This is a genomic window from Desulfobacula sp. (genome assembly GCF_014237455.1).
Lineage (GTDB): Bacteria > Desulfobacterota > Desulfobacteria > Desulfobacterales > Desulfobacteraceae > Desulfobacula.
In genome coordinates this window covers 1-42883 of record NZ_JABZFL010000008.1, presented here as the reverse complement: position 1 = coordinate 42883, position 42883 = coordinate 1, and the positions used below count along the sequence as shown (strand labels likewise).

General features: G+C 40.9%; 37 protein-coding genes. 21 read left to right on the top strand and 16 right to left on the bottom strand.

Annotated elements, in window-relative coordinates; all coding sequences use genetic code 11:
- From HGJ91_RS01745 to HGJ91_RS01730, 4 genes are all read left to right on the top strand, one after another.
- The coding region (locus HGJ91_RS01745; protein WP_291345964.1) for a histone deacetylase at window positions 1–1157 on the top strand (1157 nt) is incomplete at its 5' end.
- Window positions 1158–1374: 217 nt separating this feature from the next.
- A complete protein-coding gene (locus HGJ91_RS01740; protein WP_291345963.1) occupies window positions 1375–3126 on the top strand; it encodes a PAS domain-containing sensor histidine kinase in 1752 nt (583 codons plus the stop codon).
- Window positions 3127–3158: 32 nt separating this feature from the next.
- Entirely contained in the window at window positions 3159–3608 is a 450-nt protein-coding gene (locus HGJ91_RS01735) for a response regulator (protein WP_291345962.1), read from the top strand.
- A 110-nt stretch (window positions 3609–3718) separates the two neighbouring features.
- On the top strand, window positions 3719–4108 hold the full coding sequence (locus HGJ91_RS01730; protein WP_291345961.1) for a YkvA family protein: 390 nt from the start codon (window positions 3719–3721) through the stop codon (window positions 4106–4108).
- Between the two features lie 2 nt (window positions 4109–4110).
- On the opposite strand, the gene HGJ91_RS01725 is transcribed toward HGJ91_RS01730, so the two are convergent.
- The 10 genes from HGJ91_RS01725 to HGJ91_RS01680 all read right to left on the bottom strand — a co-directional run bounded on the left by HGJ91_RS01725 (window position 4111) and on the right by HGJ91_RS01680 (window position 17207).
- Window positions 4111–5628, bottom strand: a complete 1518-nt coding sequence (locus HGJ91_RS01725) for a trehalose-6-phosphate synthase (protein WP_291345960.1) — start codon at window positions 5626–5628, stop codon at window positions 4111–4113.
- 41 nt (window positions 5629–5669) lie between these two features.
- A complete protein-coding gene (locus HGJ91_RS01720; protein WP_291345959.1) occupies window positions 5670–8837 on the bottom strand; it encodes a beta-phosphoglucomutase family hydrolase in 3168 nt (1055 codons plus the stop codon).
- Between the two features lie 660 nt (window positions 8838–9497).
- Window positions 9498–10436, bottom strand: coding sequence for an ArsA family ATPase (locus HGJ91_RS01715; RefSeq protein WP_291345958.1), 939 nt, complete (start codon window positions 10434–10436; stop codon window positions 9498–9500).
- A gap of 5 nt (window positions 10437–10441) precedes the next feature.
- The gene (locus tag HGJ91_RS01710) at window positions 10442–10753 is read right to left on the bottom strand and encodes a hypothetical protein (protein WP_291345957.1); all 312 of its coding nucleotides are present in this window, start codon (window positions 10751–10753) and stop codon (window positions 10442–10444) included.
- Window positions 10750–11181 (bottom strand): hypothetical protein, encoded by a 432-nt coding sequence (locus HGJ91_RS01705; protein ID WP_291345956.1) that lies wholly within the window; start codon window positions 11179–11181, stop codon window positions 10750–10752. Before HGJ91_RS01705 ends, HGJ91_RS01710 begins: the two co-directional genes overlap by 4 nt.
- Before the next feature lie 57 nt (window positions 11182–11238).
- A complete protein-coding gene (locus tag HGJ91_RS01700; protein WP_291345955.1) occupies window positions 11239–12954 on the bottom strand; it encodes a carbon starvation protein A in 1716 nt (571 codons plus the stop codon).
- A 262-nt stretch (window positions 12955–13216) separates the two neighbouring features.
- Window positions 13217–14494, bottom strand: a complete 1278-nt coding sequence (locus HGJ91_RS01695) for a Ni/Fe hydrogenase subunit alpha (RefSeq protein ID WP_291345954.1) — start codon at window positions 14492–14494, stop codon at window positions 13217–13219.
- Complete coding sequence (locus tag HGJ91_RS01690) at window positions 14491–15249, bottom strand: hypothetical protein (RefSeq protein WP_291345953.1); 759 nt, start codon at window positions 15247–15249, stop codon at window positions 14491–14493. Before HGJ91_RS01690 ends, HGJ91_RS01695 begins: the two co-directional genes overlap by 4 nt.
- Window positions 15250–15264: 15 nt before the next feature.
- The gene (locus HGJ91_RS01685) at window positions 15265–16173 is read right to left on the bottom strand and encodes an FAD/NAD(P)-binding protein (RefSeq protein WP_291345952.1); all 909 of its coding nucleotides are present in this window, start codon (window positions 16171–16173) and stop codon (window positions 15265–15267) included.
- Window positions 16170–17207: a 4Fe-4S dicluster domain-containing protein gene (locus tag HGJ91_RS01680; RefSeq protein WP_291345951.1), complete on the bottom strand. Its 1038-nt coding sequence runs from the start codon at window positions 17205–17207 to the stop codon at window positions 16170–16172. Before HGJ91_RS01680 ends, HGJ91_RS01685 begins: the two co-directional genes overlap by 4 nt.
- 697 nt (window positions 17208–17904) lie before the next feature.
- Between HGJ91_RS01680 and HGJ91_RS01675 the strand changes: the two genes are divergently transcribed.
- The 9 genes from HGJ91_RS01675 to HGJ91_RS01635 all read left to right on the top strand — a co-directional run bounded on the left by HGJ91_RS01675 (window position 17905) and on the right by HGJ91_RS01635 (window position 27323).
- Window positions 17905–19635, top strand: coding sequence for a PAS domain-containing sensor histidine kinase (locus tag HGJ91_RS01675; protein ID WP_291345950.1), 1731 nt, complete (start codon window positions 17905–17907; stop codon window positions 19633–19635).
- 11 nt (window positions 19636–19646) lie between these two features.
- Entirely contained in the window at window positions 19647–20078 is a 432-nt protein-coding gene (locus HGJ91_RS01670) for a response regulator (protein WP_291345949.1), read from the top strand.
- Window positions 20079–20094: 16 nt separating this feature from the next.
- Window positions 20095–20493: a response regulator gene (locus HGJ91_RS01665; RefSeq protein ID WP_291345948.1), complete on the top strand. Its 399-nt coding sequence runs from the start codon at window positions 20095–20097 to the stop codon at window positions 20491–20493.
- A gap of 74 nt (window positions 20494–20567) precedes the next feature.
- Window positions 20568–22148: a DASS family sodium-coupled anion symporter gene (locus HGJ91_RS01660; protein ID WP_291345947.1), complete on the top strand. Its 1581-nt coding sequence runs from the start codon at window positions 20568–20570 to the stop codon at window positions 22146–22148.
- 13 nt (window positions 22149–22161) lie between these two features.
- Window positions 22162–23328, top strand: a complete 1167-nt coding sequence (locus HGJ91_RS01655) for a response regulator (protein ID WP_291345946.1) — start codon at window positions 22162–22164, stop codon at window positions 23326–23328.
- A 28-nt stretch (window positions 23329–23356) separates the two neighbouring features.
- Window positions 23357–23797, top strand: coding sequence for a response regulator (locus HGJ91_RS01650; RefSeq protein ID WP_291345945.1), 441 nt, complete (start codon window positions 23357–23359; stop codon window positions 23795–23797).
- A gap of 34 nt (window positions 23798–23831) precedes the next feature.
- Window positions 23832–24410 carry a CBS domain-containing protein gene (locus HGJ91_RS01645; protein ID WP_291345944.1) on the top strand — a complete coding sequence of 193 codons (579 nt, stop codon included), beginning with the start codon at window positions 23832–23834 and terminating at the stop codon, window positions 24408–24410.
- Window positions 24411–24418: 8 nt separating this feature from the next.
- On the top strand, window positions 24419–25897 hold the full coding sequence (locus tag HGJ91_RS01640; RefSeq protein ID WP_291345943.1) for an ATP-binding protein: 1479 nt from the start codon (window positions 24419–24421) through the stop codon (window positions 25895–25897).
- Between the two features lies 1 nt (window position 25898).
- Complete coding sequence (locus HGJ91_RS01635; protein WP_291345942.1) at window positions 25899–27323, top strand: sigma-54 dependent transcriptional regulator; 1425 nt, start codon at window positions 25899–25901, stop codon at window positions 27321–27323.
- A gap of 80 nt (window positions 27324–27403) precedes the next feature.
- Here the strand turns inward: HGJ91_RS01635 and HGJ91_RS01630 are convergent, their stop codons facing one another.
- The 6 genes from HGJ91_RS01630 to HGJ91_RS01605 form a co-directional block, all read right to left on the bottom strand.
- Window positions 27404–27970, bottom strand: coding sequence for a CBS domain-containing protein (locus HGJ91_RS01630; RefSeq protein ID WP_291345941.1), 567 nt, complete (start codon window positions 27968–27970; stop codon window positions 27404–27406).
- Window positions 27971–27994: 24 nt separating this feature from the next.
- Window positions 27995–29467: an SLC13 family permease gene (locus HGJ91_RS01625; RefSeq protein WP_291345940.1), complete on the bottom strand. Its 1473-nt coding sequence runs from the start codon at window positions 29465–29467 to the stop codon at window positions 27995–27997.
- Window positions 29468–29703: 236 nt separating this feature from the next.
- Window positions 29704–30132: a response regulator gene (locus HGJ91_RS01620; RefSeq protein ID WP_291345939.1), complete on the bottom strand. Its 429-nt coding sequence runs from the start codon at window positions 30130–30132 to the stop codon at window positions 29704–29706.
- A 36-nt stretch (window positions 30133–30168) separates the two neighbouring features.
- Window positions 30169–30846: a hypothetical protein gene (locus tag HGJ91_RS01615; RefSeq protein WP_291345938.1), complete on the bottom strand. Its 678-nt coding sequence runs from the start codon at window positions 30844–30846 to the stop codon at window positions 30169–30171.
- Window positions 30836–32227, bottom strand: a complete 1392-nt coding sequence (locus HGJ91_RS01610; RefSeq protein WP_291345937.1) for an ATP-binding protein — start codon at window positions 32225–32227, stop codon at window positions 30836–30838. Before HGJ91_RS01610 ends, HGJ91_RS01615 begins: the two co-directional genes overlap by 11 nt.
- A gap of 42 nt (window positions 32228–32269) precedes the next feature.
- The gene (locus HGJ91_RS01605) at window positions 32270–32698 is read right to left on the bottom strand and encodes a response regulator (protein WP_367142565.1); all 429 of its coding nucleotides are present in this window, start codon (window positions 32696–32698) and stop codon (window positions 32270–32272) included.
- Between the two features lie 146 nt (window positions 32699–32844).
- Between HGJ91_RS01605 and HGJ91_RS01600 the strand changes: the two genes are divergently transcribed.
- The 8 genes from HGJ91_RS01600 to HGJ91_RS01565 form a co-directional block, all read left to right on the top strand.
- Window positions 32845–34080: a hypothetical protein gene (locus tag HGJ91_RS01600; protein WP_291345936.1), complete on the top strand. Its 1236-nt coding sequence runs from the start codon at window positions 32845–32847 to the stop codon at window positions 34078–34080.
- 104 nt (window positions 34081–34184) lie between these two features.
- Window positions 34185–36143 (top strand): proton-conducting transporter membrane subunit, encoded by a 1959-nt coding sequence (locus tag HGJ91_RS01595; protein WP_291345935.1) that lies wholly within the window; start codon window positions 34185–34187, stop codon window positions 36141–36143.
- 22 nt (window positions 36144–36165) lie between these two features.
- Complete coding sequence (locus HGJ91_RS01590) at window positions 36166–37083, top strand: NADH-quinone oxidoreductase subunit H (RefSeq protein ID WP_291345934.1); 918 nt, start codon at window positions 36166–36168, stop codon at window positions 37081–37083.
- Window positions 37083–37727 (top strand): NADH-quinone oxidoreductase subunit K, encoded by a 645-nt coding sequence (locus HGJ91_RS01585; protein WP_291345933.1) that lies wholly within the window; start codon window positions 37083–37085, stop codon window positions 37725–37727. Before HGJ91_RS01590 ends, HGJ91_RS01585 begins: the two co-directional genes overlap by 1 nt.
- Window positions 37728–37737: 10 nt before the next feature.
- Window positions 37738–39177, top strand: coding sequence for a proton-conducting transporter membrane subunit (locus HGJ91_RS01580; protein ID WP_291345932.1), 1440 nt, complete (start codon window positions 37738–37740; stop codon window positions 39175–39177).
- Entirely contained in the window at window positions 39174–40682 is a 1509-nt protein-coding gene (locus HGJ91_RS01575) for a hydrogenase (protein WP_291345931.1), read from the top strand. The genes HGJ91_RS01580 and HGJ91_RS01575 overlap by 4 nt, the downstream gene beginning before the upstream one ends.
- Window positions 40683–40717: 35 nt before the next feature.
- Window positions 40718–41461 carry an NADH-quinone oxidoreductase subunit NuoB gene (gene nuoB / locus HGJ91_RS01570; protein ID WP_291345930.1) on the top strand — a complete coding sequence of 248 codons (744 nt, stop codon included), beginning with the start codon at window positions 40718–40720 and terminating at the stop codon, window positions 41459–41461.
- A 313-nt stretch (window positions 41462–41774) separates the two neighbouring features.
- Window positions 41775–42883 (top strand): shikimate kinase (locus tag HGJ91_RS01565; protein WP_291345929.1); only part of this gene is annotated, 1109 nt, incomplete at its 3' end.

The window sequence follows — 42883 nt, the reverse complement described above, 5'->3', positions numbered from 1 at the left end:
TGAAGGTACTCCTGAAAAACAGAAGCCGTATCCCTGAAGGAGAAGCGCTGCTTATTCTCGCAAAAGCCTTTGGCCGAACCGGAACAGCGCCGGGGCAAAAGCTGCCCTTCCTTCCGGTTGCGGTTGTCATCGATAAGAGATACCGGAATCATCTCATGGGGGTCACACATCTTGAAAATTACAGGCGTATAGAAGCGATAAAGGATTTATTAAAAAATAAACGCCTGGATAGAAAATGGTTCAGGATTGCCCCCCGTCTTGCTGAAAAGAAGGAACTGACATGGGTACACACACGTGAGTATGTTGATAAAGTGGAGGAAACTGCCGGAAAAAGCCTTTCCTCCTTTGATTTTGATACCCAGGCAACAGAAGAATCATGGTCAACTGCCAGGCTGGCGGCAGGCGGTGTCTTCTCTCTGATTGACGGGATAATGTCAGGCAGGTCATCCAGGGGCTTTGCATTTATAAGGCCTCCGGGCCATCATGCCGGACCCTCGAAAGGCATGGGGTTTTGTATTTTTAATAATATAGCCCTGGGTGCAAAATATTTGAAGTTAAAGTATAAAATTTCAAGAGTGATGATCATCGATATTGATGCCCACCATGGTAACGGTACACAGGAAATATTTTATGATACCGATGAAGTCCTTTTTGTCTCCATTCACGAGTCCGGTTCTTTCCCCGGGACGGGGCGGGTTGAAGAGACGGGAAGGGGAAAGGGAGAAGGGTTCACAATCAATATTCCCCTGGAAAAAGGCAGCTGGGCAAGGGATATTGGAAGGGCGCTTTATTTCATTGCAGGACCTGTTGCACAAGAGTACGAGCCTGAAATAATTCTCGTCTCTTTCGGCTTTGACCTTTACATTCATGACCGCCTGGCAGGGATGAAAGTGACACCAGGCGGATACGCTCTTATAACCGCACTTCTTCTTGAGATAGCAGAGCATTCTGCAGGAGGGAAAATGGCCTTTGTCATGGAAGGGGGATACAGTATAGAGGGTATCCGGAAATGCGGCCTTGCAGTTATGAAAGAAATCTGCAATGTGCGGGGGGTAAGTCAAAATAAAATAGACCGTGTCCGTAAAAGCGACCTCAGCCGTCTGTCAAGCCTCAAGAAGGTCATTAAAACCCATAAAAAATACTGGGCGGTACTTTAAGTAAACCGCCCGGAGTGTCATATAGTGATTTCCACCCCTGTCTCCTGTCTGACGACATTCAGTATAAAACCGTATTTTTACGGTATCGGAACAACCATTTAAATTTCAGTAAGTTATCAGAATATCGGATGAACAAACCCCTTTGGTACACTTGTTGCTATTCTATTTAAGTAAAAGCATTTATTTGATACAAAAAACAGTGCATACAGGAGTTAGCATGGATCAAAGCCTTGAAAATAAGAAGAAGACACAGTATTCCCGTCTCTTTCGCAGGTTCACTTTCCTCACCATGATCTGCTCCCTTTCTCCCCTGCTTCTTGCCGGATGGGCAATCAATATTCATTATTCAAGGTTTGCCAAGGAACGGATGGAAAAAATGCTTCAGGCACGGGTTGAGTATCACAGGAAGATCATAGAATTTTTTCTGAAGGAAAACAGAACCAGACTTGAGTTCATCACTCAAACGCATTCAATAGTTTCCCTGACAAAAAAGGATCGCCTCAGTCATATTTTTAAGACGATCAATCGGGATTCATGGATCCTGACTGATATCGGCATCATTGATGAAAACGGGGATCATACTGCTTATGTAGGTCCCTATGACCTTATAGACAAAAATTATTTCAACACATTCTGGTTCGAGGAAGTTATGGAAAAGGGAAGCTATACCAGTGACATGTTTATGGGATTCAGGAAAGAACCCCATTTTATAATGGCAGTGATAAAGAATGAAAATGGACATCGCTGGATATTGAGAGCCACGATCAACACAGAGTGGTTTCGTTCTTTGGTGGAAGATGTAAGGATCGGAAAAACTGGAGAAGTATACATTCTAAACAAAAAAGGGATCTATCAGACCAGCCCTGGTTCAGACGGAGAGATTATGGCATTGGCATCAGGATTTAACGGTGAAATTCATGATGGTGTAAAGTTCAGGTTTTTTGAAACAGGCGTCGGAGATTCACAGACAAGAAAAATTGTCTGTGAAACATGGCTGAGAGATCCAAAATGGCTCCTGGTGGTGAGAATTGATGAAGCCGAGCTTTTTGAAGAGGTCCGCCACGCCAACAGGGCTGCCCTGATATCACTCCATCTTAGCGCACTGATTATCTTTATTGTCATCGTATTCATAACCCGCCACATGGTTTCAGTCATTAAAAAAAGAGATGATGAAGTAGAACGTATGAACAGGCAGCTCATGCAGACCGGAAAACTGGCATCCATAGGAGAGCTTTCCGCAGGGGTTGCACATGAGATAAACAATCCCCTTGCCATTATTACGACCGAACGTCAGCTTCTTCAGGACATGGAAAAAAGAATACCCATAACAGATGAAATTTTCGAAAAACAATTTGCAGGATCACTTAATCAGATAGACACACAGGTTCTTCGGTGCAAACATATTACAAGAAACCTTATGAAGTTCGCACGCAGGACCAAATCCGTCATAGAGACAGTGGACATAAACGTATTCTTAAGAGAAGTGATCGACCTCATGGAGAGGGAAGCCAAATCGGATGGCATAAGCTTTAAATCCATATTGGACGGTAAACTTCAGCCTATCATGTCGGATCCATCACAGCTTCAGCAGGTATTATTGAATATTATCAATAATGCAATAGCGGCTCATGAAGACAAGGGCTACGGCATGATAACCATAGCCACCTGTCTTTCAAAGGACAAAACCGGAATAGTCATTACTGTGAAGGATACGGGAAATGGAATAAAAGATGAAGATATTGAAAAAGTTTTTGATCCGTTTTTCACCACAAAATCTCCGGGACAAGGTACAGGCTTAGGCCTTTCCATCTGTTACAGCATAGTGAAACAGCTTGGCGGTAACATTGACGTTGAAAGTGATGTTGAAAAAGGAACGCTCTTTACTCTGACATTTCCATTCAAACCGCCCGAGGATTTATTGAAGCATGGAGGCGGCAGATTATATAATGGAAACAACATTAAACATTAACGGTTTCGAATAACATTATAGGAGGATGAATTATGATAGGAAGTAAAATTTTACTTGTGGACGATGAAGAAATATTTTGTGACAACATGGCCAAACTGCTTCAAAACAGGCAGTATAAAGTTACCGCCGTTTACAACGGAGAAAGCGCTATAAGGGCGCTTGAAAAGGAGAATTTTGATGTCGTTGTTCTTGATCTGAAAATGCCGGGGATGAATGGTATCACTACCTTAAAGGAGATCAAAAAGCTGGGTCTTTTTACGGAAACGCTTCTCCTTACGGGCCACGGTTCAGTTGATGCTGCCATAGAAGCAATCCGTCTGGGCGCATATGATTTTCTCACAAAACCCTGTGAAATTGATGAACTCGTTGAAAAAATCGAGGGGGCGTGGAGAAAAAAAGATGAGGCCTGGAAAAAGGATTTGGAAGAAAAACTTAAGAAAGTTGTAGAGTCACCCTCAGATGTCTTCAAGCTGTTCGACTGACTTGTACGGCATGAAATGAGGGTCCCAAACCGAGCCGCCTCTACCCTCTGCCAGGGGGCGGCCGGTTTTTAATCTTTTGAGGAGTGGTTGCCATAAAACGGGAATTGAATTTGAGAACATTAGAAAAATTAAAAATAAAAGTAAAAAATCTTAAAAAAGAAATTATTGCGATTTATTATGCATATCAACATCCGAAAACCACTGTATTACCCAAAATTATTATTTTGTTTACTTTAGGATATGCGTTAAGTCCAATTGATCTTATTCCGGATTTTATTCCGATTTTAGGTTATTTGGATGATCTTTTAATTCTTCCTGTATTAATAACGCTCTCAATTAAATTAATTCCACAAGAAATTATGGAAGAATCAAGGGAAAAAGCGGAAAATCAACCGTTACAACTAAAAAAAAATTGGGTATTTGCTATAGTGTTTATCATAATATGGATAGCGCTGTTCATGTTTTTGATCCGTAATTTTATTTCTATTTTCTTAAAGTAAAATCATATTCCTAAGTTCGCGGTTGGCTCATCAGGAAAATATTCATCCACCTGTGGGAAATTTGATAAATTCTTTTCAATGGCGGTATTTAAAAAAGAGTTGACCCACCAGAAGACATCTTTATTTTTAATCTTCTCCCGCAGATTGCGCATCCGCTGGTTTTTTTCTTCCAAAGGCATATTAAATGCCCTGTAAATTGCCTTGGCCGCGCCTTCAATGTCATGGGGATTTACTAAAATTGCATCCTGGTAAAACTGCTGGGCAGCACCGGCAAATTCGCTGAGTATCAGCACTCCTTTTTCATTAATATTGCAGGCACAATATTCCTTGGCAACAAGATTCATACCATCCTTTAACGGAGTAATAAAACCAATATCGCATGCCCGGTACAATGCAATCAGTTCGTTTCTGCCAAGATTTCGAAACATATACTGGACAGGAAGCCAGTCAGCTGTACTGAATTTACCATTAATCTCTCCCACAAGTTGTTCTATCTTAAGTTTCAGATCAGCATAGGCTGTTATTTCCCTGCGGCTTGGGACCACAAGTTGAATGAAATGTATTTTTTTATGGAACTTTGGAAAGCGTGTTAAAAAGCGCTTAAATGCTTTTAGCTTTTCAGGTATGCCCTTGGTATAATCCAGACGATCAACACCCAGTAATATTTTAGTACCCGGGGCATTCTTCCGTATTTCCTTTGATCTTTTATAGACGTCGTTGTCCCAGGCGTGGAGAGAAAATTCATTGTAATCAATACTAATGGGAAAGACCCCGATGCGGACGATTCTGCTGTTAATTCTTAATTCACTTACCGTCTCATCAAACGCTTTCTTTGCATCAATTTGCGCATCTTGGATTATTTTTTTGATACATCCAATAAAATTACGTTTGCTTAGAATAGTGTGGAACCCTATGATGTCATATTCCAACATGGCCAAAAGGAGTTCAAATCGCCATGGGCATCGTATAAAGGTATCAATGGGAGGAAACGGGATATGCAAAAAAAATCCCATCCGGTTCCTCTTGTGCATTTTGCGCAACTGAGCCCCGACAAGTATTAACTGATAATCATGGACCCAGATAAAATCAGGATCATCTGCATTCTTGCATACAGTTAATGCAAATTTTTTATTCACATTCTGATAGCTTACCCAGTATTCAGGCAAAAAGATGCACTTATCCGTAAAACCATGGAAAAGAGGCCATAAAATTGAATTGGAGAAACCTTCGTAATAATTTTTTAACTCATCTGAGTTAAGCATAACTGATTTAACACGGTATCCGGAAGTGGCTGTTTGTATTGCCGGTAACATGGTGTCATCAATACCTGCCTCGTGTACATAACCAGGCCAGCCTATCCAGGTGCCGTTTCTATTCTTCAGTACAGGTGCCATTGCTGTTACCAGACCCCCGGCCCCTTTTTCCACCTCTGTCTTCCCATCTTCAGTAAGTTTTAAAATAACCGGCAACCTGTTGGATACAATGATAATGCGACTTTTTTGTATATTTTTTTTATCCATTGTTTTATCCTTACCTCTTTATGGGCTTTCAAAAAGACAGTTTAAATATCCACATATGCTATCTTGCCCGGATAGAGTCTGATTATTTCATCTTTGATCATAATCATGACGGGTCTTGCCCTGCTGGTTAGGCTTTTAACCTTAACGTCTGTTTGAGTGATTTCCAGATCAAGCCAGTGGTTCCTGTATCGAACATGAAAACAGATGCGGTTTACGGGTTTCGGGAGTAAAGGATTTAAAATCAGTATATCACTTCGTATTTCCAGACCGGCATAGCCCCGTTGAAGAATATCAATACACCCTGACATGGCAGCCAGATGAATACCTTCCCGGGTGCTTCCGGTTCGGTCATCAACCATATCCGTCTCAAGTGCCCGGCTGAAAAAGTCCCATGACCGTTCTCTTGCCTGCCGTGCTTCAATCCAGGCATGAATGACCAGTGCCAGGGATGACCCGTTTGTAGTTCGGTTTAAATAATAGTTGATATTTTTGGGGATCAACTCCTTGTCAAAAGTATAATTAAGACGTTTAAACATCTTTCTTAAAGTTTCAGCACTGAAAAGATATAAAAGCATTAAGACATCTGCCTGCTTGCAGAGTTTATAGTTATTGGTGCTGTCTCCTTCCTTTTCAAGAATCCTGTCAAGGCGCCGGATATTCCCATATTTTTTTTTATAACCATCCCAGTCAAATTCCTTTAAATTTTCATATCCTTCAAACTGACTGAGAATTCCACCTCCATGGAATACCAGTTTTATCCTTCGACTTATTTTTTTCCATTGTTCAAGTTCTTTATCTTCCACCTCAAGCTTTTTTTTTAAATATTCCCAGTCCTGTTCAGAAATAACATGTCGCAGGTTCAGCGCCTGATCCATAACAAACATGACCATCAAATTGGTATAGGCATTGTTGTTCAAGCCTGGTTTGTCTGCTCCGGGATAAGCGTCATGATATTCATCAGGCCCCATTACACCCATGATTTCATATCGATCAAATTCAGGATCATATGTTGCAATGCTTGCCCAGAACCGTGCGATTTCGATTATTATTTCACCTCCGTAAAAAGATAAAAATGCTGTATCATAGGTAGCTTGAAAATACTGCCAGATATTATAAACTATTGCATTGTTTACATGGCGCTGCAGATAAGTGTAGTCAAAAAGCCAGTTACCCGATTCAGGATTAAGATGCATCTGCTGTGTCTCTTCTCTTCCGCTGCTGCCACTCTGCCATGGATACATTGCACCTTTGCAGCCTGCCTTCCTGGCTGCACGCCGGGCTTCTTCAAGTCGTCGGTAACGATACATGAGCAGGGTTTTTGTAATTTGAGGAGCCCGGTAATTTAAAAATGGGAAAATAATCATTTCATCCCAGAATATATGTCCTCTGTAGCCTTCGCCATGCCAGCCACGGGCCGGCATACCCACATCAATGTCCAGGGAATGTACAGAAGAGCTTTGTAATAAATGGAAAATATACAATCTGATAATTTTTTGTGTATATTGCTCAATACCACTATTGTCCAGTTCAAGAGTGACATCGAATTTGCGCCATAAAAGTTCCCAGGCTGTAACATGGGATTTTAATAAACTATCAAAACTTTCAACATCATTTGCAATAGTATTTTCCACCTCTAATAAGCATTCGGAAATACCTTTATCCCGGGATGTATAGATACAGACCAGTTTTTCCACTGTAAGATCATCTCTCTTACTCACATCTACAATAAAATTCTTTGCAACATATCCACCGGGTTTGTCAGCTGGAACAGATTTAATAGCAGCCAGGTTCTTTTGAAGAAAGATGTTGGTTCTTGCACCCATTGCAATATCAATACATGACTGATTGGTGCGCATTTTTAACACCATGCTTTTTTCGTCAATGTGGCGGGAATCAACCCGATCAAAATGTTGCTTGCTCAAATCCCGATAGCGCTTCACTCCCTGGTTTGTCACCCTGCCATCCAGAGCAGAACAGATCTCTATTTTACCTTCCCAGTTCAAGGGCGTAATAATGGTTTTCAGCGCAGCCCGGTGCATCTGATCTCCATGGACAAATGCGTGTTGACAAATGTGTGTCTCTCTGTTTTTTTTATCTCGAAAGCATATGGTGCGGTTAAGTATCCCTTTTTTTATAATCAGGGATTGTTTGTAAAAAAGAATTTTTACATCTTTTAGCTGAAACCATTCCTCTCCAGGGATACGGAAATTGAGACAGAGCCAGTTGGGAATATTAACCAGATCTTCATTCTCAACTATTCTACCGGCGATTTCAGTCTTAAGCCGGTTATACCCTCCGGCAAGATAGGTGCCCGGATAATGCACATCATCAGCCTTTGCTTCAGGGGCTGCGCCTCTGGTGACAAAATACCCGTTTCCCAAGGCGCACATTGCTTCCCGCCGTCCTTCATCTTCAGGGTCAAACCCTAAATATATTAGATCCCAGCCGGTCTCTTTTTCCATTCCTGCCTCAATTTCAGAAAGATCGTTAACTACCAGGTGAGCCCCTTTTTGCTTAAGTTTTTTTGCCTGATTTCCACGGTTAATACCGATAACCATTCCAAAACCACCTTTTGCCCCGGCTTCCACACCGGATAAGGCATCCTCCACCACCACACATCTATTCACATCAGTATCCAGTCTTCTGGCTGCTTCCAGAAAAGTATCCGGTTCAGGTTTGCCGGTAAGACCAAGGCTTTCAGATACAACTCCATCAACTCTGACATCAAATAAAGCTTCAACATTTGCAATCTTAAGGATTTGTCGGCAGTTTTTGCTTGAACTGACAATGGCTGTCTTAAATCTATTTTTTCTTAACTGACGAATAAGATCAATTGTGGATTTATAAACCTTCACGCCTTCTTTTTTCAGCAAATCAGAAAAAAGCTGGTTTTTCCTGTTGCCCAGCCCGCAGACGGTTTCTTTATCAGGCGCATCATGGACAGAACCATAGGGAATATCAATACTGCGAGAGGCGATAAAAGATTTAATCCCTTTGTTGCGAGGTTTTCCATCCACATATCTTATATAGTCCTCCTTAAGGTTAAAGGGGATATAATTATCGGTTCCGCTTTTTTTTTTCAAGTATTCGTCAAAAAGCTTTTTCCATGCAGTTGCATGGGTATCCGCTGTTCTGGTAACCACACCGTCCAGATCAAACAGGACAGCATCATACAATTCAGGGTTAAGTATTTGTTTCCTGGTTGCCATAAAAAAGATCCTTATCTGATCCAGTAAAAATCTGAATGAATATTTAAAAAGCAACTATCATACCATTACTGCATAAAAGCATTAGCACCTGGAATGTTGAACCGTCAAAAGGACTAATGTTTTATGTGCGAATAGTATTTTTATCCTATGAACAATCAAAGGATTCCCATTAAAAATTATGATGATGTCAGATCTTTTTACAAGATGTAAAAAAAATGACCCCACATTTTTTTGTTTGTACTCCATCAATTCGAGATATGGCAGGTGGATTCCTTTATGCAGGTCTTTTAAATTAAATGCCTGTCCCTGGCATGAATTTTGAACTTCAAATATTGAAATGAAATGATAATTCCACCCATCGGTGATAGTGGTGGTGAACCAAAACAGGAGTAATGATATGAGTATAGGCAATTTATATGGATTTGTCTATCAGTAATTTTTAATAAAGGAGCTCCTATGAATCATACAGCAGATCAACGAAGAGACAAAGTCCCCTTCATGTTTCCTGCCTTACATCTAAACGGGTTAGCTGGATTTGCGCCAAACATTGGCATTCAAAATAAAAATTTTAATTGGTGTCTGTCCATTCATCAGATGACTTTTCCAATTGTTTATTTTCATACAAAACCCGAAGGGCTTTTTCCCTTAGAAAAAAGCCGGTTAAATGTCTGATGCTTTAATGATAGGCTTTTTAAAAATTTCATCAAACGTCAGATTGAATGAAGAAATATGATATTTCAATGCAGACATCCCGATTAAGGAAGAAGGTGAGTAAGGAATGTGCTGGATGGGAATGGGTGAAAATTCATTTTCAATATTTTTTTCTTTTGGCTCCTCCTGCATCCGATCATTGCAGATCAGTTCCTTTACCTCAATGTTCAAGGAATTAAGCTGGTCAAGGATACGTCTGGTTTCAGCCACAGACAGCACATCCTGATTGAATACAACAAAGAACTTGGATCTTTGGGGATCTTCAAAAATATCCTTAAGGGCCTGATAGTCGGATTTGATTTCCCGGATCCTGGACAGGACTTTATCCCGTTCAAATTCTTTTCCGGCAAATTTAATTTTGGAAATAATTTCTTTTCGCTTATAAATTTCCATTCGCAGTTTTTCAAGTTGGTCAATCCATATCAATGACAGGGCAGGCAAATTAAAAAATCTTAATGACAGGGCTGTCGGCGGCATATCAATGATCAGGTAATCATATCCCTTATACCGGGTTTGAAGGTTCATGAAAGCGGTAACCAAAGCATATTCCTCCATGCCCGGTGAAAACTTTAAAATATCAAAATAATTGTCCAGGTTAAAGGCGGTCAAATATGCATAACTGTTTTTAACATTTTGAGCGGTTTTCTTTAAATACTGCTTGATTTCTTTATCCCGGTCAATTTGAAGGACTTCAAGGCAAGGCCCCAGCGTACACGCTTTATCGGAAAAATCCGTCTGAAAAATATCAGACTGGTTGTGGGCATCATCAAAAGAGGCCAGAAGTATTTTTTTGCCTTTTTCCATAAGAACCAGTGACAAAAGTGCGGACGTCGTTGATTTTCCGGTTCCGCCCTTGCCTAAGAAAAATAATGTTTGAAGTTCAGTCATGATTTTTATCCTATATCAAATACGGAAAACAGCCTGGATAATGGTTCATTGGCTGTGTCCACCCTTTCAAGAAGCAACACCAAATCCTTTTCCATTAAAGGGAGAAGATCCATGCAGATCTGTACGGGTGGAGACGGCATTCCAATGAATGTTCCCTGTACCAGAACGGCAAAGATATATTCCAGCTCTTCCTGTTCCGCCTCAATAGTTTCAACCGCCTTGTGTCTTGCCACTTCATCAGCCACCTGCCAGATGCCTGTAAGGCGTTTTTTCATTCTTCCGATGATATCAAGGATATATGTTCCTGGTCTGATCATTTTACCCTGAATATTTTTCGGTCAAAATCAATTCGTTTTTGAGACGGAAAATAATAATATACTGCATACAGGGCCATCAGCACGATGGCTGCTGCATAAAATCTGGGGAAATCACATAAAACAGCTACAAAGGCAAAATACGGCGTAACCAGTGACAGCCATAAATTTTTTTTTTGAAAAGATAAAAATTCTTTGGCCGGAACCTGGGTTTTCTCCCGCATGGAATGGGCAAAAAGGGTTCGAAGAAAAAGGGGTCCTGCAATGGCAGTAATGGCGGATAAAATAAATAGCACGGAATGCAGAACAGAAGGAATGACAAACTGCCCGGGCTTGATAAAATTCAATTCTCTTGCCAGACCAAAGACCAGAAAAAGGACCACTGCTGGCAAAATGATTATAATAAATTGTCTCTTAAGTATCGGTTGCATTTCAAATTATCATATAATCCGGGAGAAATCATTTCTCCCGGATTATACTATTTATCATCAGGAGTCAGATTTCATGCTCATAAATTTAATGACACCTTCAACAACGATCCAGATAGCCAGCAGGAGTATTAATCCATTCACTATTTGTAGCAGTGTATTGTCGGCAGTACCGAACTTGCTCTGATTCAGTGCAAGCGCCCATATGGTCATAACCATCATAAATACGGCTGGAATACCGGATATTAACCATTTCATGCCGCCTTTGGTTTTCAGGTAAACCGTAATAATAATCAAGACAAGGCCTGCAAGAGTCTGGTTGACCGCACCAAACAAGGGCCAGAGTTTTAGAGCACCCTTTCCACCGGCGCCTGTTGCAAAGGCAAGTGCCAGTGCAGTTGCCACGGCTATAAAAGTAGCTATATATTTGCCGGTGAGAAAATTCATTTTTAAACTGCCGAAAAGCTCAGAAACAATGTAGCGCTGGATACGAGTGGCAGAATCCAGGGTGGTTCCAGCAAAAGATGCCACAAACACCCCCATGATAACCACAGCCACGCTGTTGGGCAACCCGGTGGAGGCAATCATATTGGCAGATCCGTTTACAAAAGCCGCTATTTTAGAGCCAAGACCGGCTGCTGCTGCCCAGGAAGAATAATGGGTTGTCCAGGCTGCCACCCCCATCAGGGTTTCACCTGATTTGGTCACATACCCCATACCGATTCCAGCAGACACGGCAATGATTACCAGTGTGGCAAGAGCCCCTTCCATGAGCATGGAACCATAACCGACAAATAAAGAATCAGTCTCATACCTGACCTGTTTGGCCGAGGTTCCTGAGGATACCAGGGAATGAAACCCTGAAATGGCGCCGCAGGCAATAGTGATAAACAGGAAGGGCCACATGGGCGGTGCCTTTGCAGGTGCTGTCTGAATTGCCGGTGCTACGATATGAAGATTTCCGCCAAAAGCGGAAAGAAGCACACCCAGCATCAACAGAACCATGATGATCATCAGCTGGTGGGAGTTGATAAAGTCACGGGGCTGGAGCAGGGTTGTAACAGGAAGGGTAGAAGCAATAAAGGCATAGGCCAAGAGAATAATTGTCCATACACCCGTAGCTGGAATCCCGGCAACAACCGGCATTTTAATGGGAATGTAAATACCGATGAACACCGTGATATACATTAGAATCACAGCAATAATGGACCAGGTTAAGATATTTTTCCCCTGTTTATAAATGGCATGTCCAAGGTAAAGGGCAATGGCTACCTCACACCAGACCGGGAATACCGATGACGGATACATGGAAAACACCACGGCAATAACCAGACCAAAGATGGCAATCACAATCCAGAGTTCTAAAAACACAACTAAAAAAAAGAAAAACCGGGTGCGGGCGTTGACATATTTTGAAGTATAATCAGCAACGGATTTCCCCTGATTTCTCATGGAGATAATCAATGCGCCAAAATCATGAACCGCTCCCATGAAAATGCTTCCGAAAAATACCCATATCAATGCCGGCACCCATCCCCAGATAATGGCTATAGCAGGTCCGACAATGGGCCCGGTTCCGGCAATGGATGTAAAATGATGCCCGAAAATCACTTCTTTTTTCGTGGGAACATAATCCATACCATCTTCCAGTTCAACGGAAGGAACCGTTGCCGTCTGGGATAACTTAAAAATTTTTTGCCCGATGAATTTTCCATATAAGTTATACATCAGGATATAACCTATAAACGCAACAACCATGATTACTAGTGCACTCATTTAATAACCTCCTTATATTTATCTGTATAAAAAATAAAGATTACTATAAATCATGGCAAAAGCATTCGACGTCGCGTGCTTTTGCCAACGCTAATTTTTGGTTGTTATTATTTTTAACTCTATACACGGAAAAAAAATAAATGCCAACAAATATTCTCATTTTCAGAAATTTTATAGTGATTGTCCCCGCTATATCCTGAGTTAAAGAGCATTTTCGTATTTCTCCCGGAACTTCAGCACCCGGCTCTATTTAAGGCCTAATTTAATGCACTGAACAGGAAACGCACGGATCATAGGAGCGAACCAGCATGGAGCATAAAAGTTCTAGTTTTTTGTCAGTCATCTCCTTTGTCATGGCAAATTTTTTGACAAGGCTTTTTATGTCGTGGTGAATATTTGCATTATTTTGTGTGGTGGGTACTACGCAATTGGCCATTTCTATTCGCCCGGTTTTGTCATATTTATAGTGATGAAACAAAATTCCGCGTGGGGCTTCCACCGCGCCGACACCCTCACCGGCTTTCGGCGTCACTTTCGCCATGGTTTCACCCGGACCGGAGTCAACCAGTTCATCAATCAAGCAGATTATTTCATGGACCACATGAAAGCATTCAACCAGCTGGGCCACATTGTTCATAAACGGATTATGGCAGACAGGTTTTAAGCCAAGATATGCGGCAACTTCGGCTGCTTTTGGATGAAGTAGCTCGGAGTTGTTGTTAAATCGGGCAAGTGCACCGACAGCATATGATTCTCGGGACAGCTTAGACCACTTGGATGTGTTGTTTTTGTCTACATATTCATTGGTCATGGGCCGATAGTCCTGCTCTTTATGCTCAACACCGTCACTGGATATCAATGATCCGCCGATAAAAGGGTATTCTTTCTTCCCTTTGAGGGATACAAATTCCGTCTCCCTGGTAAAATCAGGGAGTGTAAATGTGGAAAACAGGTCTGCCACTATTTGTAAATCATCAAGAGATCGTTTTAGTTCATCTTGTAACCCGAGCAGGTGGTCTTTTTGCGGCATCATCGTTACGCCGCCCACCTGGAAGGCAACCGGGTGTGTTGTCCGTCCGGCAATAGTATCGCACAGCCGGTTGGCCAGGCCTTTAAGCCGGGTGGCGATGGCGATTACTTCCGGTTTTTTTTCAATCAGGGGGATCACGCTGGGTTCGTTGAAAAAATCCGGTGCAGCCAGGAACAATACATGCAGTATATGGCTCTGGAGTGTTTCACCGTGTTTTGCCAGAAGTCGTAATTTTACAGCTGTTTCCGGGATCGTCACCTTAAAGGCATCCTCAGTGGCCCGAACACTGCACAGACAGTGACTGATGGAGCAGATGCCGCATATTCTGGCCGCCAGAAGCCCTGCGGTTGTGTAATGTTTATTTTTCAACATAACTTCAAAAAAACGGGGTGTCTCAACGACATCCCATCTGGCTTCCTTGATTTCGCCGTTTTTCACATGAATTTTAATATTTCCATGACCCTCAATACGGGTAAGGTGGCGGACGTCTACGTTTAGATTTATTTTCATGATATGGTCACCTCCTGAAATGCACCGAAAAAATTCAATTTTTCTTTGAGTTCAATATCACTGAATCCTTTTTCTTTGACAATGGTAAAAAATGACGCATAATTCGGTTCAACAGCAGGCCCCCGGCATCCCCAGCATCCCTGTCCTCCGGCAGGGCAGGGGGCATTGCAGCCAGCTCTGGTAATCGGCCCCAGACACAGTTGCCCTTTCTCAAACAGGCAGGTTGTAAACCGCTGTTTGCATTCAACGCACACCGGGTAAACAGGGAGTTGAAAAGGGCTGTCCCATACTACATGACATATGAGGGATTCCACCTCGGCCTTTGATACCGGACATCCGGGAATTTCAATGTCCACCGGTACAATATCCTTTATTGCCCGGACATTTATCGTTTCCTTCGGGTTATTGCCATATACTTCCTTATTTGCAGATTTTAAATCAAATTCATTTTTTAACCGGTTTACGCCGCCAAAGCATGCGCAACTGCCCAGTGCAACCAGCACTTTTGCATTTTTACGGATTTTTTCAAGCCGCTTCACTTCATCATTTCGGGAAACCGCGCCTTCAATCAGGGCGATGTCATAATCGTCTGAACTTGAAGAGGATGCTTCCCGGAAAGACATGATCTCGACCGCATTCAGAAAATCAGCCAGGGTTTCTTCTTTGTTCAGCAATTGAAGTTCGCATCCCTCACAGGAAGTAAAATCAAAAACTGCAATTTTTGGTTTTTGGGGTTCAATGCCCAGATATTTCATGGTTATATCCTTTCATTAAATGGCTTCTTTTAAATTCATGACCGTCCAGAAATCAAAAACCGGACCATCTAAACAGGTATAAGTGGAACCGATATTACACCGGCAGCATTTCCCAATGCCGCAGTGCATCCTGCGTTCAAGGGATACAAACATCCGCTGCATGGGGACTCCCATCTCGCTTAACCGTTTACATACAAATTTAAACATGACGGGCGGCCCGCAAACAATGGCATACGTTTTGTCCGGTACTACTTTGATATCATCTAAAAGCTTGGTGATTAAACCGACCGGTCCGATCCATTTTTTGTCAGGCTGTTCCACAATTACCTCAAGATTAATATCATCAATACGATGCCATTCTTCATACTGGTAATCAAAAAGAAGCTGTGAAGGTTCTTTTGCTCCATACAGGATATTGACTTCTTTAAAGTCGGCCCGGTTTTCAATCACAAAACTGATCGGTGCTCGCAAAGGCGCCAGTCCCAGTCCACCGGCGATGAGAAGAATGTTGTTTTCTTTCATCCGTTCCATGGGAAAATAAGTACCAAAGGGGCCTCTAAGTCCTACAATGGCACCACGAGTGGCTTTGTGAAGCGCCTGGGTCACTTTCCCGGCTTTTCGGATACACAACTCAATGGTGCTTCTAATAGACGGAGAGCTTGAAAATGAGATGGGTATTTCACCGTAACCGGGCAACTCAAGCATTACAAATTGTCCGGGAAGAAAAACAAACCGTTCCCAGTCTTTATCGTTTACCATTCTTATCTGGAACAGTTTTTCCATATCAGTGAGGCGGATCACATTGGTTATTTCAGCTTTAAAGCATCTGTCCACTTCCTTCAGTCGGCTGCGCCGATTGAAATCGAGTGGTTCCACCATATCCGTTTCGTGCCTTATGTCGTACGGGACCATAATTTTTTTCATCGTTTTTGCTCCCTTTGTAAATCGGAAATAACATCGGTCGGATTGATGCCGGAAAGGCATGCCCGTCCGCAACGATTACAACCCACACACAGTGGCTGCCCGAATGATTCCACAAACCCGCGGTGTTGATGATAATAACGATATTTGAGGCGTGTGGCAGGTTCGGGTCTGAAATTATGCCCTCCGGCAACTTGCGCAAAATCATTCAGATTGCATGAATAAAGTTGTTTGATTTTATCGCTTTTATTAAAATCCATGGAGATATGTTCAGTAATGCCGTAACAATAGCAGGTGGGGCAAACCATGGCGCAGGTGCCACAACTCAAACATTTGTCCCCCCATTTTCCCCAAACATCGGATTCAAATTCAATATCGAGCAGGTTGGGAAGATTTTCCACACGCACGGTTTTTTCAAACCCGTCCTCAAATTTGTTTCTCGTTTGAAGATAAAGCTCGTTATCATTTTTGGTAATTTCACTGGTTTTAATTTTTTGGAGTGCATTAAACGCCCGGTCCGATCCGATTTTCACGAAATATCGATCCCCGATATCGGTTAAGAATAAATCAAACCCATGGGTCACCGTATTTGAACCCACCGAAGAACAAAATCCACCGTCACAGGGTTTTTTACAATCAATCCCCACAACAAATGTATTTTGTCGTCTTGTAATATAATAGGGGTCCGGAAATAAGGTTTTTTCAAAAACTTTATCAAGCTTAATCAACCCGTTTATATCGCAGGGATGCAGCCCGATAATCACCCTGGGCCGGGTGCTGTATTTAATATTCTGGGTCCAGTCATCCTCTTTAAACTCAAAAGAAGAAAGGGTCTCTTTATACGGAAGAAAATAGGTCTTGGCTGAATATTCGGTTGTTTCGTAATCAAGGTCTATTTCATCAAAAGAGGAAAAGGGCAGGAATTGATAAATCGGCTTGCCGTTGTTATTTATTCCGACTTTTTTAGGTCCGACACATTGGAAATCCGGAAAATAGAAGTCGAAAAAAGCTTGTTTTTTTATTGTTTTAAACAGCATTTTTAAAATCCTTTCTGAATTTAGGTTATAAGTTAGGTACTGATAAAATTGAGAAAGAAATAATTTTTGCAATGGTTTCTAAATCATTTCAATACATGCTTTATTTATGGTTTTGCTGGGGTCCCCTTTAGTTTAGATTTTTTGATTTATTTAAATAATAAAGCAAAAGATATGCCAAAAAAGATAATAAATTTACGAATTCATAACTGATTGAAATAAAACAGTTTTTAATTAAATAAGGGGAATGATGCAGTGGCATTTATTTTGATGATCGTCAGGTTTTTTTACGGCATGTAAAAAAAGAACGATTTTTGAAAATATTCGAAGAACAAAACCAGATTATTTTGATGGCCTTGTTCGTGATGCCAATATTTCGGCTCGAAATTTTTCCCACATCTATTTCGGAAAATGCTGTGAATGATACGCCTGAATATGCTATTATTTTTTTGCTATTAAGGTTTTGTGACTCAGAGCGGCCATAGACCGATTTATTTACTATTGGTCGGCTTATTTTGCAAGGTGTAAAAATAACTGACATATATATCAATGCCGTCAGATATTTTTACACGGCACTTTTTTTGTTTTTTTAATAGGTTATCGCTTGTATGGGCTCCGCTTTTTGCCTGGCACGTATCTTGTATCTTTGATATAGTTATAGTAGAAGGATGAAAGGAAAAGTGTAAAAAGGAAAAGCACAATGGAACAATCCTTAATAGATCGGAAAGCATTTTATCATATATTGACAAGAAAAATAATGGTTTTGATACTGGTTGTTTCTTTTACCCCCATGATATTGACTACCGGTATTCTTGTTTATCGATTTAACCTGACCTATACAGAAAAAATACAGGCCCACATTTCAGAACTAGTTCAAAAACACACTCAGAATATTGATACCTTTTTGTCGGAAAAACTAGGAAATATCCGATATCTGGCCCGGCAGTTTGACAGCAAACAACAATCACCAAAGATATTCCTGCAAAAGAACCTGGAATTATTAAAAAAAGAATATGGAGATGTGTTTACAGATTTAGGACTGGTCAATGAAAACGGTATCCAGTTTGCGTATGAAGGCCCGTTCAGATTTGAAAATGCGGATTACTCAGACGCTGAATGGTTTATAAAAGCAAGTGAGAAACCTTTTTATATCAGTGATGTGTTTGCCGGTTTAAGGGGGCATCCTCATTTTATTATTGCCGTCAAGGTTAAATCAAATGGTTCTAATTATACTTTACGGTCGACCATCAATTTCGGGGCCTTTAATTCCCTGGTGGAGAATATTCATATCGGGAAAACAGGCATCGCCTTTCTTATTAATAGTAAAGGCCAATTGCAAACCCAAACGAATGTGGGACTCAAACAATCAATTATTGCATTGATGATGGATAGTGATTGTTATAAAAAAAATGAAGCGATTTTTGCGAAAAGACAGGATGCCTTGGGGAATAAATATTTATGTGTGACATCAAGACTTAAAAATATTGACTGGTTAATGGTGTTTCGTCAGGATTTGAACGATGCCTTCCGTGATTTATGGAAAACACAGCTTCTTGCCCTGGTCATATTTATTTTCGGATGCGTTGCCATCCTTTCGGTCGCGTTCACTCTTCCCAGAAATATTGTAAAGCTTATTTCCAGTGCAGACAAAAAGAGCGAAGTCATGAACGAACAGGTTGTTGAAAGCGGAAAACTGGCCACGATTGGTGAACTTGCTGCAGGCATTGCCCATGAAATAAACAATCCGGTTGCCATAATGGTTGAAGAGGCCGGATGGATAGGGGATCTTCTTGAAGAAGAGGATTTAAAAGAATGTGAGAATCTTGATGAATTCAACCGGGCGCTGCGTCAGATCAACACCCAGGGCAAAAGGTGCAAAGAGATCACCCATAAGCTGCTCAGCTTTGCCAGAAAAACAGATTCCACCATAAATGATGTCCAGGTCAATGAAGTCATCATGGAAATGGTTTCCCTTACGGCCAAAATAGCGCGGTATAACAATGTTATCATTGAAACAAGTCTGAATGAGGGAATTCCTTATATCAGGATATCTCCGTCTGAATTGCAGCAGGTAGTTCTAAATTTAATCAATAATGCCATTGACGTCATGGAAAAAACCGGGGGAACAATAAAAATCAAAACCAAGGTCAGTACCATTGAAAAAAATAAACTGGTGATTTCCATGGAAGATGACGGGCCCGGCATTCCTAAAAATAATCTTAACAGGATATTTGATCCTTTTTTTACCACAAAAGCCGTGGGCAAAGGCACAGGTCTCGGGCTATCCATCTGCTATGGCATTATTGAAAAAATGGGTGGTAAAATAGATGTCCACAGCCAGGTGGGTGTTGGAACCAAATTTCGCATATGGATACCGTTTCAGGAAGAAATAATTGAAGATACAGATAATGACAGTGAATCAGAAATTTAAGGAGAATAAACATGAACAAGACAAAATTATTGCTCGTAGATGATGAGAAACCATTTCTGGATACCATTACCAAGCGTCTCGAAAAAAGAGAGTTAAAGGTGTCTGCTGTTTACAGTGGAAAAGAGGCATTGGCGGCGCTTGAAAACAATAAATCCCTTGAGGTGGTGGTTCTTGATGTGAAAATGCCGGGTATGGATGGTATAGAAACTTTGGTTGAAATCAAAAAAAAATTTCCACTTGTGGAGGTGATCATGCTCACCGGTCATGCCACGGTTGAAACAGCGATTGACGGGATGAAACTGGGCGCATTTGATTACCTGATGAAGCCCTGTGACATTGATGTGCTGGTAACCAAGGTCAATGAGGCTGTGGAAAAGAAGAGAATACATGAAGAAAAAATTACTGAAGCCCGAATAAAGGAAATTTCAGGCCGGATGGCTTAAACAAATGAGGGGTGTCATGAGCCGGAATAGTAAAGACGAAACTGTCATCAAAGTCCTGCTTGTTGACGATGAAAAAGGGTATGTAAATGTTCTGGCCAACAGGCTGTCAAAGCGGGCTATCCACGCAACCAAGGCTTTCTCCGGTACCGAGGCTATACAAATTCTTCGTAAAAATGAATTTGATGTGGTGGTTCTGGATCTGAAAATGGAAGACATGGATGGGATTGAAGTTTTAAAAATAATAAAAAAAATGGCACCTGATCTGCCTGTGATTTTTTTGACAGGGCATGGTTCACAGGAAGCTGCTATGGAAGGGATCTCCCTAGGCGCATTTGATTATCTGACCAAACCCTGTGAGTTGGCGGAGTTGATTGAAAAAATCAAACAGGCCTATCAGCACAAATTTGAAGAATAAAAAAGATCTCATATAGAGTGATAAATGGATTTTACAACGGTTGCTGAACAATAGCTGACGGTTAAGGAGAAAATATGTTTTATAAGACAAATGGATTTAAACTCTGTGCTGCTTTGTTAGTGGGTGTTATCGTCTTCCTGCTGCCAAGGCCGGAAGGAACACAATTTAAGATTACTGGCGATGAAGGCAAAATACTCATGCAGAATGTGAGTGAACATTTTGCTGTTGTTCCTGAAGGAGAAATAAAAACAGAATCATATATTTTAAAGGCAAAGGCCCCGGGGTCACTTGAAGCTACTGCAAAATTTTTAGATCAAAAAGCAAAAGATTTAAATTTAGACAAGGTCCGGGTAGATTATGTTGACGGGCTTTCGCCAAAGGCAAAACGCTTCCTGGCAATTCTTGCGGTTCTTGTGATATTATTTGTAATCGAGCCCATCCCCTTGGAAATAACCGCAATCTGCATCGGGGTCTTCCTGGTTGTCATGCAGGTTACCGATGTAAAAAATGCATGGGCGCCTTATATGCACCCGGTGGTTATTTTTATCATGTGCTGCCTTATTTTTGCCATTTCCCTTGACAAGGCCGGCATAACCAAACGGCTGGGATATTATATTATCAAAAAAGCCGGGAACAGTATTACCCGATTTACCTTTATTATTGCCATAGGGCTTGGGATTTCATCATCGTTCATGCATGATGCAGCCGCCTGTGCCATAGGAATCGTTACCATGCTGCCCCTGATGCGGGCGGCCGGCATTGAACCCCACACCAATACGGCCAAGTTCATGATGCTGTCCCTGCCCTTTGCCTGTTCCTGCGGCGGCATGGGAAGCCTCATCGGAGGGGGGCGCTGTATGGTATCAGCGGCTTTTTTAAAAGAATTTACCGGAATTGAGATTACCTTTTTTGAGTGGATAATGTATGCCATGCCCGCGGCCATCCTTACAACGCCCATTGCCGTATTAATTGTATACATGGTTTATAGACCAAACCTAAAATACAAGTTGCCGGAGTTTGATGAAGATTTGGGTCCCATGACAATACTTGAGAAAAAAACATTGGCCATTATTGGCCTTTCCTTTGCCTTCTGGCTGACCAAGGGGCTCCATGGCATTGATTATTCCGTAACCGGCATGCTGGGGGTGGCTGCCCTGGTATTGTTCAAAGTATTAAAGTGGAGAGATATCAATGACAACCTGGAATGGGGAACCGCCCTGTTTATATTTGGCGGCGGGATTTCACTGGGGCTTGCCATGGGATATTCAGGAGCAGCAGATTATTTTGCCAATTTATTCTTTCCTTTGATCCAGGGAAAAGGTTGGCTGGTTCTTTTCATTGGTGTGGGTGTTTTCGGAGCCCTGGTAACCAATGCCATGGCCAATGTTGCCGCAGCCGCCTTGATCCTTCCCATTGTTATCCCCATGGCACAGCTTGAAGGGGTTAATCCAGTGGTCCTGGCGCTTTGCCTGGGAATGGCCACATCATTTGCCATGCTGCTGGTTATCGGCTGTCCTCCCAATGCCATTTCATACAGTTACCGGTATTTTAAATCATCTGACCTGACAAGGGTCGGCTTGGTTGCCACGCCGATTTTGTTGACGGTTTTAGTAGTGGTTGCAGCAGTATGGTGGAAGATACTGGGTTTAATTTAGGGGAAATAGTTGCATGAACAAACACTATGATAACAAACTCCGCCTTCTTATTGTGGATGATGAAGAGGGATTCAGGAGGACAATCGCCAAAAGGCTTGCCAAAAGAGGGCTGAAACCCGTGCAGGCCTCTGGCGGGGAAGAGTGCCTGGGTATTCTTAAACAAAACCCCATGGATGTGGTGGTTCTGGATGTTAAAATGCCCGGGATCAGCGGAATTGATACGCTAAGACTCATTAAGCAGGAGTTTGAAAAAATCCAGGTAATCCTTTTAACCGGCAATGTTGCCGTCTCGGATGGAATTGAAGGAATTAAATCCGGTGCATTTGATTATTTGACAAAACCTGTGGAAATTGATCATCTGGTGAATAAAATCAAACAGGCGTTTGAAATGACCCGGCTGGAAGAAGAAAAACAAAAAGAATTTGAATACCGGGCAAAGCTGGAAAAAAAAATGATTGATACGGAACGGTTGGCATCTATTGGCACCATGTCCACCGGCATTGCCCATGAAATCAACAACCCTCTGGCCATTATCAACGAATCTGCCGGGTTTATGAAACAGGTTGTAAGCTCTCCGGAGATGTCTATGTTCTCCCAGAAAGATGCATTATTGATGGGGATAGAAAAAATTGAAAAAAGTATTAAGCGAGCCCGCAAGATTACCCATCAACTTCTGGGGCATGTCAAAAAACCGGAATCGAAATTTTCCGAAGTTAACCTGAAGGCATTGCTGTATGAAACTTTTGGTCTGCTGAAAAGAGAAATAAAAAATAAACAGATAAACATTAATTGGGAAATCGACAAGAAAAAAAACATTGTCTGGAGTGATCCCTATCAGATTCAACAGGTTTTGATGAATCTTTTGAGCAATGCTGTTCATGCGTTGAGTGAAAACGGGTCCATTACTCTGTCCACCCGTGAAATTTATGAAGATATCATTCTTGAAATTAAAGATACCGGGATCGGGATACCCAAAGAAAATTTGGGGAAAATATTTGATCCGTTTTTTACAACCAAGTCCTTTGATGAAGGGACTGGCCTGGGGTTATTTGTGGTCCATAAAATTATTTCAAATCTTAATGGTAAAATAGATGTCTCAAGTACGGTGGGAGAGTGTACTTGTTTCCAACTCAGTCTGCCGAAATACACAAATCAAACAGATAATGACACACCTCGATAATCTACTATAAAGAAAGGAGTGAATTCACATGATAAAAATACCTGCAAGAGTTTTAATAGTTGATGATGAAAAAGATTTTGTTGAAATGTTTTCCCTGCGGTTAGAAGGGCAGGGTGAAAAAGTGTTCATTGCCTATAGCGGCAAGGATGCATTGAAGATTTTAGAAAATGTAGCCATTGATGTGGTCATCCTGGATATCAGGATGCCGGGCATGGATGGGATCGATACCTTAAGACAGATAAAAATTCTCCATCCTATTGTTGAAGTCATTTTGCTGACTGGACACGGATCAACGGAAACAGCAGTGGAAGGAATGAAACTGGGTGCGTTTGATTACCTGATGAAGCCTGCTGATTTTAAAGATATAAAAGTCAAAATGGAAAATGCCAGGAAACGAAAAGACGAACAGGAAGAACGAATCCGGCAGGCTGAAGTCAGGTTTCTTTTAAGAAGAAGCGGAGATGTATAAAACTTAATACGGTTTAGTGCAAGGAGGATATTAAATGAAATCTATTCTGGTAAAAGATTTAATGGTTCCGCTTTCAGAGTATGCCACCGTTCACGAGGATGCCATGTTGTCAGAGGCACTGGATGCACTTGAAAAGGCCCAGGAACAATTTGATAGAAATAAATACAGGCACCGGGCGATCCTGGTGTGTGAAAAGAAAACTAACAAGGTTGTCGGCAAACTCAGCCAGCTGGATGTGATACGGTCTTTGGAACCCAAATACGAGCAGTTTACGAAAGAAAAGGCTTTTCCTCAGACAGGCATGTCTCACTTCGGTTTCAGCCCGCAATTTATGAAAGGCATTTTAGAACAATATGAATTATGGTATGAGCCGTTAAAAGATATACGCGGGAAGGCAGGCAAACAAAAAGTAAAAGAGCTCATGCACACCCTGACAGCAGGAGAATATGTCAAAGAAGATGCAAATTTGGGAGTGGCCATTCACCAGCTTATTATGGGGCATCATCAATCTCTTTTGGTAACAAGAGGTGAAGATATTGTCGGAATTTTACGGTTAACAGATGTTTTCAAAGAAATTTGCATTGATGGAAGAAAAATGAATCAAATCCGATAGGTTCCGGGATGACAGATAAATTTATACTTCAATTGAGTCTTAAAAACAGGGTATACCTGGTCAATGCTGTTCTTTTGTGCATCACTGTTATTGGGGCGGTACTTATGGTCTGGTATACGTATAAGACTGAAAAAATTTTCAAGGACATTATTGACAAAAACATAGTCATTTATCAATCAGCTGAGGCCCTTGGTACATCCCTTGTCAACCAGAAAGGGCTTGTATCGTATTATTTGCTGGACCACGACCCTGCCTGGATTGATCAGCTGAGCAGGTACCGGCTGCTTTTCGATGAATATTTTATAACAGTGAAGTCCCTTGTGGAAGAACCATGGGAAAAAAATGCCGTTGACCAGATTGAATCCAAGTATAAGTATTATGTTACGATCAAAGATCAAGTCATCGAGCTTTATAAAGCAGGTGAATATGATAAAGGATTTGTCCTGCATAAGGATATAAGACAAGATTTTTTTAAAATTATGGAGTTATGCGAACAGTTTAAATCGTTTCATAAAAAAAAGATTGCAGACGCAATCAAAACAAGCAGGATAGAATCCAATCATCTCAGATATGTTGCCCTTATGGCAATTATTACAGTTGTTGTACTGAGTCTTTTGATTAATTATATTTTTGCCCGCCATATATTGGGACCCATTCGAAAACTGGCGGCAGAGGCAGACAGACTGGGGAACTCAAAATCCCCGACAAATGAGGTTGCTGCTTTAAAACAAAGTGTCCATGGGTTGATTGAAAATGCAGAACAGACTCACCAGGAATTGAAGCGAAGCCGGGAAACCCTGATGCAATCTGAAAAAATGGCGTTGTTAGGCAAACTGGCTGCTGGAACATCGCATAGTATCCGCAATCCATTAACCTCTGTAAAAATGAGACTCTTTTCATTGAACCGGTCATGTGATTTTACAAAGTATCAGAAAGAAGACTTCAATGTTATCTCCGGTGAAATAAAGCAGATTAATAAAATTGTTGAAAATTTTCTGGAATTTGCCCGCCCGCCCAAGTTGAATATAAAAAGGATGAGCCCGTCAATTGTTGTGGACAACGCCCTTCATCTTCTGGAACAGCGATTAGAATCGTATCATGTGACCACAAGGTTAATCCGGCACCGTCCTCTTAGCGATACCTTCATAGATCCGGAACAGCTCAAGGAGGTGATTGTTAATATCATTATCAATGCCTGTGAAGCAATGGATAAGAGCGGCTTGATCATTATCCATGAAGAAGAAAGTCATGTGGAGCCGTTAAAAAAAGTAGATGTGATCAGGATAATAGATGATGGTCCAGGAATTCCTCAAGAAATCAAAGAACAGATATTTAATCCTTTTTTTACCACCAAAGAGGAAGGAACAGGCCTTGGATTGAGTATCGCATTTAATATTATAAATGAACATGGAGGGTGGTTGGATGTGTCCAGTGAGGAAGGCCAGGGATCATCTTTTGTTATTACGCTTCCCATAAAGGATTCATAGCATGGATACTGTTTTAGTAATTGATGATGATGACCAATTAAGAAAAAGTTTTTGCAAGCTTTTAAAAGAGGAAAAGTATGCGGTCATCAGTGCTGCTTCCGGTGAAGCCGGTATTGAAATTGTTAAACAGAATGTTTTGGATCTGGTTATTCTGGATTTGCGATTACCCGGAATAAACGGGATGGAAACATTCAAGCGAATCAAAAAAATCGATTCAAAACTGCCGGTCATTATTATAACCGCTTATGGTACAACCCAAATTGCCATAGAAGCTACCAAAATAGGGGCGTATGATTATGTCCTCAAACCATTTGATGTGCCGGATATGCTTAATTTAATCGAGCAGGCAATAGAGGCCGGATATTTCATGAGATCGCCGGTTGAAGTGGATGCCGCTCCTGATAAAGAATCCGGGGATGTGATTATCGGTCAAAGTAAACTCATGCAGGATGTATACAAATCAATAGGCCGGGTCTCTCAAACCGATGCAACCGTTTTAATACTGGGAGAATCAGGGACTGGAAAAGAATTAGTAGCAAGAGCAATCTATCAGCATGGTATTCGTTCGGATAAGGCCTTTTTAATTATTAATTGTGTGGCCATACCTGAAAATCTTCTTGAGAGTGAATTGTTCGGTTATGAAAAAGGCGCATTTACCGGAGCTTCCCAGCGACATATCGGGAAAATTGAGCAGGCAAACGGTGGTACAGTTTTTTTGGATGAAATCGGGGATATGCCTTTAAATATACAGGGCAAAATTTTAAGGTTGTTACAGGAAAAAAGTATTGAAAGGCTGGGAGGTGAAGAAACCATTCCTGTCGATGTTCGAATTATTGCTGCGACAAATAAAAAACTGGAACAGGCTATCAAGAATAAAAAATTCCGGGAAGATTTATATTTTCGTTTAAAAGTGGTTGCCATAGAACTTCCCCCATTGAGAGACAGGCGAGAAGATATCAATAGTTTGATTTCATATTATATGGGTAAATTTTCCAATGAATTAAAGGTTGACAATCCGAGTATTCAAAAAGAAGCTTTAACGCGGTTAAATCGTTATGACTGGCCTGGAAACATAAGAGAATTGTCAAACCTGATTCAAAAAGTCCTTATTTTTAACAGAGGCGCTCCAATTTCTACAGCAGACCTGGAACAGGTAATCAACAAAAAAGAAAAAAATAAATCCAGTGAAGAGATTGAATTAAAGGATATTGAAGGCTGGGTCCGGCAATTATTATCCAATCCATCTGAAAATTATCGATTTGATGATTTTATAGACATAGTTTCAAGTATTGTTGTTGCCGAAGCTCTGAAAATAACGAATGGAAACCGTTCCCAGGCTGCAAAATTATTAAGTGTCTCAAGACCGACACTTCATGCCAAAATCGATAAATATGGTATTAAACTCAAAACAGAAGTTTCAAATTAGCAGGGTCGGCAAAAAAATGAAGTGTAAATAAGTTACCCGCCAGGATTAGATGGTTTTTTACTAATCCCGGCAGGGGTCGATTATTTTTTTACCATCAGGTCACAAATGAGGGTAAAAATATCTGTAAGTCTTAATATGCCGATCACCTTATCCTGCTTGTTCAGTACCAGCAAAGACTGGTGGTGGCCCAGGATAAACTGGTGAATTGCCTCGGGAATAAGAACATCGTCCTTGACATATTCGCCTTCCTGCGGGGAATACATTATGTCTTTTATTTTTCGTCTTTTTGCCTTTACCACAAGGGTATCGCAGCTTTCATCCCAAAGATTGTAATTTTTCACCAGAGAATGAATAAAATCATCACTCAGTCCAAATCTGGATAAACCCATCTTGGCAAGGTGATCAGAATGTCCAAACTGGCTGTACTTTGGCTCAAGCGCACGTAAAACATCCAGAGAAGATACTTTCCCTGAAATGTCACCATTCTTATCAAAAACGAGAACAGCCCGATGCTTATATTCATGTTGAGCAGCTGTCTTGTGGGAAGCAAGAAGAGTTCTGACAGCAGTCTCAAGAGTGTCTTCTTCATTTACAGTGGCATATTCTGATAAAGGAACCATCACCTCTTTAACTTTTTTAACATTCATTTTTTTTCCATTCCGTATTGATTTTTATAGCATGATCTTCATACCCATGAGAGGCCAGATAACATAAACGGCAAGAGCGGTTATTACCATCAACATAATGCTGGCCGGGATACCATAGCCAAAAAATTCACCAGTGGTGAATTGCTTTGAATCATAGGCAATGGCATTGGGCGCCGCACCAACCAAAAGCAGGAAGGGCATGCCTGCAACCACAAGGGCTGAAAATGTGATCACATCCGGTCCTACACCCAGATAAGGTCCAATAACCAATGCGACAGGCAGGACGATGGCAATGGCTGCAACATTCATAATAAAATTGGTTAACATCATAACAAGAAATGACATGCTCATTACAAAGATAAACCAGTTGGAATCTTTGAACATGCTCAGCCAGTTGATGGCAATCCATTCTGCAGCGCCTGTTTCCCAAAGGCAGAAACCAATACTCATGGCCCCGCCAAACAATAAGATAATGTTCCATGGAATAGATTCAAGGTCTTTAATGTCCAGAATTTTTATTACAAAAAACAAAACCGTAGATGTCAGGATAATGGCTGACTTGTCAATGGGTTTTAATATTGCCACATAAGGCCTGATAGACATCAGGAAGATACAGGTAAAAATGATTGAAGCAGCAATAATTTCATTTTTAGTAATGGGTCCCATGGCTTTACTGAGTTTTTTTGCTTTTTTTCTTAAGCCCGGAATCGTTCTCTGCTCAGGTTTGAAAAAGATCATAAAAAATCCCCATAAAGCAAAGGTCATGAGCCATCCAATGGGGAACATGTAAAAGGCCAGTTGAAAAAAAGTGATGTCAGTGCCGACTAATTCTTTATAAAAACCCAATGCGACCGCTCCCCGGGCTGCACCCAGCAGGGTAACGATACTTCCAGCACCTGCAACATAAGCCATTCCAATGAACAGCCCTTTACCAAATCTGGTGGGTGTCTCTGTGTCATCAGTATAGAGGCCATAGACGGTGATGAGAAGGGGGAACATAGTTGCAGCAACTGCTGTATGGGCCATGATGTGGGTCAAGGCAGCGGTGACCACAAAACACCCAAGATATATCATACTGGTTTTTTCACCTACAATGACAAGCATCTTGTACGCAAGCCGCCGTGTCAAACCTGTTTTGGTAAACACGATCCCGATCACAAGGGACGCAAAGATAAAGACCACCGAAGGATCAAACATCTGCTGGAAAGCAGTTTTGGCAGGCCGGATAAGAAAGACTGCCTGTAAAATTCCCATAAAAAGGCTGGTAACACCAATGGGAACTACCTCAAAGACCCACCATGTACCCCCCAGAAGAAATACAGCAAGGGCACCTTTTGCCTGCTGGCTCAACACAAAGTGTTTGCCGGCAGGATCAATGGCATCCGGCCATGGTGGGGAAAAGTTAACAACAAAAAAAAGTGTAACACCAATTAATAGAAAGACTATCCGTTTCCAATCAAAAGAAGAGCCTGCTACGGCTTCAGTTTTAGTAGTCATGTTAATAATATTCTCCTAAAGTTAATATAAGTTTTCCTAGGGTTATATCGACCCTTTAATTTTCAATTTTGTTTTAAATAAGATAAGAAATTACTTTTTGTCAAGAAAAGGTTGGGAAAAATGAATATTAATAATTAGACGGATTTTAACAAAACAATAGGAGATACATCAAACATCACGTCATTATCCCATTTGAATCCAGAGTTAAATAAATGGGATAATGACTTTAATGAGGGTCATCCGCCATGCCGCTGGAGAATATTTTTGATCTTTTCCTCCATTTGTTTTTCAACAATGAGCATTTTTTCAGTTTTTGCATTTTTGATTTTTTCTGACAGGGCTTCAAGATCTGCCGGTTTTTCAAGAAAATCCGTAGCACCGACTTTCATGGCTTCAACTGTCTTTTCAACAGTGGCATAACCGGTGAGCAGAATAATCTGCAGTTCAGGTTTTAAATTTTTAATCGCTTTCAATGCTTCCATACCGTCCATCCCCGGCATCTGAAAATCCATAACAATGGCATCAAATGTTTTTTTTCCTAAGATAGTCAGGGCCTGGTCAGCTGATTCGACAGTGGTGACCTCCATACCACGGGCTGTCATCCGCTCGGACATGATCTCCAGAAACTCTTTTTCATCATCCACAAGTAATACTTTTTCCGACATTATCTTTCTCCTTATACCGTTCATGCTTTAGCCAAATTAATTTGGTGTAATAGGGTTAAATCGTTTTGGCCATAAAAGGCCAAAACTGTAATTCGCTTTATTTTTTTTAATGGAAATATTTAGGTGTGCAATCAAGGCACAGTCTTCTTTTGATCCAAACAGATCATCCATTAAGTTGTCTTTAACTAGGTCCATTGAAAACCAGATTGAGGGTACGGCAACGTCAGTTCCAAATGAAATCACCACTTGTTTTTTTTCTTTGGCTGCAAAACAGGCTGTTTCAATGGCTTTCCAGATCATATTTTCCAGATAAAAAAGGTTTGTTTCAACCATTATGCGTGATAATGGGGAGGTTACCTTGATGACAACTCCCTGCATTTCAATGAGCCTGGATGCCAAATCCAGTACAAAACAGACTGTTTCTTCAAGATCTGCAATTTGGGTTTTCCTATCAACACTGTGGGAAAATTGATTCATTTTTTTTAATACAAAATTTGCCCGCTGCACCTGCCTGATTACTCTCTGTGAAATATCATTAACTCGTTCAGGAGAAAGGGGTTTTCCTTTTTCACCCATCATGGACAGATCTTCCAGCAGCCCCGCACTCTCATTGATAATGGCCAGAGTGTTTTTAATTTCATGGGTTGCAGAGGCAGACATCTTGCTGAAAAACTGCATACCACCCCTGCTTAGCACCTCTTTATTATTTCCCATTATCCGCCTCTGCCGTTATGGGCAGTGTCAGAGTAAAAAGGGTGCCTTTACCCAGACTACTTTTTACCATGATATCACCACCGATTTCTTTAACCAGTCCGTAGGTAATCGACAGGCCAAGACCTGTACCCCAATGCTTATCTTTAGAAGAATAAAAAGGTTCAAAAACATTATTAATATCATCGTCAGAAATACCGCATCCATTATCAGCAACCGTTATAATTACGTTCTTTTTTTTAAAATTGATACCGATATCCAGCCGTCCATTATTTTCCATTGCGGCAAAGGCATTGCTAACCAGATTTAAAAAAATCTGTTGCAGGCTGCCTCTGTCACATTTAAATCCCGGGATGGAGTCCGGGTTGTCGACGGATATGGTGATGCATCGGTGTTTGGCTTCTTTTCTATGAAAAGCAAGGACTTGTTCGATAACCTTCTCAATGTTCACTGTTTCGATACTGGGTTCCATGTGCCGGGCAAAATCTAACAGCCGCCGGGTTATGTTGCCGCACCGCTTTACCGCATCAAGCACATCGTTGGTAAGGGGAACCAGCCGCTTATCCGAAGAAAACTCTTCTCTCAATGTAAACAAATCCACAATCAACCCTGTTTTCTGGTTAATAATGGCCAGAGGGTTATTGATTTCATGGGCGACACCTGATGCCAGGCGGCCTATGGATGCAAGCTTGTTTGTATAACCAGCATGGTGAAGGGCTTTAATTCTTTTTTGATCTGCTGAATGTATACGACCCACAAGATAGGTTGCCATACCCATTATGGATAATAAAATCAAAATTATGCTGACAATCAGATATCCGATCAGCTTGAGCCTGGGTTTAAGCCACAGGTTGGCAAGCATTTTTTTACTTTTAACCAGTACGAGTACTAAAGAGGAATTCGGTACCCTGGTATATCCTGTAATGATGGACCTTCCATCCGGCGTTATGTTTTCTTCAATTCCGGCTTTGCCTTTAAACATGCTGCTGTTAAATTGACTGGAGGTGCCGGATTTGCCATAGTAAAAGGATGAAGTTAGTAAGATACCATCTTGATTGACAACAAACATGTCGTTGTTCTCTCCGGACTCAAAGCGGGCAATAAAATCCAGGTCATGTTGATTCATACCTTTGCAAAAAGAGATATAAGCTGCAGCAGAGGTCAGGATTTTTGACATGCTGTTTTTCACCTCATCTTCAATAGTCCTGCGTGTGAGATTAAAGTCCACGATCGTCATGATAAAAAGGGGTAAGAGAGCCATAAAAGATGTAAACAGCACAATTAATTTCCACTTTCGTGCAAAATTAAATCCAGTGTGCGGATGGCTACCGGCAACATCCCGATGATCCCAGAATGCGGGTTTGAATTTTTGTAATCGCCTCATAATTTTCACTACTGCATTAAGGAATGCGTTTCATATCACCATTTATTGATTTGTCCTAATTTTCTCTATTGCCTTTTTCAAGAACTTACTTAATAAATTAATATCAACTGGTTTCTGCATATATGTAAAGGCACCAAGGTCCATACATTTTTTTTTGTCTTGTTCTGATCCATGGCCGGTCAGTACGATTACTTCTATCTCAGGCCATGTCTGTTTTACTTGTTTTAGAACTTCCATGCCATCAATCGCAGGCATCTTCAGATCAATGATCATCACCTCCGGGGCATCATTGTGAACCAGATCCAGAGCTGATTTGCCATCATATACAACTGCAGTCCCCATATCCCGTATTTGCAAACGCTCTGATAAAGTCAGCACGAATTCTTTTTCATCATCCACTAAAAGAACTTTAGAAGGCATTTCTACAGAATTTTTTTTAGGGACATCTAACTTCTGATATGCTTGTTTCATCTCTTGAGGAACCTTATAGCTGCTGTAAGTATTGCCTTTGGCATTGATATATGTTACCTAAAAATAAAAGCTATTAGCAACCAACCGAAATGATCGGTCGAGTTTTGTCAAATTATTTAAATCTGCTAAAAAAGTCAATGTCAAACATGAAAAACAAGATACCCGAAAAAGCAAGACTGCTGGAAAAACTTCGGAAAAATGGATTTAATGTCCCTGATTTTATTTATGTTCCGGCGGATCAATTCAACAGCAAAGATTTTACACAGCTTGATTTATTTTTGGATAAACATCGTGAAAGTTATAAAGTCATCGCAAGAAGTGCTCACCCCCTGGAATCAGAGTATAAAGGCGGCACCTTTGATTCTCTTGAAACCTATGCGGATATTGGTGGAATCAAATATGCGCGGAACCGAATGATCAAAATAGCTGAGACATCGAAGCGGCTATCCATCCAGCGGCAGCAGATGTTCAACCACGCACCCCAAATCGATATGAATGGAATGGGTGTCATTGTCATGCCGTTTGTCAACGGGTCCAGCGTCATGGCAAAAATGATTGGTAATCATTGGGAATTCGGGTATTGCAGGGACCGCACGCGCAAGGTTCAAAGCGAACCTTACATCACCAATGTACCCCATGACCGAAGGCTGTTGAAACTTTCAATAGATATACAAAAAACCTTGGGATTCAGATGCGAGATCGAGTATATTATCGCAACTGAAGGAGATATCCATGTTGTGCAGGCCAAGGATATTTCAAGTATTGAGATGCTGGAAGAGAAAGAAAGTGAGCGGTCCATCAAGCTCGATGGCATCAGGCGCATACGAAAACGCAGAAATTACAGGGAAAGGCCGGTTTATGTAATGAATAACAAGGCCTTTTATATCAATATCATCAGTCAGTGCGAGGATCTACTTAAGAAAGGCAAAGGCCCAAAGCTTGATATCAACGATATCATATCCACCATAAAGGCATATGAAACGGAACTTGACTCATTTGCTTTACGGCACCAGCGGTTTGCCGTTTTGGGGTTTTCCATACAGGATTCCAGCGAGCTTTACCAGATTGCCAGTCACTACCTGGAAGAGTTTCCCGAGTTTCAGGAAACGCTGTCAAAAGCGTTGCACAATAATCTTTATAAAATTGATATTTTTCTGGCTGAAGCTGATACATTGATTGCAAAGGACAAATTCAGAATCAACCTGTGCAGCCATGATGCATATGGTATTGACACCGTCCGAAATCCCCTCTGGTCAGCCTACTGGCGCATAGACCGGCACGATGAGGTAGTCAAGGAATTTTTACGCCTTGGGTTTAAAACCGGTGATACCATCGGTATTGATATTGATGCTGAAGGTCGGCCCATCATTTCCCGCCACTAAGAATATTCTCACCAGAAATATTTTCTTGACAAAAAATAAATTTTTAGTAAAAACAGACTTTACCCGCAAAAAAAATATGGAAATAAACAAAGAATGAGGAGTTTATGAATCAATTTTTTGTATCAATACTGATAATTCTAGTAGGAGGCTTTTTATCCCTTGTTTTAGCACGGCAATTTAAATTAATGAAAATTGTTGCGGTTTTTTCGTTAAGTGCCGGTTGTTTTTTGGGATTAATGGATGCTGTAACGAAACTTTTGCACTCCGGCAGTGAGGCAGTGTCTTTTAAATATCTGAATATTCTTTCACTGGCCTTTCAAATTGATGGACTTCCCGCATTTTTTCTAGTGGCCATTTTTGCTGTTTGCCTCCTTGCCGCTATCTACAGTTTTCATTACATGGATCAGTCAGTAGACGCCGTGAGAACGGCTGTCCACTATTTTTTCTTCAGTATTTTGATTGCCTCCATGGCTTTGGTTGTAACCGCAGCAAATATCATTACATTCATGCTTTCCTGGGAAATCATGTCTTTGTCATCTTTCTTTCTGGTCATTTACAATTATGAATCTTCTGAAAACAGAAAAGCAGGGTACCTCTATTTTATTTTTTCCCATGTAGGAGCCATGTTCATATTTGCAGCATTTGGGATTATTTACGGTTATACCGGCAGTTTTGGATTTGGAGCTGTGGATTCCATTCCCCAAGCTGCAAAAATTTTGGTATTTATTTTTTCTTTTATTGGTTTTGGTTCTAAAGCAGGTGTATTCCCCTTTCATGTCTGGTTGCCCCATGCCCATCCTGCGGCTCCCAGTCATATTTCCGCTGTCATGTCCGGTGTTATGATTAAAACCGGTATCTATGGTATTGTAAAAATCTATACACTTTTGAACTTTCATACGCCTCTTTTCGGGAATATTGTTCTTGTTGCCGGCGTTATTTCAGGTATCCTTGGGATTGTCTATGCATTGGGACAACAAGATTTCAAACGGTTACTGGCCTATTCCAGTGTTGAAAATATTGGTATTATTTTAATCGGATTAGGCATTGGGATGATTGGTGTTTCATCCGGGAATCAGCTGATGGCGGTTCTTGGATTTACAGGCGGATTTCTTCACATTCTTAACCATTCCATTTTCAAGTCACTTCTGTTTATGGGAGCTGGAATGGTTCTTCATAAAACCGGAACCCGCTCTATTGATGCTCTGGGTGGATTATTAAAAAATATGAAAATTACTGGAGGTGCTGTTATTATCGGTTCTCTTGCCATTTGTGGACTTCCGCCCTTTAATGGATTTGTAGGGGAATTTTTTATATATATTGGTGGATTTAAAGGGGTTTCTCTTGATACTTCAGCCTTTGTTATGAGTTGTTTTGCAATTGTCGGTCTTGCTGTGATTGGTGGGTTGGCACTGGCATGCTTTACAAAGGTAATCGGTGTTGCCTTTCAAGGTGAACCCAGGACAAAAGCAGCGGTTAATGTAGATGAAAAAGGTTCAACCATGCTTTTATCCATGTCGATTCTTGCAATTGCCTGCGTTTTGATAGGGTTGTTTCCAAAGATGATTATTCACCTGCCGCTTAAAGCCGTATCCGCCCTGGGGCTGGGATACGGCCATGTTTCCCTTGAGCCGTTTGAGCAGATGACGGCAAATATCACACTGGCAGCAGTTATTTTTCTTGTTTCTTGTTTGTTTGTCATTGCAATTCGATGGTTCTTTTACAGGGGCAAAACCATTACAAAGTCCGGAACCTGGGGATGTGGTTTTACACAGCCGACTGTTAAAATGCAGTATACCGGGTCTTCATATGCGTCTTTTATTCTTGATTTTTTCAGGCCTGCTGCACCATTAGAAGAAAATCATCCAAAAATTAAAGGACGGTTTCCTTTAAAGACATATTACAAAAGCCATGTAAATGATATTGCAGAATTTAATATGAAAGGGGTCATTGTTAATCCGGTGTTGTTTCTCTTCGATAAATTAAGATGGATTCAGCATGGTGATATTCATCTTTATATTGGTTATATTTTACTGGCTATAATATTGTTGTTGTTTTTTATATAAAATAAATAAATGGGAAAATTTTATGATTGAATCCATTATTCTTTGGCTTCTTGCAATTTTAACAGCGCCTTTTTTTTCAGCCATTATGTTTAAAGTAAAGGCTTTTTTCGGAGGAAGAATCGGCTCACCCCTGCTGATTAATTATTACACTCTGATCAAGCTTTTTAAGAAGGGATCTGTTTATAGTACCAGTACTACCGTTGTTTTTAAACTAGGACCCATTATTTCATTTGCTTCTGCCATCACTGTGCTCATGTTTTTGCCCATTGCAGGACACAACCCGATTTTTTCCTTTAATGGAGATGTTATTTTAATTTTATATTTAATGGGACTTGGCCGGTTCTTTACGATTGCAGCAGCCATGGATACAGCGTCTCCTTTTGAAGGCATGGGGGCTGCAAGAGAAGCTTATTTTCCGATTATCTGTGAAGCGGCCATGTTCATGATTTTAATTTTTTTCTATCGGTTGACCGGGCAGTTGCAGCTATCGGCTTATTTCACAGGGGACAATACCATTGTGCTATGGAATTTGGCCGGTGCCCCTTTACTATTTATAGTGATTTCCCTTTTCATTATTCTATTGACGGAAAATTCAAGGGTTCCTGTTGATGATCCTGCCACACATCTGGAGCTGACTATGATTCATGAAGTCATGGTTTTAGATCACAGCGGTCCTGATTTTGGACTCATAGAACTGGGGTCATTCTGTAAGCTTTTTTTCTATTCAACCATAGTTTCAAGGCTGATTTTACCCTTTGATTTCGGATTTTCTGCCATTGGATATTTTGTATTTATTATAGGACTTATCATCGTATATGTGACTGTCGGCGTTACGGAATCCGTCATCGCCCGCTACAGAATGGATAAAGTGCCGCAATTTGTCCTGACATCATTTGCCTTAGCTTTTTTTGCAACCATCATCACTTTGGAGTTTATCTAATGATACTACATCCGGTTGATACAATCTTGTCACTTGTACTGCTATCTGTTTTATTTTCTTTTGGGTCCAGCCGACTGCCCGGGCTTATAAAAGTACTTGCGTTTCAAGGAATAGTCGTCTCTATGGTTCCTTTTTTTATTGGTCACGATATGAATACCGGTGGAATCTTTTTCACCTTTGGAACATTATTAATCCGAGGCATTATTATTCCAATGAGTATTTTCATAGCCATAAAAAAGGTGGCCATTAAAAGAGAAGTAGAACCCATTGTTGGATATCATGCTTCCATGCTTTGCGGCCTTGGATTGATCGTTGCTGCAACTTATATCAGCAGGCAGTTGAATATCCCGTCCATCAGTGACTATAAGCTTTTATTTCCTACCGCCATAGCGCTTCTGGTTGCAGGAATGTTTCTTTTAATGGCAAGAAGAAATGCCATTGCCATGGTATTGGGTTACATCATGATGGAAAATGGTATTTATCTCGTGGGAACAACCATTTCTATTCGAGCCCGCCATATTGTTGAATTCGGAATTTTGCTGGATGTGCTTGCCGGGGTTATGATAATGGCCATTATACTTCAAAATATCAAACGAACGTTTGATGACGTTGATACGGCTCACTTAAGAACTTTAAAGGAATAGGTATTATTTCATGGTAGAAATTATTTTTCTGACGCCTTTTATAACCGGTATCATTGCTTTTTTCCTTCCAAAAGCGATCAGCCGTCAACTTTTAGTAGGCACTGGAGCCATCCATCTTTTTCTTTCACTCCTTCTCTGGAAAAATAGACCGGAAGCAATTTTTGAAAATTATTTTGCCGTGACACCAGAAGGGTTATTATCGCTTTTAGTAATTTCATTGCTGTTTTTTTTGATTTCCATCTATACGGTTGCCTATCTGAAAGAAAGTGATATACAAAAAGAAAATATTTTTACAGGATCCATGATCCTGTTTTTATCCACCATGACAATGGTAACACTATCCGATCATATCATGGTAATGTGGATTGCTATTGAAGCCACAACCCTTGCCAGTGCACCGCTGATTTATACCCACAGAACATCCGCATCCCTTGAAGCCACCTGGAAATATGTGCTCATATGCTCGGTTGGCATTGCAATGGCACTCTTAGGGTCAGTATTTATTACTCTGGCAATGGACATTGGTAACGTTGATGCACCGCTCTCTTTTTCAGCGCTTACAATGGTTGCAGGACAGCTTGATCCCATGTGGCTCAAAGCTGGATTCATCTTCATACTGGTGGGATATGGGACAAAGATGGGCTTAGCCCCCATGCACACCTGGCTTCCGGACGCCCATAGCGAAGCCCCAAGCCCAGCCTCTGCATTATTATCCGGGGTGCTCTTAAACTGTGCATATCTGGGTATTTTTAAGACCAATAAAATTATGCATGCAGCAGGACTCAATGATTTTTCCGGAACGATTCTTATTGTTTTTGGTCTGATGTCTATTCTGGCGGCTGCCACATTTATTCTCAAACAAAACGAATATAAAAGAATGCTGGCTTATTCAAGTATAGAGAACATGGGAATCATTGCCTTTGGAACTGGCATCGGCGGTATTGGTGTCTATGGCGCCATCATATGCATGATTCACCACAGCCTGATCAAATCTTCTTTGTTTTTGTCATCAGGAAATATTTTGCTGGGGTATGGGAACAGGTTTATTGAAAACACAGGGGATATGGTAAAGCGCATGCCCAAAACTTTTGTTGCTTTTTTTGGTGGTTTTGTCGGTATTTCAGGATTTCCTCCTTTTGGAATTTTTATCGGAGAACTGTTTATTATTGTCGGTGCATTCAGAACCGGTCATTATGTGGCAGCTGGTATTTTTATTGTTACCCTTTGTGTCATTTTTGCCGGTTTTGCCAACCAGGTAATGAAAATTTCCTTCGATGATTTCAATAAAGGCGATTCAAAGAAAACAATGGGTTTAAAAGAAAGAGATAGTATGGTCTGGCCACAATATATATTGCTCTTAACATCTCTGGTATTATGCTTTTATATGCCGGATACATTATATCAAACAATTATTGATGCAGTGACTGCCCTGGGCGGAGGACTTAAATGACTAACGCTTTTTTAGAAATTTCAAATGGTGAGAAAATAGCACGGGAAAAAATCCCTCATCTTTCCTTTGATGAGTTCAGCAAGACAGCTCTTCTCGTTGTGGAAGATGGTGGAAAGGTCGTTCAGTTTTTTGCCTATGAGGATGACAATGACATTAAATTCATGGCAGTATTGAGAACCGATAAACTTTTTGTTGCCGGCTGTGATGCTCCGGATTCTTATCCTGCTTTAAGTAAAGCATGTGAGCCTTTTCACATGTTTGAAAGGGAAATTGCTGAACAATTCGGTATGCGGCCCGAGGGTCATCCCTGGCTGAAGATGGTCAGGTATCACGCTAACTGCCGTGATGTTCCAGATGTTTTCGGTAACGATTATAAAGAAGATATTCCCGGTAATTATAATTATTACCAGGTAGACGGTGATGAGATTCATGAAGTTGCTGTAGGACCTGTTCATGCCGGCGTTATAGAACCCGGTCATTTCAGGTTTAACTGCATTGGTGAACGCGTACTTCACCTGGAAATACAGCTAGGATATCAGCACAGGGCCATAGAAAATCTTTTTTTAAACGTTCAAGCAAAAAGGTTACCCATTCTTGCTGAAAATATTGCAGGGGATACCACCATTGGCCACAGCCTGTGTATGGCACAGGCGGTTGAGGCACTCACATCGGTAACACCGGATAAGGGTGCTCAAATGATCAGATCCATAGCTTTGGAACTGGAACGGCTTGCCAATCATATTGGTGATCTTGGAGCGTTAAGTGGTGATGTGGCTTTTTTGCCGCCAGCCAATTATTTTGGACGTATCAGGGGAGATTTTTTAAACCTTGCACTTCTTCTCTGTGGGAACAGGTTTGGAAAAGGATTGGTACGACCCGGAGGAGTCCGGTTTTCACTGGCCGATGATATTCGAGAAACCCTTGCTGAACGGCTCAAAGAATTAAAACCCCAGGTGGAACATGTTCTTGACCTTCTTTTTTCCGCTTCAACTGTAAGGGCCCGTTTCGAAGACTGCGGTATCGTAAGTACATACGATGCTGAAAAATTAGGCCTGGTAGGACCGGCAGGGCGTGCAAGCGGCATTCCCTATGATGTTAGGCGCAGCTTTCCTACTGAACATTATAGTCAGATAGATATTCCTGAAAATAAAAAACCCACAGGCGATGTATATGACCGCGCAAGAGTTAGATATGACGAAATACTGCAATCAATTCATATCATTCAATCCTTGATTTATTCACCGGTTGAAACACAGTGTGTGGATGACAGCAATTTTAACCTGCCGCCGTCTTCTTTTGTGGTAACCGTTAATGAGGCATGGCGAGGGGAAGTATCCCATGCAATTTTGACAGATAATAGGGGGAAAATACTTCGGTACAAAGTCAAGGATCCTTCTTTTCATAACTGGAACGGTCTTGCAATGTCTTTGCGGGATACAGGCATATCGGATTTTCCTTTGAATAACAAAAGTTTTAATCTTTCTTATTGTGGATTTGATCTTTGATCATAAAATATAGAAAATTATAAAGAGAGTTTTAAATGCTCAACACACTTAAAAATAGATTTGAACAGGGTTGCAGAACATGTGGCTACCCTAAAGAAAAACCTGCTGTATTTGCTCGTTATCGAGGGAAACCAATTATCCAAAAAGATGTTTCATCTGATATAGTAGAAGCGTGTGCAAAGGCATGCCCACAGGATGCCATTGATATTGACTTAAAAAAAATTGATATGGGCCGGTGTGTATTCTGCGGAACATGTGAACGAATTTCCAAAGGGGCCTTTGTTATTTTTACAGATGATTTTGAAATTTCCACTTCCAAAAAAGAACACCTGTTGACCGATGGTGATCTTCCCTCTCTTGCCGAACATTCAAAACAGCACTTTAAAAAACTATTCGGCCGGTCTTTACAGCTCAGGCAGGTATCAGCAGCCGGCTGTAATGCCTGCGAAGCTGATTTAAACGTTTTGGCAACCCCATTTTTTGACCTGGCACGATTTGGTATCAATTTTGTTGCATCCCCCCGACATGCCGATGGCATTGTTGTGACAGGACCTGTATCCAGAAATATGAAAACGGCATTATTGACGACATACGAAGCAATTGCTGAACCCAAAGTTGTCATTGCTGTGGGAAGCTGCACCATAACAGGTGGTCCTTTTACCGGAAGCCCTGAAATAACTGAAGGTCTGGACACCATTTTGCCGGTGGATCTGTTTATACCCGGTTGCCCTCCACATCCTCTGACGAATCTCCATGCATTGTTGACATTTTTTAAATAAAACTTGACGTATATACCATATATGGGGGTCCATAATTTTTGTTTGGTATGAGTGCTGCGAATGTAAGTTAATATCATAAAATTTGATTGTTCTAGATTAGTGTTCGTCAAATTCACTCTTCCTAAATCAGATCCAACAATATTTCTTTATTTGACTCTACATTACCCCTGGTATATTTAACTAAATATCTCTAATTTAGCATGGATATGCTTTTATAAAATTATTGATAAATGTTCATTATTTAGACAGAATATTATTTGAAAAATATTTTTGTCCAACCCAAATTATTGGGCTTTGAAGGAATAGTAAAACAATGATTGAACCAAATATTATACTAACAGGATTCATGGCAACTGGAAAAACCACTATTGGCAAACTGCTTGCTAAACATTTGGGCTATAAGTTTGTTGATACAGATGAACTAATTATCCAACGAGCTGGAATGCCTGTTGCAGATATTTTTCGACAAAAAGGTGAAGCTGTTTTTCGAAAAATGGAATCTGAACTGGCAAAAGAATTAAGTGGCAAAGAAGGTTTGGTTATTTCGACAGGAGGAAGGATGATGTTAGATCCCGATAATGCAGCTATTTTGAACCTTAAAGGACAAGTATTTTGTTTAGCTGCAACACCTGAAGAAATTTTCGATCGTATATCAAAAGACAAGCATGCAAAACGCCCTTTACTTGAAACATCTAATCCCATGCAGCAGGTTGTAGAACTGTTAAAGCAACGTGAAGAGGGTTATGGGAAGTTCCCACAGATGAGGACATCAGCAAAGACGCCCGATGAAGTGACTACTAATTTGGTTGGTATAATTAGAGCAAATCCAGATTTACGGCTGTCTATCACAGCATCCGACATACATTATGATTACATTGTAGGCGGTGGTATTTTACCATTCGTCCCACAATTAGCAGGCATTAAAGGACCGATTGCCGTTATAACTGACAGCAATGTAGGGAAACTATATTCAAAAAGTTTAGGTCATACTGATACAATCATTTCAGTCAATCCCGGTCAAAAATATAAAACATTGACCACCGTGGAATCCATTTGCGAAGAGTTAGTTAAAAAAGGATTTGATCGTAGTACAACTATTATCGCACTCGGCGGTTCAGCTATTAGCGGATTAGCAGGTTTTGTCGCAGCAATTTATATGCGTGGCGTGGATTTTGTTCAATGCCCGACAAGCCTCTTGTCTATGGCGGATACAAGTATTGGCGGGAAGTCCGGTATCAATCTTTCGCAAGGTAAAAATTTGATTGGTGCATTTAAACAACCTAAAGCGGTTATTGCAGATATCGCTACACTCCAAAGTTTATCTGCTGAAGAATTCTCTTTTGGAATGGCAGAAGTAATTAAACATGGTTTGATTGGTGGAAAAGACTTGTTCGATAAAATAAAAAATGGCGAATGGAGATG

Coding starts and splice junctions, on each gene's coding strand:
- HGJ91_RS01740 (WP_291345963.1), top strand. CDS start 1,375: ATGGATCAAAGCCTTGAAAATAAGAAGAAGACACAGTATTCCCGTCTC.
- HGJ91_RS01735 (WP_291345962.1), top strand. CDS start 3,159: ATGATAGGAAGTAAAATTTTACTTGTGGACGATGAAGAAATATTTTGT.
- HGJ91_RS01725 (WP_291345960.1), bottom strand. CDS start 5,628: ATGGATAAAAAAAATATACAAAAAAGTCGCATTATCATTGTATCCAAC.
- HGJ91_RS01720 (WP_291345959.1), bottom strand. CDS start 8,837: ATGGCAACCAGGAAACAAATACTTAACCCTGAATTGTATGATGCTGTC.
- HGJ91_RS01715 (WP_291345958.1), bottom strand. CDS start 10,436: ATGACTGAACTTCAAACATTATTTTTCTTAGGCAAGGGCGGAACCGGA.
- HGJ91_RS01710 (WP_291345957.1), bottom strand. CDS start 10,753: ATGATCAGACCAGGAACATATATCCTTGATATCATCGGAAGAATGAAA.
- HGJ91_RS01705 (WP_291345956.1), bottom strand. CDS start 11,181: ATGCAACCGATACTTAAGAGACAATTTATTATAATCATTTTGCCAGCA.
- HGJ91_RS01700 (WP_291345955.1), bottom strand. CDS start 12,954: ATGAGTGCACTAGTAATCATGGTTGTTGCGTTTATAGGTTATATCCTG.
- HGJ91_RS01695 (WP_291345954.1), bottom strand. CDS start 14,494: ATGAAAATAAATCTAAACGTAGACGTCCGCCACCTTACCCGTATTGAG.
- HGJ91_RS01690 (WP_291345953.1), bottom strand. CDS start 15,249: ATGAAATATCTGGGCATTGAACCCCAAAAACCAAAAATTGCAGTTTTT.
- HGJ91_RS01685 (WP_291345952.1), bottom strand. CDS start 16,173: ATGAAAAAAATTATGGTCCCGTACGACATAAGGCACGAAACGGATATG.
- HGJ91_RS01680 (WP_291345951.1), bottom strand. CDS start 17,207: ATGCTGTTTAAAACAATAAAAAAACAAGCTTTTTTCGACTTCTATTTT.
- HGJ91_RS01675 (WP_291345950.1), top strand. CDS start 17,905: ATGGAACAATCCTTAATAGATCGGAAAGCATTTTATCATATATTGACA.
- HGJ91_RS01670 (WP_291345949.1), top strand. CDS start 19,647: ATGAACAAGACAAAATTATTGCTCGTAGATGATGAGAAACCATTTCTG.
- HGJ91_RS01665 (WP_291345948.1), top strand. CDS start 20,095: ATGAGCCGGAATAGTAAAGACGAAACTGTCATCAAAGTCCTGCTTGTT.
- HGJ91_RS01660 (WP_291345947.1), top strand. CDS start 20,568: ATGTTTTATAAGACAAATGGATTTAAACTCTGTGCTGCTTTGTTAGTG.
- HGJ91_RS01655 (WP_291345946.1), top strand. CDS start 22,162: ATGAACAAACACTATGATAACAAACTCCGCCTTCTTATTGTGGATGAT.
- HGJ91_RS01650 (WP_291345945.1), top strand. CDS start 23,357: ATGATAAAAATACCTGCAAGAGTTTTAATAGTTGATGATGAAAAAGAT.
- HGJ91_RS01645 (WP_291345944.1), top strand. CDS start 23,832: ATGAAATCTATTCTGGTAAAAGATTTAATGGTTCCGCTTTCAGAGTAT.
- HGJ91_RS01640 (WP_291345943.1), top strand. CDS start 24,419: ATGACAGATAAATTTATACTTCAATTGAGTCTTAAAAACAGGGTATAC.
- HGJ91_RS01635 (WP_291345942.1), top strand. CDS start 25,899: ATGGATACTGTTTTAGTAATTGATGATGATGACCAATTAAGAAAAAGT.
- HGJ91_RS01630 (WP_291345941.1), bottom strand. CDS start 27,970: ATGAATGTTAAAAAAGTTAAAGAGGTGATGGTTCCTTTATCAGAATAT.
- HGJ91_RS01625 (WP_291345940.1), bottom strand. CDS start 29,467: ATGACTACTAAAACTGAAGCCGTAGCAGGCTCTTCTTTTGATTGGAAA.
- HGJ91_RS01620 (WP_291345939.1), bottom strand. CDS start 30,132: ATGTCGGAAAAAGTATTACTTGTGGATGATGAAAAAGAGTTTCTGGAG.
- HGJ91_RS01615 (WP_291345938.1), bottom strand. CDS start 30,846: ATGGGAAATAATAAAGAGGTGCTAAGCAGGGGTGGTATGCAGTTTTTC.
- HGJ91_RS01610 (WP_291345937.1), bottom strand. CDS start 32,227: ATGAGGCGATTACAAAAATTCAAACCCGCATTCTGGGATCATCGGGAT.
- HGJ91_RS01605 (WP_367142565.1), bottom strand. CDS start 32,698: ATGAAACAAGCATATCAGAAGTTAGATGTCCCTAAAAAAAATTCTGTA.
- HGJ91_RS01600 (WP_291345936.1), top strand. CDS start 32,845: ATGAAAAACAAGATACCCGAAAAAGCAAGACTGCTGGAAAAACTTCGG.
- HGJ91_RS01595 (WP_291345935.1), top strand. CDS start 34,185: ATGAATCAATTTTTTGTATCAATACTGATAATTCTAGTAGGAGGCTTT.
- HGJ91_RS01590 (WP_291345934.1), top strand. CDS start 36,166: ATGATTGAATCCATTATTCTTTGGCTTCTTGCAATTTTAACAGCGCCT.
- HGJ91_RS01585 (WP_291345933.1), top strand. CDS start 37,083: ATGATACTACATCCGGTTGATACAATCTTGTCACTTGTACTGCTATCT.
- HGJ91_RS01580 (WP_291345932.1), top strand. CDS start 37,738: ATGGTAGAAATTATTTTTCTGACGCCTTTTATAACCGGTATCATTGCT.
- HGJ91_RS01575 (WP_291345931.1), top strand. CDS start 39,174: ATGACTAACGCTTTTTTAGAAATTTCAAATGGTGAGAAAATAGCACGG.
- nuoB (WP_291345930.1), top strand. CDS start 40,718: ATGCTCAACACACTTAAAAATAGATTTGAACAGGGTTGCAGAACATGT.